Below are 57,671 nucleotides of genomic sequence, written 5' to 3' on the forward strand. Positions count from 1 at the left end.
ACCCGGCTGCGGGGCCACCCGCGGTCTACACGCCCACCACATCGTGCACTGGGAAACGGCGGCCCCACCGAGTTGACCAACATCGTCTTGGTCTGCCCCTACCACCACCACCTGCACCACCGCGGCCTGATCACCATCACCGGAGACCCCGAGCACCTGCTCGTCACCGACCACACCGGCCAACCACTGCGCCCAGGATCACTCGCGCACCCACCCAACCCCCACCCGACGTGCCACCATGCCCCGGACCCACCGGCGAACGCGCCCACTGGTGGTGGTACCAACCCTTCCAACCACAACCACCACCCACCAACTAAGCTGCGTGCCAACGGCATTGGGTTGGGTAACAGCAACGAAATACTAGCGGGAGTGCGATTCACGAATGTGTTTGCCGGCGAGTCAAATTCGCACGCGAGCCGCGGGCGCCATTCAGTCGCCGATCACCCGAATCCAAAATCGCGGTGCCGTTACGCTCACGGACCACTCGAAGGCCGCGACCCAGGCCCGCGAGCCAGTTCGGCCAGCATGGCGTTGTAGGCGGCCAGGTCGGCGTCGTCGTCGCGGTCGGCCGCCCGGTCAAGCCGCCGCGCGGTTCGCTCGTCGCTGCGGGCCCATTGCACCAGCAGCGCGAGCATCACGATCACCAGCGGCACTTCGCCTGCCGCCCAGGCGATTCCGCCACCCAGGCGTTGATCGCCCAACAGATCGGTGTGCCAATTCAAACCCAGCGACCGGTAGTAGGCCTCCCCCAACACGGTTGGGGTGCCCATCAGCTCCACACCGAAGAACGCGTGCATGGGCAAGGACGCAAACACCACGCCCACCTTGGCCAGCGGCGGGATCGGTCGCGGTGTCAGGTCCACGCCGATCACCACCCGATAGAAGAGGTAGCCGCTGACCAGGAAGTGCACGTTCATGGCCAGATGCCCGGCATGGCTGGCGACCGCGTTGTCGAAGATGGAGGTGAAGTACAGGCCGTAGAAGCCCGCGACGAACAGCACCGTCGCCACGATCGGGTTGGTCAGGATGCGCGACACCCGGCTGTGCAGCGCGGCCAGCAGCCACTCCCGCATGGCAGGCGGATCGTCGCGGCCCGCGGCGGGTAACGCCCGCAGCACCAGACTGACCGGCGCGCCCAGCACCAGCAGGATCGGTACCAGCATCGACAGCCCCATGTGCGCGACCATGTGCATGCTGAACATCGCCGGCATGTAGCGGCCGACGCCGGACGAAGTGACGAACAGCAGGGTCACACAGCCCAGCAACCAGGCCAGGATCCGTCCCGCCGGCCAGTGATCGCCACGGCGGCGCAACCGCAGCACCCCCGCGATATACAGCGCGGCCAAAATGATTGCGGCCGTGCCGAAGATCAGATCGAAGCGCCAGTCGAGCAGGATTCGCGCCACCGTCGGCCCGCCGTCGAAGTCGTAGCCGATCTCGGCCTCGGGAATCGACGGCAGGCGGATCGGCGGTGGCGGCGGCGGAGTGCGGTCCAGCCCGACGGCGACGCCGAACGTCACGCCGAACAGCACGGCCTCGACCAGCGCCAGGCGAATCAGGCCGCCGCGTGACGTAGGGTCACGTTGCAGCGCAACGACTCCGGCGCGTCGCTGACGCCAGCCCAGGACACCCAGTGCGCACACGGCGACGAACTTGGCCAACACCAGCCGCCCGTACGTCGTGGTCAGCACGTCCGACGGCAACACCCGCACCAGGGCGTTCATCACGCCACTGAGCACCATCGCGACCCAGCACCACTGCGCGATCGTCGAGAAGCGCCGCGCGGCAAGCGCGAGGTAGTCGCCGCCCCGCACCGCGTGCGCCAGCAGCGCCAGCAGCCCGCCGGCCCACAGGCTGGCGGCGACCAGGTGAATCAGAAGGCTGTTGGTGGCCAGGTCGTGCGAGCCGCCGGCCGATGAGTGGCCAGTCAGCCCCAGCGGGATCAGCGTGATCACCGACCCGGCCAGCAGCAGCGGCGTCCACGACCAACGCAGCACCGCCAAGCTGGCCAAGGTTACGGCGGCGGCCAGGAACGCGGTCCAGCGCCACGACGAGGCGGTGTTGACCAGGCTGGCCAGCGACCACAGGCGCACCGGGTTGAGGATCTCGGTCAACCGGTGACCGGATACATCGGAAATGGTCAGCGGGACCAACAGGACCGCACACACCGCCCACACGCCCGACGCGACCGTCCCCACCCGTAGCGCTCGGTAGCCGCCGGCGTCGAGCACGCCGGACTTCTGCGGCGGCACCAGAAACGCGGCGAAGAGAAGCGATCCGACCGCCAGCACCGCGGCGATCTCACCCGCGGCCCGGACGAACGGCAAGCCCAGGGTTGTCGCCGGGCCCCGATCGGGTAACCCGGTGGCGGTCAGCGTATCGGCCAGCGACAGCGCCGCGATGCCGGCAGCCGTGCAACCGGCCAGCACCGCCACACCGGTAAGCAGCGGCCACACCAGCGCCCTGGTCTTGGCTGCGGACTGGCCAACCGTCATGCGTCCAGAGTATGGGCGGGCGCCCGCAAAGCCCGCCCTACCAAACCGGGCGGGCGCTGCGCTCCTCGCGTGCCCGGAATTCGCGGGCCACGAATTGGTTGCGGGCGATCTGCTCGACGTAGCCGAAATCCCGTAGAATCGCCCGCAATTCCCGGCGGAAGGCCGTGCGGCGTTCGGCCAGATCCTCCGCCGGTGCGATCAGATCCTGATCGGCGACCACCTGGCGCGCGGTGGCAAAGAGCAGCGTCGACACCGACTCGCTGCTGCGCACCCGGGTCTGTGCCACGTATTGCTGACCGACCCCGAGTGCGGCCTCGGTGAGTTCCTTCTGCCCGACATCGGCCGGCGCATCGCGCAACACGTCGGCGACGATCTCGTAGGCCTCGAAGAACACCCGCAACATCGCGTCGGACATCAATGGCCGCTTGGCGAACAGCAACGCGTCGATAGCGGCGCCGCCGGCCGCGACGTGAGTCTCCCAATCGTCATGCCATGCCATCTCTTCGGCGATGTTGTCGCGAAAGGCCGTCGAATCGGCGAAGTAGAAGTCGAATTTGAGCAGATCCCGCAACCGCATCGCCTGGGACCAGAAGGCTCCCATCCGATCGCCTTCCGTGTGCCGGGCATGCGCCAGGGCGAGTTCGACGATCGACGTTTCCAAAAAAGCGTGAATGACCGAGTTCCGATAGAACGCCGCGGCGTGCTCCTTGTCGGGCGTGATCAGCCACACCGGCTCGCGGCCGCTGTCGACGCGAGTGATGGGGTGCCCATTGGACAGGGCGTCGACGGCCGCGCGCACCCCGTCGCTGGTGCGCAGCCGCAACGCACTATTCGATACCGGCGTGTTCTTGCGGTCCAGGTAATCCAGTGAGTCCTGCAGCGTGTGGTGCAGTTGGTCGAGTGTGAGGGCCGCGCCTCGGGTGGTGAGCAGCAACGCGCACACCAAACCGTTGCCGTCACCGGACTGGCCCGCAGGATCCGCCACGCAACTTCGAACGACATTTTTTGCAGCGCAAGACGTTTGGTGTCTTCATCCTGGACCAGCGGGCCGTGCGGCGGGCCGAGGTACTGGCGCATCGAAACCGCTTCGGGGAAGCGGAAGTAAATCTTGCCGTAATTGCGTTCGCCCTGCGCCTTGATGAAGTTGTACAGCCACAGCACGCCCTCGGGCGTCTTCTCGCCGCCGTGTGCGTAGGCGGCGTATTCGGCCGTCTCGTGCAACTGGTCGAATCCGATCGAAACCGGTTGCAGCAGAATGTCTTCGCTACGGCCGTCCAGATACGCGTTGGCCACGTACGACATCAGGCCGAGCTTGGGGGGCAGCATCTTGCCGGTGCGCGAGCGGGTGCCCTCGATGGACCAGCTCAGGTTGAATCGCTTCTCGACGATGTAACCGACGTATTCACGCAGCACATACTTGTACAGTGCGAGAACAGCAGCACGGCCGGGTGAACCTCCAACCCGGTGCGCATCGCGGCGATTTGGAACGCGTCGTAGTCGATCTCCGCTTCGAAGCCGCGACAAACCGCCCTGGCCAGAACGGAAGCCAGGTCGACCGACACCCGGCTCCACCCGGTCGCCAATTCGTCGAACATTTTGCCCGCTTCTTCGACGCTGGCGCCGGGGATCTTCTGCAGTCCCGCGCGAAACCGCGTGGACGCCAAGATCTCCGGCTTCAGCAGCCGCGGCGACTTGTACTGCGGCCCGAGGATTCGATACTCGGCTCGTTCTAACGCCAAAAGGGCACGGCGCGTAACGAATTGGGTGAATTCGCGTTCGCCCCCGCCGACGGTGGTGTCGCGCCATTGCTGGCGCAGTTCGGACGCCTTGGCCGCCTCGCCGGCCACCACCCTGGCGCGGTGGCGATCCTTGCTCAAGATGTGGCGCTGCCGCCGTTGGTTGGGGTGGTAGGGATCCCAGCCCGGAAGTAACCCGGCCAGCTTCGCGGCTCGGCCACGATCCGGGGCCGGTAGCCAAAACACCCGCACCGGCACGATCGAGCGGTCTTCGCCGGATTCGAGGCGGTCGACAAGCAGGTTCAGCGCCGTGGGCGGCGCATCGCCGGAAGGAAGTTTGAGGACGTCGAACTTCACCTCCGGATTCCGGGCGCGCTGCTGGCTCAGCCACTCCATCACCAGCTGCGTTTCGACGGCGGACTCCATGGACGCCAACACCAGCGAGTCTCGCGCGGTCAGGACTGCGCTGGTATCTGCGGCCGGTTGTGTCACGCGCGCCCTCGAGGCCGAGACGTCGACTCGGCACTACCGGGCTGATCCGTGCCGGGTTGCACAGCCTCACCGTCGTTGAGTGCAACCTCCGACTCATTCGGATTCGGCTGCACCGGTTGGGGTTTGGCTGCGCCCTCGGTCGGTCTGGCCGCCGACTTTCGTGGCGCGGCCTTTTTGGGCACGGCCTTTTTGGCCGGCGCCTTTTGGCCGGCGCCTTGGTCGCGGTGGGCTTGGCGGGGAGCTTGGCCGGAGTCTTTTTGCCCGGCTTCTTGTCGGCGTACAGCGCGGCCTCGGGCAACTCGTCCTCGGGCCAGTTGGCCAGGGTGTCCAGATACAGCTGGCGCACCTCGGCGATGTGCTCGGGCAGCGTCTCCACCGTCCAGTCCGTCACCGGGATCGGCGGGAACACCGCGACATCGACGGTGCCGGGGTTGATAGTGGTCGAATTGCGGGCGGCGACGATCTCCGCGTTGCGAATCACGATGGGCACGATCGGAATTCCCGCCGCCATCGCGATGCGGAACGGCCCCTTCTTGAACGGCCTGACCTCGGTGGTATCGATCCGGGTGCCTTCGGGGGCGATCAGGATCGAGAGGCCTTTTTTGGCGCGCTCTTCGACGGTCTTCATCGTCTCCAGCGCGGCGACCGGATCGTCGCGGTCGATGAACACACCGTCGGTCAGTTGCCGAGGGTGCCCACGATCGGATCCTTCTGCAGCTCCTTCTTGGCGACGGCAACCCAGTTGTCGCGCACCAACGCTCCGGCGATGATGGGGTCAACCTGGTTGCGGTGGTTGAAGATAAACACCGCCGGGCGTTGTGCCCTCAGGTGCTCCTTGCCGATGACGTTCAGGCTCACGCCGTTGGCGCCCAACAGCGTCTGGGGGAAGGTCGAGGTGAAGAAGTTCACCCCACGCCGTCGGCTCAGCGTCAGCAGCCCGACCCCCAGCGCTCCGGCCACGACCGGGAACATCGAGCCGATGCCGGCCAGCGTGCGCACCTGAGGCCGGATACCGACGCTGCCCCGGCTGCTGAATTCCAGGACCGGCCAACCCCGCCGCTTGGCGACGGCGGCCATCTTGCCCTCGGGGTTGGTCGGCCGCGGATTGCCGACCAGATACATCAGCGCGACGTCCTCGTCGCCGTCGGCGTAGAAGTAGCTGTCTTTCAGATCAATGTCGTGCTCGGCCGCAAACCGTTGTACCGCAGCGGCTTTGCCCGGCCCCCAGAGGATCGGCTCGACGACCTCGCCGGTGAACAGTCCGTCCTCGTTGACTACGAACTTGTTGGTGAGCGTGTTGTCGATGCCGAGGAAACGTGCCACCGGGTTGACCTGGATGGTCAGCGCCGACGAACTGAGCACCACGGTGTGGCCGCGAGCCACGTGGGCGCGCACCAGCTCCCGCATCTCCGGGTAGATACGCGACTCGATCCGCTGGGCGAAGAGCCGCTCGCCGATCTCCTCCAGGTCGGTCAGCATCCGGCCGCGCAGCGCCTCGGATGCCTTGCTGATCAGATCTTCGAACTCCAAGCGCCCCAGCCGGTGGTTCAGCCCGGCTTGAACCATGCTGAGCAGCTCACCGACCCCCATGTCCCGCCGGCGCAAGCGCTCCTGGGTGAGGATCACCGCGGTGAACCCGGCGACCAGCGTTCCGTCCATGTCGAAGAACGCACCGACTTTGGGCCCGGGGGGACTCGCGCGATTCTCGGCGACCGAGCCGGGCAATTGCAAATCCTTTGGGGGCGTGGGTATCCCGTGGTCCTTCGCCGCGCTCATGAGCCCGACATCGATTCGGACAACGCATCGGGTTGCGCAGCGAACGATGCCCGCACCGCGTGTGGCGCCGGATCGCCGGCCAGTGCGAGAATCTCGTCGAAGCCCTCCAACAGGCATTGAGCGAACAAGGCTTCCTTTCGTACCGATGCTCTATCGTAGCGCACCGTGATGGTGCACCACCCGCCACGCGAAATTAGCACCACCATCATCGCCACACCGGGCAGCGGACCGATACCGTACTGCCGCAAGACTTTTGCTCCGGCGATGTAGGTGTCCCCGGGGTAGACCGGGACATTGCTGGCCTGCACGTCGGCTCCGACCACCGAGCCGGTGATTCCCTCCAGCACGGCCGTCGGGAGCACGCTGAGCACCGGCGCCAGCGACCCGATGATGTTCATCGCGGGCTCGTCGCGGCGCTGTGTCATCTGGGCGCGAATCTTGCGCATCCGGGCCACCGGATCGCCCGCACCGACGGACGCCGACAGGTTGACACCGGTGAACCGGTTGCCGCCGGCGGTGTCGGCGTCGGCGCGCAAGCTGACCGGCACCGCCATCGGCAGCGAGCCGATCGGGACGCCGAGTGCCTGGTGGTAACGCTGTAAGGCGCCGCACAGGCCGGCCAGATACGCGTCGTTGATCGACCCACCGCCGGCTTTGGCGGCCTTGTGCAGATCGGCGAGCGGGATGTCGATCGCCTCAGAACGAGTGGCCAGGCTGCGCCGGCGCAGCAGCGGTGACGGCTCGGCGGCACGGTTGACGACCCGGATGCCGGAGACGGCGTAGTTGACGATCCCCGACACCGTCGACACCGGTTCCATCAGCACCCGTCCGGCCGCCGACACCGCTGCACTGACGGCCCCCAGGACGCCGCCGACCAGAGCGATCGGCAAGTGGTTGAAGCCCTCTCGCATCAAGACCCTCGACCAGGGTCGCCGTCCACAGCGGCCGCGAGATGTCCAGCGGCGATTGCAGGATCAGCTCGGCGAGATCGAACACCTCACGCAAGGTGCCGGGTTCGGACACGCGGACCCGCCGGACGTGGAAGTCCAGGTTGAAGTCCGGGTCCACCACCCAGCGCGGGTTGGCCGTCGGCAGCGTGGGCACCACGACCTTCTGGCGCAGTCGCAACACTTTTCGCGACGCATTTTCAAACCGGGTGCGGAATCGCTCCCAGTCCGGCGTCGTGTCGAGCAATTCCAGCGCCATGATCCCCGACCGGGTGCGCAGATTCGCTTCGCCTCGGTGCAGCAGGTAATCGACCGGCCCGAGCTCGTCGGACAATCCGAGCGTCCCCCCGGGGCTCAGTCATGATCGTCGGATCGACGCGCCACGCTTGTCACCGCCGTCAAGCCTCCTGCCTCAGCTCCGTCAACCGGATAGCCCCACCAACGCTAGTCGCGTCGACGCACTGGTGAAAGGCACGATTCGGTCGCTACTGGCGGCGCAGCGAACCGACGGGCGCGACGTTTTGGCAGACAGTCGGGCTGCGCAACTCAGCTGGCCGACGTCGCCGACAGCGGCCACGAATTGAGCAGTGCGGTCGCCCGGCGCCCGTAGACGATGCCCAGGAAATCGGCAACGGCCTGGGCGGCCAGCCGGGACCGGGCCGTGGACAGGATGTCGAACGCATGGTGGGCGTTGGCCAGCTCGGCATGTGCGACGAGCGGGGCTCCGGCGGCGCGCATCGCCGCGCAGAAAGTGCGGGCCTGCGTGCAGGGAACCAGCTCGTCCTTTTCGCCGTGCAGCACGAAAAACGGGGGCGCTTGGTCGTGCACGTAGTTGATCGGCGACGCTTCGGCGAATCGCTCGGGCGTATCGGCGAATCGGGCCCGCATGACGAACTGCTCGAGAAACGGCAACATCAGTTCGTGCATCACTTCGGCGTTGGTGAAGTCGTAGACGCCGTAGTAGGGCACCGCCGCCTGAACCGTGGTGTCGGCGTATTCGAACCCGGGCTGAAACCGTGGGTCGTTGGGAGTCAGCGCGGCCAACGAGGCCAGGTGGCCGCCGGCCGAGCCGCCGGTGATCGCGATGAAGCTGGGATCGCCGCCGTAGTCGGCGATGTTCTCACGAACCCAGGCGATCGCCCGCTTCACGTCGATCAGATACGCCGGGATGGTGGACCGCGGGCTCTTGCTGTAGTCGATCGACACGCAGATCCAGCCGAGTTCGACCATGCGGCTCATCAGCGTGTAGGCCTGGCCGCGTTTGCCGTTGACGGTCCACGCCCCGCCCGGGACCTGGATCAGCACGGGTGCGCGGCGGCCCGGTGTCAGGTCATGACGGCGCCAGATGTCGAGCAGGTTGTCGCGCCCACCCGGACCGTACGAAATGTCTGATGTCTGAACCGCATAACGCGCGTGCGGCCCCGGTCGGTGCAACAGCCCGGCGCGGGGTGCGCACTCGGTTCCTTCGCAGGTCGGGTGACTCACCAGGTCCGGATAATCCGGCCCGAAAGCCTCCTCGAGGGCGGCGGTGAGAGTTTGCTCCGCCCGCTGCCCGGCCCAGGAAGCGCCGACGCGACCGATGGCCGGGGTCGATATCCGGGCCAACGCGTGCCCGGTCACCACCTGCGGGTAAAATTCGGTGGTCAGCCAGCCGGCGAACCAGCCCAGGGCAAACGGCGAGCCGCGCAACAGCAGGCCAGCCGCCCGGGATGCCCCTCTGGCATCGGCTACCAGGCGAAACGCCTGAGCGCCCGCCCTCGCGTACCGCGCAGTCATGCTCATGGCCACGCCCATTGAACGGCTCTCCTCGACCGTAGGCACACGCCTCGTTGCGGTTAACAGCTGATTGCCAGCTGGTGATGTACGTGTGTCGAGGTTCAATACAATAACCGATATTGACGGTGGGGCAAGGCTTTTCGAGCGTGTCGCATCGGCGAGTCGGAGTGCCGCCGCGAGTTGGATAGACTGACCTGCGCATTGCCTCCGTAGCTCAGGTGGATAGAGCAAGGGCCTTCTAATCCCTAGGTCGCACGTTCGAGTCGTGCCGGGGGCACCAGCAGTTTCTCCGCGGGAGATCCGCCGCAACGGGCTGATGCCCGCCAAGGTTTAATTCGACAGGCACCGGTGGAACACATAGCGCTGTGACCGTGGGCGACAGGTTGGGCAACGACATGGCAAGCGCGATGGGCCGGCTTGCCATCGAAATGCAGAACCAGGTCGACACCGAGGCCACCCTTCGGTCGATCGTGGTGGGTGCAGTGGCGATCGTGCCCGGTACAACCTGGGCGGGCATCTCGCTGGTCCACGGAAATGCGGTCGAGGCACGCGTGCCCAGCGATCCCCTGGTGGCCAAGCTGGACACCCTGCAGTCGGAAATCAACGAGGGCCCCTGCCTGAGCGCGCTGCGCGAGCGCCGCACGGTGTTGATCAACGATATGGCGACCGAAACTCGCTGGCCGAATTTCTGCGAGGCCGCAATCGAGTACGGCGCTCGAAGCCTGCTCAGTTTCCAACTTTTCGTCACCTCACAGAACCTCGGTGCGCTCAACCTCTACGGCGACGAGGCCGGCGCGTTTTCCGAAGACGCTGTCTTCACGGGCGAACTGTTGGCCCAGCACGCCTCCGTTGCCTTGTTCGGCGCGGCGGCGGAAGCGCAGTTCGACGACGCGTTGAGTACTCGTGACGTCATCGGTCAAGCCAAAGGAATCATCATGGAGCGCTTCGACCTTGAGGCGTTTGCCGCGTTCGACCTGCTGCGCAAGTTGTCCCAAGAGTCCAACCAACGACTGGTCGACATCGCCCGCGCGGTCGTCAAGACCCGAGGCAATTCCTGACGTTCGCGCGCGTCCGAAGGACACGTGGCAACGAATCGCTTGGTGTGCGCCGGGAGATGCGAAGGGCGGCTAGACCAAATGACTTCCCATCCTGTCGTCCACGAGATCGAGCTCCTCGGGGACATCTACGTGACACATGAAGTTGGTTCCAACCGGATTCACCTCGTGGGCACCGCCGCGGAAATAGCGCGGGCCCTGAGCCTCCCACCAACCCGGGGCGCGGTACGCAGCAGACTTCTCGAGGTGTTCGTAACCGCTGACCAGCTCAGGGACGCCGCGACCGATCTAGACAATCGCGCGCCGGCCGGTGCGGTGGTGAGCCTGGGTGACTGACGCTCGGTCGTTTGCTGCTGGCCGAGTTGCGGGTGCTGCCGGGGTGGTCGAGAATTGGTACGGTCAGCATGAATTTGGGTAGCGGTCGGCCCGTGGCGGTGCCGTCGAATCCTCGTCTGACGATGCGCGACGTCGCCTGGGGACGATGCGCCGGTACAGTCCCGAAAGATCCAGCGGCCGCATCCTTTTCGCGTGCCAAGATCCCGGTCCACCGCCGCATTCAACCGTTAAGCCAGCCGTAACTCGGGGTTTCTCTGAGGGGCGTCAATTTCCGGAATTCGCGAGTACGCTCCTGCTGACAAATCAGCGCGCACGACTGCCAAAAGCGAAAACACATGGATTTTGCCCTGTTGCCGCCGGAGATCAACTCGGGGCTCATGTATGCCGGGCCGGGGTCTGGACCGATGTTGGCCGCGGCGGCGGGCTGGCACGCGCTGGGCGCCGAGCTGGAGTCCACCGCTGTCGGCTACTCCGCTGTGGTTGCGGCGCTTACCGACCAAACGTGGTTAGGCCCGTCATCGATCGCGATGGCGGCCGCGGCCACACCCTATGTGGGGTGGCTGTCGGCGACCGGGGCCGCGGCGGTACAGACCGCCGTCCAGGCCTATGCGGCGGCGGCCTACGACACGGCGTTCGCAATGACGGTGCCACCGCCGGTGATCGCGGCCAACCGGGCGATGTTGATGGCGTTGATCGCGACCAACTTCTTCGGGCAGAACACCCCGGCAATCGCGGCCACCGAAGCCCAGTACGTCCAGATGTGGGCCCAGGATGCCATCGCCATGTACGGCTATGCGGCAGCGGCCGAAACCGCCAGCACGCTGGAAGCATTCGACGACCCGCCGCAGACCACCAAGTCGGATGGCCGGGATGCCCGGCGCCAAGGCCGCGACGACTTCCAACGCGGTCGCGACGGCGGACGGCACGGCCACCACAATTCGGGCTGGAGGCACTGCGGCGACCCGCAGGGGTCGCCCCCGACCCAGATCGACGCCGGCTCCACCTACACCGCCGGCGAGGGCGGCGCCACGGTCACCGTCGACGAGGGCACCCTCACGGTCGGCCAGGGCTCCGTCGTCGATGTCCCCCGAGGCATCGTCACCGCCGCCGCCGACGACACTATCGTCCAATTCTCCGATTACAAACTCGTCCTCGGTGCGGGCGACACCTTCGTTCCCTACGGCAACTTCACCGTCACCTCCGGCTCGGTCACCGTCCCTCAGGGCTCTACAGTCACGTTCACCTCTGGCGGCTCCCTCACCGGCGGCGTTCAGGGCGCGTCCGGCACCGTCACCGAAGGCTCCATCGCGCCGGCGGCTGCGCCGGTGGTGACGCCGACAACGACGGTGACACCGACCGCGGCGGCACCGGCGACCACCGCACCGGCGTCGTCCTCGACGTCGACGACGTCGGCCAGCGCATCGACGTCCGGGACCTCGTCATCCGGGACGATGTCCGGGACGACATCGGGGACGACATCGGCGCCCGCGGAGCAGGTTCCGGGCGCTCAGTCGGCGCCCGGGGCCCAACCGCAAACGGCTTCGGGGGTGGCGCAGGCCGCACCCGGGGTGGCACCGCACGCCCTACCTGGGCTGGCCGCACCGCTCGCGGCTCCCGGGGGTGTCGTAGCAGCGGCGGGCGGGCCGGCGCCCATCGGGGGACCGGCGGCCCTCGGGGATCCGCTGCAATGGATTGCCGACGGGCAACCTCCGGGCGATGCGGCCAACGTGGCGCTCGGCGCGCCGCCGGGTTCGCTTCCGTTCGTGCATACCGATCAGGTCGTGCTTACGTCGGGGGCGGCGCTATTAGGTGCCGGTGGTGGCGGATTTACCGCATTTGCTTCCACCAAAGCCACATTTTATCGTGGCGAAACTGTGGTAACCAAAATACAGCACGAAGCGCTAGTACGCGAAACATCGCTTCGCTTTGTGAAAAGCTTGGATCGAGTACAGAGCGCCATTAATTCGTCGTCTACACCCAATTATCCGCGGGTCTTGATGAACTATTGTCGTTCCATCCCGCCGCCCGAAGCCTCTTCGAGCAGGTGAAGGCGGGGGCCGGGCGACACCCGGTCAGGCGCTCGAAATCCTTTCCGGCACCACAGAACTCGAGCAAATTGCAACCGCCACGTTCGGCACGGCGCTCGGCGTGACCCCTCAAATCGCAGAACTAAATGACATTCTCACGGAAATGAAGTTGACAATGCCTCGCGATGTCCTGATAAAAGCCCAGTACGCCGCGGTCGTCACACTTTTCGCGTCCCATATTTCACTGACCGGTGCACCGACGAGTAACGGACATCAAGCCTCAAATGCGGCCATCACCGACTTTGTCGAAGCGGTGCGAAGATTTCGGTTTGGACCCGATAGCGTCGGCCTGAGACGACGACGGTCACGCCACGTTCGTTCCAGGTGGTCCGGCGTTCAGTGTCGCCGGGAGCGTGGTCGGTGGCTCGACAGCGTGGGACTGGGCTTTCGGCGGGGTCGCGGAGCGGTCGATTCCGGGGGTGGTCGCCGCCCCACACCAGGATCGGTTGCCGGATTTGTCGCTCGGGGAGCAGTCCGGCTAGCAACGGTCTACATTTACGCATATGCACATGGATCAGGCTGTACTCACTTCGCTTGCGACGTTGCTAGGTGCCGGTGTTGGCGGCTTCACGACATTCATGTCCTCTAAAGCCGCATTTCATCGAGGGGAAACGCTCGAGACCAAACGGCAGCATGACGTATTGATGCGCATTGTATCGGTGCACTTCGTGAAAATCTTGGACATCGTGCAGGGCGAGATCAGCTCGTCGAGGTTTAGGGAATTGCCAACGGAACTCGATGAACTAGTGTCGTCTAATCAACACGTCAAGAATCTCGTCGAGCAGGTACAAGCCGGCGCGGCCGCATCAACCGCCTCCCAGGCGCTTGAGCTGCTATCGCCCGCCGCGGAACCCACTGCTTCCATACTTGAGCAAATTGCGGCCGCCACTTTTCGCGCGGCGCTCGCGGCGGCACCTCAAATGGTAGAACTTGATAGCGTGATGGCAGAAATGAAGTTGATTATGCCTAACGACATCCTGCAAAAAGCGCAATACGCCGCGACCGTCACACTTTTTGCTGCCCTCATTTCCGAGACCGGCACCGACGAATAACTGGAAACAGGCCTCGAGTGCGGCCATCAGCGACTTTGTCGAGGCTGTGCGAACCGATTTCGGTTTGGACCCAATATCGATTGCTTGAAACGACGCACTTCTATTTTCAGAAAATTATCAACCGATCGCACCGGCGTGCGCAGCGTCAGGCGCGCAGGGAATCGACCAGCCGATCGATCACCGCGCCGGCGTCGGCGCGCGCCTGCCGCTGGTCGTCGGCGCGGGCGATGTAGAGCGTTGCCTCGCGCAGTGCCCCCAGCATCGTCAATGCCGTCGCCTCGACCGGCTGCGGCGGGATACTCCCGGACTCGATGGCGTCGCTGATCAGGCCCCGCACCAACCCGATGTTGTAACGCTGCCCGATCTCGCTCCAGCGGTCCCACCCCAGCACCCCCGGCGCGTCCATCAGCACGATGCGCTGCACCTCGGGATCCGCGCAGGCGTCCAGCCAAAAGGCCGAGCCCAGGCGCATGATCTCGACCGGGTCGGTCGCCCCCGCGGCGGCGATCGCCTCACCCATCCGGGTGGACATTTCGCCCTCGACTTGCTCGAGCACCGCGGCGAACACCTCCGTCTTGTCGGCGAAATGGTGGTAGAGCGCACCGCGGGTCACCCCGGCATTGCGCACGATGGTCTCCAGCGACACGTCGGCGAAGCCCGGCGCGGCGAACAACGGGCGGGCGGCGGCGATCAGCGCGTCACGCGTCTCGGCCGCACGTTCGGCCTGCGTGCGGCGCTTTTCCGGCATGGCTTCATACATACCGCATGCCGGGGCAGGATCGCCGCCAACGGTGCTCAGATGACCGTCACCTTGCGGACTATCTCCAGGGCTGCCGGATCCCCCTCGGCCCGCACGCCCAACTCGTCCCAGGTGCCCCGCTGAGCCACCCACCGCACGAACGCCAGGGACTCGCTGGTGATGTGGGCGTCGACGTCGGTACCGGCGCCGAGGCGCAGCGTCCGCGCGCACAATCCGTCCAGACGAATCTCGACCGAGTTTCCCAGCGCTGCAAGGAGATCCGCGTTCTGTTGCAGCAAGGCTGCCTCGATCCAGTCGAGCGTCGGGGCCAGCCGCAGCTCGTCGGCGGGTGGTGGCTCCCCCTGCAGCGGCCCGTCGGGGGCAAACAGGTCATACCGCAGGTGAATGAACTCCTCGAAGGCGAACGCGTTCGGTATCACCGAGGCGGGATAGGTACCGACGTCGCCCAGCGGAACCTCGAAGTCCTGGACCGCGACCGCAGCCAGCATCTCCAGGCCCTGCCGGCTGACCTGCTCGTAGTCGGCCAGCGTCTCTTCCGGGGTCATCGACCGACGCGATTCGACGTAGAGGTCCGCGGCGCGCTCGGCGGGCAATCCCCCCGGATCGGGCAGCCTGGTCGGGTCGACGGCCAGCCAGAAGCTGCATGCCAGGTGCGACAGCAGATCCTGGACCGACCAGCCCGGGCAGCCACTTTCCTTGGCCCACAACGACTCCGGCATCTGCGCGCATGCCGCCAAGACGGCGTTGCGGTCCTCTTCGATCGCCCTCAGTACGTCACTCATGCGAAGTCCACCTCCATATAGATACATACGGTATGTATGACGATACAGACGGTATGTATCTGTCGCAAGCCGGACCCTTCAGCACCTCTCGGCGATGTGCCAGCATGGGGGCGTGAACGCACGCCGGATCGCTTCGCCACTGGGTGTCGCGGCGCTGACGTGGGGAGCGCCCCTGAACGCACCCACCCTTGTTGCCGACGCGTCCGCTGCACCCTGCCCCGACGTCGAGGTCACCTTCGCCCGCGCCACCAACGAGCCGCCCGACGTCGGGGCGGTCGGCCAGCAATTCATCGAGGCCCTGCGCTCGCAGGTCGGCGGCCGGTCCATCGGTGTGTATCCGGTCAACTATCCCGCCGGCGAGGATTTCGCCCCGTCGGCATCCGCGGGCGGCAGCGATGTGCACGCACGTGCGGTCCATGGTCGCGAGCTGCCCCGCCACCAGGCTGGTGCTCGGCGAATATTCGTTGGGCGCCATGGCGATCGACGAGGCCACCATCGCCCGAGCCCCGATTGCGGGTTTGATTCCCCGACATCCTCACCGCCGACGAAGCCGATCACGCCGCCGCACTCGCCCTGTTCGGTAATCCGTCGGACCGCTACCTCGGCGCGCCCGTCAACGAGGTCAGCCCGTGGTACGGCGCCAAGGCCGTTGACCTGTGCGCGCCCGGTGACCCGGTGTGCACGCCGGGCGGAGCCTTGGCGCTGCCTTCACATGACGAGCTGTTTTCGCCGGTGCACCTGTCCTATGCGCACTCCGGAATGCCCAGTCAGGCAGCAACTTTCGTGGCGAGCCATCTCTGACCGTTACGGCTTGCCGGTGCGCTCGCGATGCTTGCAGCCCGGCCAGCAGCAGGGCCGGCGCTGGCCTTCTTCCAGCTCTTCCTGGGTTCGCCGGATGCGACCCTGACGGGTCGCCGCCTGTTTGGCGTCCTCGACCCAGCAGATGAACTCGTTGCGGGCCAGCGGCGTGATGTCCTTCCACGCCGCGAGTGCGGTCGAGTTCGCGGTCAATGCCTCGCGTAGATCCACGGGCAGCTTGTGCACCACCCCACCGGGCACCTGGTTGCCGCTCACCTGAGTCAGATTAACCAGGCTTGCGACGCGAGCGGTATCGCCACCCCGGGCTGTGCGGCGGCGGCCCGAAGTACCCTTTAGCTCGCCCGACGATCGACCGCGGAGGTTCCCGATGGCTCAGTCCGATCTCATCTTGTTCAGCGTGGACAATCGCGTCGCACTGATCACCGTCAACGACCCCGATCGCCGGAATGCGCTGACGGGTGAGAGCTCGGCGCAGCTGCGCGCCGCCGTCGAACGAGCCGAGGCCGACCCGGGTGTGCACGTCGTCGTGGTCACCGGGGCGGGCAAGGCGTTTTGCGCCGGCGCCGACCTGAGCGCGTTGGCCGCCGCGGGCTCCGGGGCCGCCGAATCGGGCCTGCAGCAACTCTACGACGGCTTCATGGCCGTGGGCAGTTGCACGTTGCCGACGATCGCCGCGGTCAACGGCGCCGCGGTCGGTGCCGGCCTGAACCTGGCGCTGGCCACCGACGTGCGCATCGCCGGGTCCGGCGCACTGTTCGATCCCCGTTTCCAGAAGCTGGGGCTGCACCCGGGCGGTGGTGCGACCTGGATGCTGCAGCGGGCGGTGGGCCCGCAGGTCGCCCGCGCCGCCCTGCTGTTCGGCATGCGCTTCGACGCCGAATCTGCCGTGCGGCACGGGTTGGCACTCAGCGTTGCCGACGACCCGGTCGCCGCGGCGCTGGAACTGGCCGCCGGACCCGCGTCGGCCCCGCGCGAGGTGGTGCTGGCCACCAAGGCCAGCATGCGTGCCACCGCCAGCCCCGGATCGCTGGACAGCGAGCAGCACGAATTCGCGATGCGCACCGAGCTGGGGCCGCAGGTGGCCTCGATCCAGTCACCGGAGTTCGCGGACCGGCTGGCGGCGGCGCGGCGCAAGTAAGGCCTAAGCGCCGGGCTCGCTCGCGACAGGCTCCGGCTCGGCCTTGACCCGAAACGCGGGGTCCAGTGCCCGGACCGCGCCGACGAACGTCAGCGCCATCAGCGGCGACAAAGCGCCGTAAATGGCTACCGAAGTTGCCATTTCAACGCTGTTGAGCAATTGCGGGCTGAGCGCCACACCGAGTGCGACCACGGTGTTGTGCAGCCCGATTTCCAGGCTGATGGCAATCGCCTGAGGCGGCCCCAGCCGCATCAAGCGCGGCACCAGATAGCCGACGGTCAAGCTGACCGCGCAGAAGGACACCACCGCCCCGCTCACCACGCCGAAGTTGTGCATCAGCGTCGTCTCGCCCTGGGCGATCGCCCCGACAATCGCGGCGATCAGCAGCAAGACCGCGGCGATCTTGACCGGCGTCTTCATCCGCCGGGCCAGCTCGGGGAAGCGATGACGTATCGCGATGCCGATCGCGGTGGGGACGAGCACCAGAGCGAACACCGTGACGAACTTGTCCAGCTGCAGCGTGATGAAGCGGCCCGCACCGAGGAACCAGGTCATCGACGCGGCCAGGATCGCCGGAAGGGCCACGACCGACAGCCTGGCGTTGATCGCGGCCAGCGTCAGGTTGAGCGCCAAGTCCCCGTTGAACAGATGACTGACGATGTTTGCCATCGTGCCGCCCGGCGTGGCGGCCATCAGCATCAGTCCGACCGCCAGATGCGGCTCGAGGTGGAACGCTTCGGCGATCACCAGGCACAGGCTCGGCAGCAGCAGGGTCTGGCAGAGCAGCGCCACCGCCAATGGTCGGCGCAGCGTGGCGGCCCGCTTGAAGTCGTCCACGGTCAGAGTCAGCCCCAAAGCGAGCATGACCACCGCGATGACCGACGGAATGTACTGGTTGCCCATAACGCTCCACGGTGTCGTCGCGCGGCCGACGACGGTTTGTCGGCGCAGTTAGTTAGCTTGCCTTATACAGCAGCTATCCGCGCGGCGTCCAGCCGTCCGGTAAACGGCAAGCAACCGCACCGATAGCTCAAATCCCCTGAAATCCCAAGGGATTCAGGGGATTTGAGCGTCAGAGTGTCAGTCCGCCGACTTGATCGCGATCTGGTCGACCTGAGTGTATCCCGGCGGGTTGCCGCAGGCTCCCGTGATGTAGGTGTGTGCGGCCGTGCCGGTAAGAGTGTTGGGATCCCACACCGTGTGGGTGGTCGTGCCGTAGAAAGTGTAACCGCCGCCCACGCAACTGACATTGCTCATCGTGTCCATGACCCATTGACCATCGACCAACGTTGCCTGGCTAGCCCCGAGCCCGGCCTTGATCCAAAGGCATCCATTCCCGCAAGAGTTGAGCGTCCAGCTGTTGTCGATGCTGTGACCGCCTGGCGTCGTCACGGTCTCGGTGTAGCTGCCGTTCATCGTCGGTGTGTCAGCCCACGCTGTGCCGGTTGTGCCGACAGCTAAACCGGCGCAAACGACGCTTGCGGCGAAGCCCCGCGCGATGGTCATGATTTCGTTCCTTCCGTTGCGCTAGTCAGTGCAGCGAGCAACTGCACTGGTGGATCAAAGATTACGACAGATTTGCGAACCGGGCGTTCGCGAATGTTTCCGCTTTTTGCGATCTCGTTAAGACGCGAAACACCGGTTTCGCAACGTCGCCGCCGATGGCACCGGCCGTTATGTGACGGTGCAGCCCGCGTCCACGGGAAGCGAGATACCGGTGATGTAGCGGTGACGTTGCCCTCCGGGTATTCGGCCATACGTCGCGCCACCGGCTCGTTGACGAACATCGGCGTGGCCACCCCGCAGGGATGTACGGCGTTGACGCGAATGTTCGTCTCCGCCAAGGTGGTTGCGAAATACCGCATCAGACCCACCACGCCGTGTTTGGCGGCGTGATAGCCGGCGAAGCCGTGGTTGCGCACACCTGAAGGGCACAAACCGTTCCAGCCGGCCGACAAGCACCGCCGTCGCCTTATTCCACCAGAGCCGGAACAGCTGACATCATCGCGTTTGATCTGTGCGCGCAGCGAACAGCCGCATACCGGTGATGAATGCGACCTTGCCGTCGAACTGCATTGCCATGGTTCCTCCGAGCGATCGGCCCATGCTGACCAGCGTCATCCCGAGTAGCCGCCGACGACCAGGCCCGGAGGCGACAATTTATGTTTTCACAACGGGCAGGCCGGCCGAAGTCGCGTCCGCCACGGCCGGGCGGCAGTGCTAGGCGAAGTCTCCGGCCCGCCGCACCAAGGCCGCCGCGTGCTTGAGCACCGGCGAGTCGACCATCTGCCCTTCGAAAGCGAACACCCCACGCTCGTTCTGCGCTGCCGCCAAGACCCGGCGTGCCCAGTCCAGCTTCTCCTCGGTGGGCCGAAAAGCCTTGCGCACCACCGGGACCTGAGTCGGGTGAATGCAGACGGAACCGCCGAACCCCAGCGCCGCGGCATCCTCGGCCTCGGCGCGTAGACCATCGAGATCCGGGATGTCCAGGTAGACCGCGTCGAGCATCACCAGTCCGAACGCGTTGGCCGCGAGCAGCGCCGTCGACCGCACGTGACGGGCGACGTCACGATAGCTGCCATCGGCGTTGCGGCTAGAGCTGCCGCCGAGCGCGGCGACCAGGTCCTCGGCGCCCCACATCAACGCCACCGTGCCCGGCGCCGCGGCGATTTCGGTAGCGAACACCGCGCCGCGCGGGGTCTCCAGCAGCGCGATCACGTCGAGCGGAGCCAGCGCCGTCACCTGCGCGGCCGATTCGGTCTTGGACAGCATCACCGTCGTGTACGCCGTCCCCTTCAGCGCCTCGAGATCGCGCGCGTGCTCGTCGGTGTCGGCCGCGTTGATCCGCACCACGGTGCGCTCGGGGTCCAGCGGCGTGTCCTGCAACGCCTTGCGGGCGGCCGGCTTGTCGGCCTGGGCCACGCCGTCCTCCAGGTCGAGGATCACGACGTCGGCCACCGCGGCGGCCTTCGCGTAACGCTCGGGACGATCGGCCGGGCAGAACAGCCACCCGGGACCGGTGGAGGGCAGATCCATCAGGACTCCTGTTCGGATGGTCGCTTTTGCACCAGGGTGGTGCGGACGGCGCGCGCAACGACGTCGCCATGCTGGTTGCGGCCGGTGTGCTCGAGGGTGACGATGCCTTCCCCGGGCCGGCTCTTCGACTCCCGCTTACCGGTGCAGACGGTTTCCGCGTAGAGGGTGTCACCGTGGAAGACGGGCTTCGGGAAGGACACCTCGGAGAAGCCGAGGTTGGCCACGATGGTGCCCAGGGTCAGCTGGGTGACCGACAGCCCGACCAGGGTCGAGAGGGTGAACATCGAATTCACCAGCCGCTCCCCGCGGAAGCCCGGCTGCTGCGCGGCCCACGCCGCATCGAGGTGCAGCGACTGGGTGTTCATGGTCAGCGTGGTGAACAGCACGTTGTCGGCCTCGGTGATGGTCCGGCCGGGCCAGTGGAGATACGTCGTGCCGGTCTGGAACTCCTCGAACCACAAGCCCCGCTGGACAATCGACTTGCCGTCCGTCACGAGAGCCCCAACGAGCGCGCGATCAGCATGAGTTGCACTTCGGTGGTCCCTTCGCCGATCTCGAGGATCTTGCTGTCACGGTAGTGGCGCGCCACCGGATACTCGTTCATGAAACCGTATCCGCCGTGGATCTGGGTGGCGTCCCGGGCGTTGTCCATCGCCGCCTCCGACGAAATCATCTTGGCGATGGCCGCCTCCTTCTTGAATGGCTTACCCGCCAACATCTTTGCGGCTGCATCGTAATATGCGGTGCGCGCGACGTGTGCGCGTGCCTCCATGCGCGCGATCTTGAAGCTGATCGCCTGATAGGAGCCGATCGGCTGGCCGAAGGACTGGCACTGATAGGAGTACTTGACGCTCTCGTCGACGCACCCCTGCGCCACCCCGGTCGCCAGCGCGGCAATCGCGATGCGGCCTTCGTCGAGGATGGACAGGAAATTCGCGTACCCCTTGCCCCGCACGCCGAACAGGTTCTCCTCCGGAACGCGGGCGTCGGCGAAGGTCAGCGGATGGGTGTCCGACGCATTCCAGCCCACCTTGGTGTAGACCGGCTCGACGGTGAAACCCGTTGTGCCGTTGGGGACGATGATGGTCAAGATCTCTTTTTTGTCGTCGGCCAGACTGCCGGTGACCGCCGTGACGGTGACCAGCGAGGTGATGTCGGTGCCCGAGTTGGTGATGAACTGTTTGGATCCGTTGATCACCCAGTCGCCGTTGTCGAGCTTGGCCGTGGTCCGGGTGCCGCCGGCGTCCGACCCCGCGCCCGGCTCCGTCAGCCCGAAGCCGGCCAGCGCGCGACCGGCCACCAGGTCGGGCAGCCACCGCTGTTTCTGTTCGGCGGTGCCGAATCGGAATATCGGCATGGCACCGAGACCCACCCCGGCCTCCAGCGTGATCGCCACGGATTGGTCGACCTTGCCGAGTTCCTCGAGAGCAAGCGACAACGCGAAGTAGTCGCCGCCCATGCCGCCGTACTCCTCGGGAAACGGCAGCCCGAACAGCCCCATCTCCCCCATCTTGGCGACGACCTCGTACGGAAAGCTGTGCTCCTCATCGTGTTTGGCCGACACGGGAGCGACCACGGTGCGCGCGAACTCGGCGACGGTGTCGCGAAGGTCCTCGTATTCCTTGGGTAGCGCCCCCGCGGTGAGCGATGTCGTCATGATTTCTGATCCTCTGCATTTGAATCCGGCACCAGTCGCGCCAGCACCTGATCGACTTTCACCTGATCGCCGACGGACACCAGCAACTCGACGCGCCCCGAAACCGGCGCGGCCAAAGAGTGTTCCATCTTCATCGCCTCGACTACAACGACCACGTCACCCTCGGACACCTCGGCGCCCGAATCGACCTGCACGGCAATCACACTGCCGGGCATCGGGCTGATCACCTCGGCCTGCCGGGGTCGGACGCACGGTGGATCTTGGTCTCCTCGGCCTCACGCAGATGCCAGGTCCTCCGCTCGTCGGCGATCCACAAATGACGGTCGGCCTCGGCCCACCGGTACTCCCGGCGCACCCCGTCCAGCGTCACGCTCATGCTTCGGCGCTCGACTTCCACACTCGCCGAATGGTTTTGGCAGTCGCGGACTTGCACCGTGGCGGACGTCGGCAGACCGGACACCGAGACGGTCTCGGCGCGCAGCGGCGTGCGCATCGCGGTGCGCACCGGCGCGGTGTCGGGGCCGACGCGCCAACCCGACGGCTGCGCCCACAGGTCGCCCTGCGCGCGACGGGCCAACAACCATTGGCGGTAGAGACCGCCGGCCGCGAGCACATCGTCGGGTGCGGGCCGCGGCGCGTAGTCGGGCAGTCGCTCGAGCAGCGCGGTGTCCAGGTCGCCGGCTCGCACACGTTCGTCGGCGAGCAGAAAGCGCAGGAATTCGATGTTGGTCTGCACACCAAGGATTGTCGTCTGCGCCAGTGCGCGGTCGAGGCCGGCCAGCGCCTCGTCGCGATCGGCTCCGTGGGCGATCACCTTGCTCAGCATCGGGTCGTAGTCGCTGCCCACCACGGTGCCCGCCAGCAGTGCGGAGTCCACTCGCACACCGGGACCCGAGGGTTCGAAGACGTCGAGAACCCGCCCGCCGGTGGGCAGGAAGCCGCGAGCAGGATCCTCCGCGTAGACCCGCGCCTCGATCGCATGCCCGCGCAGCTCGACGTCGCCTTGGGCGAACGTGAGCTTCTCGCCGGCGCCCACCCTCAGCTGCCACTCGACCAGATCGAGGCCGGTTATCGCTTCGGTGACCGGGTGTTCCACCTGCAGACGGGTGTTCATCTCCATGAAGAAGAACTCGTCGGGTTGCTCGGCGGAGACGATGAACTCGACCGTGCCGGCCCCGACATAGTCGACGCTGCGGGCGGTGTTGCAGGCGGCAGTCCCGATGCGGACGCGGGTCTGCGGATCCAGCAACGGCGAGGGAGCTTCCTCGATGACCTTCTGGTGACGCCGCTGCAGGCTGCACTCACGCTCGCCGAGATGGACCACGTTGCCGTGGCCGTCGGCCAGGATCTGCACCTCGATATGCCTGGGCCGCAACACGAATCGCTCCAGGAACAACGTGTCGTCGCCGAACGAGGAGGCAGCGTCCCGCCGCGCGCCGACAAGCGCCTCGGGTAGCCGGGCCGCGTCGTGAACCAGCCGCATGCCCTTGCCGCCGCCGCCGGCCGACGGTTTGATCAGCACCGGATAGCCGACCTCGGCGGCCGCGGCGACCAGCTCGTCGTCGGTCAGCCCCGTTTTCGCCACCCCGGGCACCACCGGCACATCGAAAGCGGCGACGGCGTTCTTGGCGGTGACCTTGTCGCCCATCACCTCGATCGCGCGGGCCGGCGGGCCCAGGAACACCACGCCGGCGTCCTCGCACGCGGCGGCGAAACGGGCGTTCTCGGAAAGGAACCCGTAGCCGGGATGGATCGCCCGGGCCCCGGTGCGCGCCGCGGCATCGAGCACCTTCTCGATATCGAGGTAGCTCTCGCGGGCGGGCGCCGGTCCCAGCCGCACGGCCGTGTCGGCTTCCCGCACGTGCCGTGCTTCGGCGTCGGGGTCGCTGTAGACGGCCACGGAGCGGATGCCGAGCCGGCGCAGGGTCCGGATCACCCGCACGGCGATCTCGCCGCGGTTGGCCACTAAGACGGTGTCGAACACTGCACTCACATCCGGAAGACGCCGTAGGAGACCGGTTCCAGCGGCGCCTGGGCGCACACCGAAAGGGCAAGCCCCACATACGTTCTGGTATCGGCCGGGTCGATGATGCCGTCGTCCCAGAGCCGGGCCGTCGAATAGTACGGGTTGCCCTGGTCCTCGTACTGCGCGCGAATCGGCGCCTTGAACGCTTCTTCCTCGTCGGGCGACCACGGCTTGCCCGCCGCGCTGAGCTGTTCGCCGCGCACCGTCGCCAGCACGGAGGCGGCCTGTTCGCCGCCCATCACCGAGATCCGGGCATTAGGCCACATCCACAGAAAGCGGGGCGAGTAGGCCCGACCGCGCATCGAATAGTTGCCCGCGCCATAGGATCCGCCGATCACGACGGTCAGCTTGGGCACCCGGGCACACGCCACCGCGGTGACCATCTTGGCGCCGTGCTTGGCGATGCCGCCGGCCTCGTAGTCACGGCCGACCATGAAGCCGGCGATGTTCTGCAGGAACAGCAGCGGGATCTTGCGCTTGTCGCACAACTCGATGAAATGCGCTCCCTTGAGCGCGGATTCGCTGAACAGCACGCCGTTGTTGGCGATGATGCCGACGGGATGGCCATGGATGCGGGCGAATCCGGTCACCAGCGTCTTGCCGTATTTCGCCTTGAATTCACTGATTTCGCTGCCGTCGACCAGCCGCACGATCACCTCGTGCACGTCGTACGGCACCCGCGGATCCGGCGGGACGACGTCGTAGAGCTCGGTCTGCGCTGCCTTGGGTTCGACCGTGGGCAGCACCTCCCACGGGCTGGGTTCGCGCGGACCGAACGTCGCCACGATTGCCCGCACGATGTGCAGCGCATGTTCGTCGTCGTCGGCGGCGAGATGGTCGGTGACCCCGGACACTCGCGAGTGCAGGTCGCCGCCGAGGTCTTCGGCCGAAACGATCTCTCCGGTAGCGGCTTTCACCAAGGGCGGACCGCCCAGGAAGATCGTGCCCTGCTCGCGGACGATGACCGCCTCGTCGCTCATCGCCGGCACATACGCGCCGTTGGCCGTGCAGGAGCCGAGCACCGCGGCGACCGAGGAATCTCCTTCGCGCTCATGGTCGCCTGGTTGTAGAAGATCCGCCCGAAATGCTCGCGGTCCGGGAACACCTCGTCCTGGCGGGGCAAAAACGCGCCCCCGGAGTCGACCAGGTAGATGCACGGCAGCCGATTCTGCAACGCCACTTCTTGAGCGCGCAGATGCTTCTTGACCGTGATCGGATAGTAGGTGCCGCCCTTGACCGTCGCGTCGTTGGCGACGATCACACATTCGCGCTGACAGACCCGCCCGATGCCGGTGATGATACCGGCCCCGGGAGATTCGTCGTCGTACATCCCGTTCGCGGCCAGCGGGGTCAGTTCCAGAAACGGGCTGCCCGGATCGAGCAGCCGGTCCACCCGCTCGCGCGGCAGCAGCTTGCCCCGACTGACGTGACGTTCGCGGGCGCGCTCATTGCCGCCGAGCGCCGCGGCCGCCAATTTTGCGTTCAACTCGTCGACCAGCCGACGGTGCTCGTCGGCGAACGACGGTGCCACCTTGACCGACGCGCTCACGACCGCTCCAGCAGCTCGTCCATTGCCGCAGCAGCCTCCTCGCCGTCGCACTTCAGTTAATTCTCATTAACTGACGCAGAGAATACCATCGGTGCCGTCGCCGCGTCCAGGGACGAGTCACAGCGCCGGACGGTCAGACCGATGAGGAAAGACAACAGGGGTTTGCTTTCCTGCGACAGCGAAATTCCTTACATTTTGATCGGTCATCGCCGCCGAGAAGTGCTGTTACCTCAGGGGAAGTCATGCCTGACACGCCTGCCGTGCGACCGGTGCACGGCCGGGATGCATCGGTCGGCCTTCGGTGCAGGCCCGGATCAGCGCCCCGACGTTCAGGCTGTTTCGCTCGTTGGCCGGCTTGCTCGGAGTCGACCCGAGCACCCCGTATCAACGAACGGCTGGCCAGCCGTCGGCCGCCGCGGCATGCCACCCGGGGCGTGACCGTAGTCCTGGCTCGCTGGCCGTGCTTGGCCCCGATGCCCTTGTGCTGCAACAGAAATCGCTCGTCGCACCGGATCGACTTCTCTTTCGACCTGCGGCCCGGCGGCATGCACGATTGGGCCATGACCTCGTGGCTGCCGGAGGCGCGCGCGGTGCGCTCACAGATCTACCACCAGCTGCTGGGTTATTGGCGTCGTCACACCCTCGCCGCCACGCAGGAGGAGCCGCGGAAAGGAAGCCACATGAATCGCGACCAGCTGATCGAGTTATGGGAACACCACATGGCCTGCGAATTCGCGGTCAAAGACGCCGACCTGGCCGTCTCCACCATGACTGACGACGCGACCGTCATGCACCTGCCGACGATGAGCGGCGGCGCCGGGAAGGAGAACTTGCGTCGTTATTACGCCGAGGTATTCATTCCGGCCATTCCCGCCGACACCACCATCGAGCCGATCGCCCGATCCTGTGGTGACGGTCTGCTGGTCGACGAGTTCATCATGCGGATGACCCACGACCGGGACGTGCCGTTCCTGCTGCCGGGGCTGGCGCCGACCGGCGAGACCGTGGAACTGCCGGCGGTCGTCATCGTGCGGTTCCGGGGCGACCTGATGGCAAGCGAGCGACTTTACTGGGACCAGGCGGCATTGCTCCGCCAATTGGGCCTGATCGACCCCGGTCTGCCGGTCGCCGACGTCGCGGCGGTGTCCGCATATCTGCGCAAGCTGAGTTAATCACCGATAACCCGTGCTACGTTAGCGATGATTAACCGAAACTTTCGCAGGTAGGCCCAGCGCCGTCATGACAGCGTCCACCCCGGACACCCCGGCCGGTCAATCCGAACCGCCGAATCGCCGCAGCCAGTTGAAATCCGACCGGCGACTGCAACTCCTGGTGTCCGCCGAACGACTCTTCGCCGAGCGCGGGTTTCTCGCGGTGCGGCTCGAGGACATCGGCGCGGCCACCGGAGTCAGCGGCCCGGCCATCTACCGGCACTTCCCCAACAAGGAGTCGATGCTGGTCGAACTGCTGGTGGGGATCAGCGCCCGGCTGCTTGCCGGGGCCCGCGACGTGATCGCCCGCAACGCCGACGCGGCCGACGCGCTGGAAGGCCTGATCGATTTTCACCTCGACTTCGCGTTCGGCGAACCGGACCTGATCCGCATTCAGGACCGCGACCTGGCCCACCTGCCCGCGGCCGCCGAGCGGCAGGTGCGCAAGGCGCAACGCCAATATGTAGAGGTGTGGGTCGGCGTGCTGCGCGAGCTGGACCCGGCGCTGGCCGAAGCCGATGCCCGGCTGGCGGCGCACGCGGTGTTCGGCTTGCTCAACTCGACGCCGCACAGCATGAAGGCGGCGGATAAGCCGAACCGCGGGGCACGCGCGCGCGCCGTCATGCGGGCCATGACGATCGCCGCGTTGGGCGCCGGAGGCCAAGTCCGCTGAGGTGGGCGTCATCGCGAGATTCCCCGCCCGGCCGCTCGGCTTAGGTACCCTGCAATCTGTGAGGTGGACATGAACGATCCACGGCGACCCGAGCGGTTTAGTCCCCCTCCAGCGGGATGGGAACCGACCGTGCCGATCGGCCCGCCGAACGCGCCGCTCGCTGATCCGGCCTACGCCGACCAAGTGCCCTATGCGCCTGCCTACGGCGGGTACGCCCCGCCCTGGGTGCCGAGCCTGAACGAGACCAACCCGACCAGTCAGCTGCCGGCCTATTGGCAGCAAGACCAAGACCAGCCGCCAGGCGGCACGGCTCCTCCGCCACCGGACGGCCCGAAATCGCCCCGCTGGCTGTTGATCGGCGCCGGCGCGGCGGTGCTGCTGCTCGTCGCGCTGTTGATCGCGCTGGTTCTCACCAACGGCGCGCTGAAAACCCAGACCGCGGTGCCGCCGTTGCCCGCCATGCCCGGCTCGAGTGCGCAGAGCCCGACGCCGACGCCGTCGACGCGGGCGTCGCAGACCGCGCTGCCGGTGCCGCCGCCCACCGGCTCGGCCGGGCCCGTGCCCACCCCGGGCGCGATGCAGGACGTCGTCTACACCGTCAACGGCGAGGGCCGCGCGATCAGCATCACCTACTGGGATACCGGTGACGTGATCCAGACCGAGTTCAACGTCTCGCTGCCGTGGAGCAAGCAGGTCAGCCTGGCCCAGTCGGCCGCTCATCCGGCCAGCGTGACGATCATCAACATCGGCCACAACGTCACCTGCTCGGTCAGCGTGAACGGCGTGCAGGTGCGCCAACGCCTCGGGGCCGGCATCACGGTCTGCGACGCCGCCGGGCGCTAGGTCTGCTCGACCGGTTCAACCGCGGCGGTATGCCGCGGCGGGACGCGCACCGCGATCATCGCGATCAGCCCGGCGATCAGCACCAGCGATATCCCGCCGAGCCCCGCGCGCACCGCGCCGAACGCATCGACGAACACGGAGAACAACCAGGGCGCGAGGAACGCGACCGCCCGGCCCGTCATCGTGTACAGCCCGAACGCCACACCTTCCCGGCCATTGTGGGCCATCTGCAACAACAAAGCGCGCGCCGAGGACTGCGACGGCCCGATGAACAGACACAGCAACAGCCCGCACGCCCAGAAGGCCACCGGACCCGAGAGCACCATCATGGTGAGCGACGAAACGACGATCGCCACGAGTGACCCGACGATGACCGGTTTGGATCCGATGCGGTGATCGACGAACCCGCCGCCCACCGCGCCGACGGCGGCGACAATGCTGGCTGCCACACCGAAGATCAGCACGTCGGCCTGCGAGATGCCGTACACGTTGACTCCCAGCACGGCGCCGAAGGCGAATATCGCGGCGAGCCCGTCGCGGAACAGCGCGCTGGCGCCCAGAAAGTAGACCAGGTTGCGATCGCGGCGCCATTCCGCGGAGATCTCGGTCCACAGCTTGCGATAACCGCCCAGCATGGTCGTCGGCTGGTACACCTCGCCGGTGTCGGGCAGCCGGTGGGCGACCAGGAGCAACGGCAGCCCCAACACCGCCAGCCACGCCGCGGCGGCCAACATGGCCTCGCGGACGTAAAGCCCGTCGGCCACCGGTATTCGCAGCAGCCCCCGCACCGCATTCGGCCCGTCGCCGGAGCCCGCGATGAAGCCGGTGTAGATCAGCACCAGCAGCAGCACGCTGCCCAGGTAGCCCGACGCCCAGCCCAGACCCGAGGTCCGGCCGGCGGTCTGCGGGGTCGACAGCTGACGCAGCATCGCGTTGTACGGGACGCTGGCCAGGTCACCGCAGGCCGCCGTCGCGCCCAGCAGCACCAACCCGGCCCACAGGTAGGCCGGGCGGTCGTGGATCAGATACATCGAGCAGGTCAGCGTCACCGCCAGGCCGGTCAGCACGCTCAGGGCCACCCGGCGGCGATGCGGTGACTCCACCCACACGCCGACCAGCGGCGCCAGCAGCGCGACCGTCAACCCGGCCACCGCCCCGGCGCGGCCCAGCCAACTCTCCGGCGTGGTCCTGCCGGGCAGGCCCTCGCCCACGCTGCTGGTGAGGTAAACGGAGAACACGAAGGTCGCGACGATCGCGTTCAGACCCGTTGACCCGCAGTCCCACAGCGCCCATGCCACCACCCGAGATCGCGCGATCTCGCCCGTCCCCGGTTCCGGCTGACCCATGCCCGGCCACTCTATTTGTTGCGCCGACAAGCCGCCCGCGCGCGGTTGCGGCCGTTGCCGCATCCGGTCGGCCGCTGTCTACGATTGGCGCATGCCGGTACCCGCTCCCAGCCCCGATGCACGCGCCGTTGTCACCGGAGCCTCGCAGAACATCGGCGAAGCGCTGGCCACGGAATTGGCCGCGCGCGGACACCACCTGATCGTCACCGCGCGACGCGAGGACAAGCTCAACGACCTTGCCGCCCGACTGGGCGAGCGCTACGGCGTCACGGTGGAAGTGCGGCCCGCCGACCTCGCCGACCCGGCGGAACGGACAAAGTTGTGCGACAAGTTGGCGGCCCGCAACATCTCCATCCTGTGCGCCAACGCGGGCACCGGCACCTTCGGACCGCTGTCCGGCCTCGACCCGGCGGGTGAGAAGGCTCAGGTGCAACTCAATGCCGTGGCGGTGCACGACCTGACCTTGGCGGTACTGCCCGGGATGGTCGAGCGCGGCGCGGGCGGCATTCTGATTTCCGGTTCGGCGGCCGGCAATTCGCCGATTCCCTACAACGCGACGTACGCCGCCTCGAAGGCGTTCGTCAACACCTTCAGCGAGTCGTTGCGCGGTGAGCTGCGCCGTACCGGTGTGCACGTCACGCTGCTGGCACCGGGCCCGGTGCGCACCGACCTGCCCGAGGACGCCGAGCGGTCACTGGTCGAACGGCTGGTGCCCGACTTCCTGTGGATCTCCACCGAACACACGGCCCGGGTTTCACTGGATGCGTTGCAGCGCAACAAGATGCGCGTCGTGCCGGGCTTGACCTCCAAAGCGATGTCGGTCGGCAGCGGGTATGCCCCCCGCGCGATCGTCGCGCCGATCGTCGGCTCCTTCTACAAGAAGCTGGGCGGTGGCTGAGGCGCTACGCCCGGCGCGCCGCGAACGTAAGCGGGCTGCGAAAATCCGGGCCTCATTTCGCGGGGCGCTTACGCTCGCGAGCAAAGACCTACCTACGCCGGCGGCCGGTGCCGAAAACGGCCTTCACCGCTTCGCGAATCGCGGTGTTGATGCCGCTTTTCACGGTCGGATTCTTCAGCACTTCCTGCCACATCGACGGGCCTGGCGGCTCGGCCGGCGCGGGCATCGGCGGTATCTCATAGGGGTCCGAATACGACGACGGCGGGGCGGTCGGTGCCGGTGAAGGTGGTTGCGACACTTCGGGTTCCGGTGGCTGCTGGATCGTCTGGCCGTATTTGGCCCGCAGCGGGCTGTCGTTGGCCGCCTTGGTGATCGCCTCGCTGCCGATGGCGCTCATCAGCGACCGCGGCACCCGCATGCGCGTCCAAGCGACCGGTGTCGGCGCGCCCTTCTCCGACAGCACGGTGACGACGGCCTCCCCGATACCCAGCGAGGTCAGTGCCGACTCCAGGTCGTAGACATCGGTTTTCGGATACGTGCGGACGGTCTTGCTCAGCGCCTTCTGGTCATCGGGGGTGAACGCGCGCAGGGCATGCTGGATTCGCGCCCCCAGCTGGGACAGCACATCGTTGGGCAGATCGGTGGGCAGCTGGGTGCAGAAGAATACCCCCACGCCCTTGGAGCGGATCAGCTTGACGGTCTGCTCAACCTGCTCGAGGAACGCTTTGGACGCGTCGGTGAACAACAGGTGTGCCTCGTCGAAAAAGAACACCAGCTTGGGTTTGTCGACGTCGCCGACCTCGGGCAGCTCGTTGAACAGGTCGGCCAGCAACCACATCAGGAAGGTGGAGAAGATCGCCGGACGCAAAGACTCACCGCTGAATTCGAGCAGCGAGATGATGCCATGGCCCTGGTTGTCCACGCGCAACAGGTCTTGCGGATCCAGCTTCGGCTCGCCGAAGAACGTGTCGCCACCCTCGCCTTCGAGGTTCACCAGCGCGCGCAGGATCACACCGGCCGTCGTCGACGACACTCCGCCCAGCGATTCCAGGTCGGCCTTGCCCTGCTCGCTGGTCAGGTGACCGATGACACCGCGAAGTTGCTCCAGGGTGATCAGGGGGCGATTGTTCTCCGTGGCCCAATGGAAGATCAAACCCAGCGTCGACTCTTGAGTTGCATTGAGTCCCAACACTTTCGACAACAACACCGGACCGAAACTGGCGACGGTCGCGCGTATCGGCACGCCGACCCCGTCGGTGCCCAGCGACAAGAACTCCACCGGGAATCCGGTCGCGGCCCAGTCGTCGCCGGTGTCGGCTGCCCGCGCCGCGGTCTTGTCGTTGGCCTCCCCCGGCCGGGACAGACCGGACAGGTCGCCCTTCACGTCGGCCATCAACACCGGGACCCCGGCCGTGCTGAGCTGTTCGGCGATCAGCTGCAGCGTCTTGGTCTTGCCGGTGCCGGTAGCGCCGGCCACCAGACCATGCCGGTTGACGGTGGCCAGCGGGATGCGAATCTGCGCAGCCGGGTCGGCATTGCCGTCGACGACGACGGTGCCCAGTTCCAGCGCCTGGCCTGCGACGGCGTAGCCTCCGGCGATCCGCTGTGTGGCTGATTCGGTGGTCATTGGCTCCGCCCCACTCCGGAGAAAGTTGCAACGCTCCACACTACTTGTCGGGGGCCGACGGCGGCAGGGCTCACGTGGGCATACGCTGAGCGCTGTGCGTGACGAATTGGTGTGGATCGACTGCGAAATGACCGGGCTGGATCTGGGCTCGGACAAGTTGATCGAGATCGCAGCCCTGGTCACCGACGCCGATCTGAACATTCTGGGCGACGGCGTCGACGTGGTGATCCATGCCGACGACGCCGCCTTGTCGTCGATGATCGACGTGGTCGCCGAAATGCACAGCCGCTCGGGGTTGATCAACGAGGTGCGGGCCTCCACCGTCGACCTGGCCACCGCCGAGGCGATGGTGCTCGAATACGTCGGCCAGCACGTCACGTCGCCGAAGACGGCGCCCCTCGCGGGGAATTCGATCGCCACCGATCGGGCGTTCATCGCCCGCGATATGCCCGCCCTGGACTCGTTTCTGCACTACCGGATGATCGACGTCAGCTCGATCAAAGAACTCTGCCGCCGCTGGTACCCGCGCATCTACTACGGCCAGCCCGCCAAGGGGGTCACACACCGGGCGCTCGCCGACATCCGCGAGTCCATCCGCGAGCTGCAGTTCTACCGCCGCACCGCGTTCGTGCCCCTTCCCGGGCCTTCTACCAGCGAAATCGCGGCGGTGACCGCCGAGCTCGAGGGCCTCGACGCCGCCGTGGCGACAATTGATTCGGCCCTCGAGCCACCGAACCGCTAGTATCGACAGTCGCCGCGCATAGCGCGGTCATGGTGGGTGTAGTTCAGCTGGTAGAGCGTCAGGTTGTGATCCTGAATGTCGCGGGTTCGAGTCCCGTCACTCACCCCAGCAGGTCAGAGGGCATCGTTGCCCTCTGACCTTTTGCTTGCGCGGGGCAATGACCGGCTCGGCCGGCGCGGGGATCGGCGTTGATCCGTCGTCGAACACGATCACGTATTGCATTGTGGCGCAATGACTTTGCGAAGCCGGCGTCGGTTGTAGGCGGCGGCCGGTAGCGGCCCGCGTCGTCGGGTTGCCGATCTTTGCCGGCGCCGATCTTTTCCGGTGCCGGATGGCCGGCAGACGGCGTAGTATCAGCCCATTGCATAGGTTCGGAGTCGTCATGTCTGGTCTGAAGTACAAGGTCGTCCTAGTTCTGGTCCTCGCGTTCACGGCCCCGACCGCATCGGGGTGCACGTTCACCGTCGTGTGCGACCCGCTCTTCACCTGCGCATAACCTACGCGACTGCGCGGCAGTCGAACTCGTGCCTACGCTGACCCGATGGCCGGGGCGCCGGCACGAGCAAGTCGGTGGACCGCGTTGCGCAATGCCTTGTCCACGCGAATATCGCCAGGGCCGAACCATCGATCGCCGGCGATGTCGTCGCACAGGTGACCCGGGTTTCGACAATGCTCACCTTCGACCCGCGCTGCTGTTTGCGGTGATCGCGGTGGAAGCGGTTACCCGGTCCGCGCCGAGGCGCTGCAGGACGGCCTACTGCACTGGTTGGCCGACTCCCGGACCCAGCTGGTCGCCGCAAACTCGGGTAACCGGCGTCAGGTGTTGGCGTTGCCCGCTTTCCATTGCGGCCAGGGGATGTTCCAGTCGCCCAGGCCCTCGGTGCCGGGCAGCGTCGACCCGACCGTGTTGACGACCTCGACGATGTCGCCGCTCTTGGAATGGTCGTAGAACCACTCGGCGTTGCTCGGGCTCACGTTCAGGCAGCCGTGGCTGGTGTTGGTATGGCCTTGCGCACCGACCGACCACGGCGCGGAGTGCACGAAGACACCGCTGTAGGACATCTGGGTGGCCCAGTCGACTTCGGTGCGATACCCGTTGGGCGAGTTGACCGGAACGCCGTAGGTCGACGAGTCCATGATGATGTGCCGGTACCGGCCCCCGATGATGTAGATGCCGTTGGCGGTCGGGGTGCTGTCCTTGCCCATCGACGTCGGCATCGTCTTCACGACTTCACCGTTGACCCGAACGGTCACCGTCTTGGTGTTGTCGTCGGCGGTCGAGATGACCTCGTCGCCGATGGTGAAGTGGGTCTTGACGTTGTCCTCGCCGAACATCCCGTCGCCCAAATCGACGCCGTAGGTGTTGACCGCCACGTCGACCGTTGTTCCCGACTTCCAGAAATGCTCTGGGCGCCAACGCACTTCGCGGTTGTTCAGCCAGTAGAACGCGCCCTCGACCGGCGGGTTGGTGGTGATCTTGATCGCTTTCTGCGCGGCGGCGCGGTCCGCGATGTTCTCGTCGAACCGGATCGCCACCGGCTCGCCGACGCCGACGACCTCACCGTCGCCCGGGGCGACGTACGGCATCGTCAGGTGGGCGGGTGAACTCGTCGAGAAGCTCATCTGGCGGCTCGCCGCGCCACCCAGCCCGGTCGCCTTGACGGTCAGCGTGTAGTGCCGGTTGTAGCCGAGCTGCTCGGTGGTCGACCAGCGCAGCCCGTCGGGGCTGAGTTGGCCGGCGATCGCCCGGCCGTTGTCGTTGACCATCGTGACCGACGCCAGCACCCCGTCGGCGACATTCACCGTCACCGGCGCGTCGACGGTGACGCCGACGGCGCCGTCCGACACCGAGGAGGTCAGCTTGGGGACCAGCAGATCGGCGAACGGTGTGCCCTTGTCGAAGATGGTCTTCGCCGGCGCGGCAGCGTGGTTGCTGCTACACGAGACACTGACGATGGCAAACACGGCTAACCCAACAGCCAGCCACGATCGACATCTGCGCAAAGGCGCCATCAAGTGACCTTCCACGACCAATCCTGCTTACGTTCTGGTCACCAGTGACCGGAGAATGCTGGCAAATATTCTAATGGGTTACGTCCCGTGCTCATGGCAACTCGGGGGACGACTCTAGGGCAACGGCGTGCGGCCCGCAAAATGCCGGCCGTAAAGCCTCTACACTGGGAGGACCAGCGATTTCGCTCTGCGACGGGATGCCTGTTAGAGTCGCAACGCGGTCGTGGCCGACCAAGCGCCGTTAGCTCAGTTGGTAGAGCAGCTGACTCTTAATCAGCGGGTCCGGGGTTCGAAACCCTGACGGCGCACCCAGAACGTATATCGGCGTGCCGCCTGGTCGCCGTGGCAAATTCTGTCCCACCCTGTGGTTGCCCGGAGTAGTTTTTTCTCGGTGCCTGGCTGACGATGGGCACCCGTTGCCAACGAACTGCGCCGAAGGAGCCTCGATGGGGTTCATCCAGCCAAACCTGCCCGTCGTGGACATCGCCGCGTGGAGCAAGCTGCCCCGCGCCGAGCGGATCATCCCGATGACTCGTCACATTGCCGAGAACGGTTTCGGCACTCCTGATCATGCATGTGATGTACGGCGTGAAGATCGCGCTCTACATCCTTGGCGGCTGGTTCTTCGGCTGGTGCACCGCCGGCATCGGCGGCTTCACCGCCGTCACCGCCTGGTGGACCGAGCCGATCGTGTTCCAGAAGGCCGTGCTGTTCACCATGCTGTTCGAAGTCGTCGGCCTCGGTTGCTGTTTCGGGCCGCTGGCCGGGCGCTACTTCCCGCCGATGGGATCGATCCTATACTGGCTGCGGCCCGGCACCATTCGACTACCGCCCTGGCCCAACCGGGTGCCGCTGACCAAGGGCATCGACCGGACCCCGTTCGACGCGCTGCTCTACGGCGCGCTGCTGGTGTTGCTCGGCAATGGCGCTGGTGTCCGACGGATCTGGCCCAATTCCCGCTCTGGGCACGGTGATTGGCGTGCTGCCGCGGTGGCAGACCGTCGCGATCCTGACCGTGCTGGCCGCAATCAGCTTGCGCGACAAGGTGATCTTCCTGGCCGCCCGCGCCGAGGTCTACGGGCCGCTGGCGCTGGCGTTCCGCGGGATGAACACCCACGGACGTGCGCTGTACACGCTGGTGCACCGCGCGCTGGCCGGCTACGACGAGGACGACTACAACCTGTGTGAGGGCGAGGTCCTCTGCTCGATGGTGCTCGGCTGGAACTTCGGCGACGGGCACATGCACAACGAGTGCCTCATCGAGGCGCTACAGCAGCGCTGCGGGTTCGCGCCCGGCGACGTGCGGGTGGTGGTTCTCGACGCGCAGCCGATCCACCAGCAGCGGCAAGAATATCGGCTGGTGGATGCGGCGACGGGAGAATTCGAGCGCGGCTACATCGAGGTGGACGACATGGTCACCACCCAGCCGTGGGCAGACGACCTCCCCGTCCACGTGCAGCGCGCCGCCGCCGATTCGGCCTGACTCAGCCGCGCCGACGACAACAGCCGGCTGCCGGACCCGAAACGCTTGTGGCCGTCGACTATTCGTACCGTGCCAGTAGCCACCGTGGTCGTCCTTTCGCCGGTCTGACGTTGCCACAGCCGGGCCGCGCTGTCCACGCGACCGGTTTGTGGTGTCGCCCACGGTAACTGGCCGTTGCTTAGCTACCTACCCACCGAAGCGAACGATTAAATCTGTTGCGGCGCTGTATGTTTCCTGGCTAAGCCACGATGCGTGTCGCTGTCGATGGTCGGCCGACTCGCCGAATCGGATCCTGCTGATCGGAATGCAGGGCTCTAAGGGTCAGCGATTCCTGATCCGGCGGATCGCCACGAACACCACTACCGATCCGATTCCGGCCAGTGTGACAACGACGGCGGGTTTGGTGACGAACCCGATGACCCGGACCTTGAGGTCGTCGGCGAGACGGCGAGGGTTGGCACGCTCGGCGAGGGAGTCGACCGTTGCCGCGAGCTGGTCGCGGGCGAGGTCGATCTCCTGCTTGATGGCTTCGGGGTCCCGGTCGGCCACGGTCTGTCCTCCAAGTCCTCCATCGTCGGCCATCGTCGGCCATCGTCGGCGTGGTGCACCTGAGGCACTACCCTAATGCGGACGTTCCGGTGATCCGAAAGGGGAAGCACTATGAGCGCGACCACGCGGCTGGCGCCGGGCGACAAGGCGCCCGCCTTCATTCTGCCCGACGCCGACGGCAAGAAGGTTTCGCTGGCCGACTACAAGGGCCGCCGGGTCGTTGTGTACTTCTATCCGGCCGCGTCGACACCGGGGTGCACCAAGCAAGCCTGCGACTTCCGCGACAGCCTCGCCGAGCTCAACGAGGCGGGCCTCGACGTCGTCGGCATCTCCCCCGACAAACAGGAGAAGTTGGCCAAGTTCCGCGACGCGGAGGGCCTGACGTTTCCGCTGCTTTCCGACCCCGAGCGCAAGGTGTTGACCGCCTACGGCGCCTATGGCGAAAAGCAGATGTACGGCAAGACCGTCACCGGAGTGATCCGCTCGACGTTCGTCGTCGACGAGAAGGGCAAGATCGCTGTCGCGCAGTACAACGTGAAGGCCACGGGCCACGTCGCCAAACTGCGCCGCGACCTGTCGGTCTAGTCGATGACGGCGGCTTCCTTGTACTCGGTGATGGGCCGCGCGATGCCCTGTTCGTCACAAACCCGCTGCAGCTTCTCCAGCGTCTCGTCGAGCCCCGGTCCCAGCCGCCTGCCGGGGGTGAAGGTGGCCGGCAGGTGCTGCATGCCCTGGATCACCCCGATCGTCGGGTAGTGCACGGTGCCCTCGGGGTCGCAGCGGTAGTCGGGCATCCGGTCGAGCACCGCGGTGAGCATCGACTTGAACACGGCGCGCGCGACGTCGGAGCCGATGCAGCGGTGGATGCCGAGGCGGAATGCCCATCATCGCCAGCGTCAGGACGGCCGGGGTGATGTTCGCGAGATCGTCGACGAAGTCGATTTGCCCACTTTCGATCTTCTCGTCGATGCTCGCCCGTACGATCTCGTCGACGAACGGCACCCAGCGCTTGACGGCCGCCGGCGACAGGTAGGGGTTGAGGACGCTGCGGTAGGCCGAGTGTTCGGGCTCGTCCATTTCGAGCATGCCGCCGCGACGCCGGTGCCCTGGGGCAGCGTGGGAATGGTGATGCCCTTGTAGCCGGTGCCTTGGCCGGTCACGTCGTGATCATTGGACACGTGTGGACAGCGCGCAAGCTCGAAGACCTCCCGGCTTGCCCGCGGCCACCCAATGTCCGTCGTAGGTGTGCGCCCACGCCACCGGGCACCTCGCGTGCATCTCCTCGGTGAGCGCGGTGAACCGCTCGCGATACTCCGGGGTGTGGCGATCGAAGTGGTAACGGTTGGTCTTTCCGGCCTTATCTGCCTTGCCGGTCAGGGTGTCTTCCGTAGTCGCCGTGGCCCTCTCCTGCGACGCGTCACTGCGTATAAAGCGGTATGCGACGAGACTGTCCGTCTACAAAGTGTTCCGGGCTGCAATTGGGATCGGTAGACGCACGCGAGCGCCAGAATTGCGCTGATCGTCGCGGCACACGGCGCGACGCCATCAGAACCGAACGGCAGAACGGAATATGAGCGATGGACCCGGACGAAGACCAGCAGCCCTGGTGGCGCCGGTTCGGCGGCGTCGCGAGGCTGGCCAACACGCCGCGAGGCGCAGTGACAATGGCGTGTGCGTTCGCGGTCGTATTCGCGATCGTGGCTTTGATGGGTCGTTACTCCGGCACGACCGTGCACGGAAACCTCACGATGATCAATGCCGGCGCGAAGGACACGATCGACTGCAACGACGGAAACCTCAGGCTGGAAGGTGACAACAACACCTACACCGTCACCGGCCACTGTCGCAGGCTCGACGTCCCGCCGGAAGTGCAAATCACGTCACCGTCGACAGCGCCGAGACCATCAGTGTTTTCGGCGACGACAACGCGATGGTCTACCACTCCGGGCCCCGACAATCAACAAGAAGGGAAACAACAACATCGTGTTGCAGCGCCCCGGCACCCGCTGAGAGGCGAGGCGCGCTAGCCCAAGTTGGCCAGCAGCAGCGCCTCGGCGATCGCCGCGCGCTCCAGCACGCCCAGATGCAGGCTCTCGTTGATGCTGTGCGCCTGGGTCGCGGGATCTTCGACGCCGGTGACCAGGATCTTCGCCTGTGGGAACGCCTCGGCGAACTCGGCGATGAACGGGATCGAGCCGCCCATGCCCATGTCGATCGCGTCGACGCCCCACGCCAGCTGAAACGCCGCGCGCGCCGCGTCGTAGACGGTGCCGCTGGCGTCGATCGCGTAGGGCTCCCCGATGTCGCCCCGCGTGACGCTGACGTGCGCGCCCCAGGGCGTGTGCCGGTGCAGGTGGGCGGTCAGCGCGTCCAGGTGTGCCGCGGCGTCGCCGCCGGGCGCGACCCGCATGCTGATCTTGGCGCGGGCCCGTGGGATAAGCGTGTTGGACGCCTTCTCGATCGGTGTGGTGTCGATGCCGATCACGGTGATCGCGGGCTTGGCCCACAGCCGTTGCGGCGCCGAACCCGCGCCGATCTCCGACACCCCGTCCAGCAGCCCGGAGTCGGCGCGCACCCGCTCGGGCGGGTAATCCACGGCGGCGGCGGTACTTTCGTGCAGTCCGGCGACGGCCACGTTGCCGTCGTCGTCGTGCAGGCTGGCCAGCAGCCGCACCAGCACGCTCAGCGCGTCGGGCACCACCCCACCCCAAATGCCGGAGTGCAACCCGTGGTCGAGCGTGGCGACCTCGACGACGCAGTCGACCAGGCCGCGCAGCGTCACCGTCAACGCCGGGATCTCGGTGCTCCAGTTGTCCGAGTCGGCGATCACGATCACGTCAGCGGCCAGCGCTTCGCGGTGGGCGGCCAGCAGCCGGCCCAGGGACGGCGACCCGGATTCCTCTTCCCCTTCGACGAAGACCGTCACACCCACCGGCGGTTGGCCGCCGTGTGCCCGGAACGCGGCCAAATGCGTTGCGATACCGGCCTTGTCGTCGGCGCTGCCGCGCCCGTACAGCCGTCCGTCGCGCTCAGTGGGTTCGAACGGCGGCGACGCCCACTGATCGCGGTCGCCTTCGGGCTGCACGTCGTGGTGGGCGTACAGCAGCACGGTGGGCGCGCCGGCGGGTGCGGGATGGCGGGCGATCACGGCCGGGGCGCCGCCCTCGCTGACGATGCGCACCTCGCCAAAGCCGGCCTGGGACAACAGCCCCGCGACCGCTTGCGCGCTGCGGTGCACCTCGTCGCGACGGCCGGGGTCGGCCCACACCGATTCGATGCGCACCAGGTCTTCGAGATCGCGGCGCACCGACGGCAAGACGTCGCGGACGCGCTGGGCTAGATCAGTCACGGGCCAAGGCTAACCGTCGACGCGAGCCAGGCTGAGGCACCGCGATAGAACACGTTTCATTCAACAGCGCCTGGAAGTGACAAAAGTACCTACCGCCTGTGTTGTTATTCGGCTTAGATCGGGCTAGATGCTCTCACTCAGAGGAGGTCGTGATGGGGCAGCCGAACCTGGTGCCTGGCTTCGATTTCACCGATCCCGACATCTACGCCCATCGCCTGCCGGTCGAAGAGCTCGCCGAGCTGCGGCGCGTGGCGCCGGTGTGGTGGTGCGAGCAGACCCCGGGCAAAGCCGGAGGGTTCAACGACGGCGGCTATTGGGTGGTGACCAAGCACAAGGATGTCAAGGAAGTGTCGCTGCGCAGCGACGTCTTCTCCAGCTGGCAAAACGGCGTGATCCCGCGGTTCAACGACGACATCGCCCGCGAGGACATCGAGGTCCAGCGACTCGTCATGCTCAACATGGACGCGCCACACCACACCCGGTTGCGCAAGATCATCTCGCGCGGGTTCACTCCGCGAGCGATTGGCCGGCTGCGCGACGACCTCAACGAACGTGCGCAGCACATCGCGAAAGCCGCCGCTACGACCGGCTCCGGCGACTTCGTCGAACAAGTGGCCTGCGAGCTGCCGCTGCAGGCGATCGCCGGGCTGCTCGGCGTGCCGCAGGAGGACCGCGGCAAGCTGTTCGACTGGTCCAATGAGATGACCGGCACCGATGACCCCGAATACGCCCACATCGGCCCGAAGGCCACCTCTGCGCGGCTGATCTCCTATGCCATGCAGATGGCCGCGATCAAGGCGGCCAACCCGGGCGATGACATCGTCACCTCGTTGATCGAGGCCGACATCGACGGCGAGAAGCTCTCCGACGACGAGTTCGGGTTTTTCGTGGTGATGCTCGCGGTGGCCGGCAACGAGACCACCCGCAACACGATCACCCAGGGCATGATGGCATTCTGCGATTACCCCGACCAGTGGGAGCTGTTCAAACGGGAACGCCCGGAATCGGCCGTCGACGAGATTGTGCGCTGGGCAACCCCGGTGACCTGCTTCCAGCGCACCGCACTTGCCGACTACCAGCTGTCCGGGGTGACGATCAAGAAGGGCCAACGAGTGTTGATGTTCTACCGTTCGGCCAACTTCGACGAGGACGTCTTCGCCGACCCGTACACATTCAACATCTTGCGCAACCCCAACCCGCACGTCGGATTTGGCGGCGGCGGCGAGCACTACTGCATCGGTGCCAACTTGGCCAGGCTGACGATCGGCCTCATGTTCAACGCCATCGCCGATCACATGCCCGACCTCACCCCGATCTCCGCGCCCCAGCGGCTGCGGTCGGGTTGGCTCAACGGCATCAAGCACTGGCAGGTCGACTACCACCCGGCCGGCCCAAGGCCCGCCGCGATGTGTTGACCGGCGACTCGCCCACGATGCCGGAGTTGACCGCACAACACGACGGAATTCGACTGTGTTACCAGCGCATTGGCGACGCCGGGGCTCCGCTGCTGCTGATCTCCGGGCTGGCGGCCGACATGCACTACTGGAACGACGATTTCTGTGCCGCGTTGGTAAACAACGGGTTTCACGTCGCACGGTTTGACAACCGGGATGCGGGCCGATCGACTCGTCTGGACGGACTCGGCGCTCCCTCCCGGCGGGCCGCGCGACGCGATCCGGCTACCGCCCCCTATCAACTCGAGGACATGGCCGCCGACGCGATCGCGGTTCTCGACGCGTTGGGATGGGCTTCGGCACACATCGCCGGGCACTCGATTGGGGCCATAATCGCCCAACGGCTGGCCATCGACTGCCCATCGCGCGCGGTCACTCACCTGCATCAGCACGACACCGCACCCCGACGTCGGCCGGTTGAGCGCGAGGACGATGTTGGCCCTGTCGTGGGCTGCGCCCGGCGTGTTGACCCGAAGGCCGCCGCGCGGGCCGGCCGAGGCAGGCGAACTGCTGGTGCGCCAGCACCGCGTGATCGGCTCGCCCGGGTATCCGCGCGATGATGGCCGGCTACGTCGGCTCGGCGAGTTGATGTATGCCCGAGGCGGATTCGATCCCGCGGCGCGTGCCCGCCAGGCCGCAGCAATGATGGCCTGCCGCGACGCCCGCCCCGGTCTTGCGCAGCTGTCCATCCCCACCGTCATCCTGCACGGTCAGCAGGATCCGTTGATCCGTCCGGCCGGTGGGCGCGCCGTGGCCGCCGCCATGCCCAACGCGGAGCTAGTCCTCCTGCCGGGAATGCGGCACGATCTCCCAAAACCACTGTGGCCCACTATTATCGGGCATATCTGCGCCGTTACGGATCGAGCCTGGCCACCCGATGTTCTCAGGCAGTGTTGAAAAATCGCTCGGCATGGATCTGTTCGCGCGGCACACCGGCGGCTGTGAGTGCGAGGTAGGTCGCATCGATCATCCGCGGCGGCCCACAAACATAGACATCGGGGCTTTCATCGGCCGTGCGGAGTTCGGCCGCTGCCAGATCGACCGGGTTGCCCACGGCACCCGCCCACCTGAGATCCGGTCGCCAGACCACTGTGTAGGTGCGAAAGTCCGGCATCGATTGGGCGAGCTCGCGGAGCTCGTCCAGCGCGAAGACCTCGGTATGGTGCGTCAGACCGAAGAACAGACGCATCGGCTGCGGATCACCCCACTCGGCCATCCGGCGCAGCATCGACAGCAACGGTGACAGTCCGGTGCCGCCCGCGAGGAACCAGCGGGGCCGAAGGCCGTTCTCCACGAGCGTGAACGATCCCTGCGGGGCAGACACGGTGAGCACGTCGCCGATGCCCGCTCTCTCGCTGAGGTATTGCGACATCAGGCCGCCGGGGATCAATCGAATGTAGAATTCGAGCTCGCCGTCCCAGTTGGCGACGTTGGCCGGCGAGTACGCACGCCGGGCGTCGGTGTCGGGGACGGTGATTCGCACGAACTGGCCCGATTCGAAGTCCGCGATGCCGAGCCGTCGGTCCTGGGCAGCAGCGCAACTCTCATACGCATCACCGCGTCGGCGGCCCGGTCCAGACCGATGATCTGGACCTGACGCTGCTGCGGCGCTGCGGCGACGATCTGGTCTCGGCCGTACGGCAGACGGATGCGACAATCGCCACGAGGCACGCTGCAGCACAATAAGATTCCGTTTTGACTCTCCGGTACTTCAATGACGTCCGGGTCGTGCTTGCCCATGTCCACCTGGCCGTCGTCGAGCACCGCAGAACACGCCCCACATCCGCCCGTCCGGCATGACGACTTCAACACCAATCCGGCCTGCTCGGCGGCGGCCAGAACCGTGGTCTGCGAATCGCAGCGGATGGTCGACTCCGCCCCGTCTCGGGTGACTAGGACGACATCGTGGCGCGCCAGTTCGGTGTCGGTGGTAGTCGCGAGGAGCTCCGTCATTACGCACCTGCCATCGGGTCGGCGAGGTTTCGCGCCGGGTCGCCGATGGGTTTGAGCGCGAACCGCTCGACGAGGATGTCGACCACGGCGGGGGTGAGAAATGTCGGAAGCGTCGGACCCAGCCGAATGTTGCGGATTCCCAGCGACAGCAGGGTCAGCAACACCGCGGCGGCCTTCTGCTCGAACCACGAGACGAACAGGCTCAACGGCAGGTCGTTGACGCCGCAGTCGAAGGCGTTCGCCAGTGCCAAGGCGATCTGTACCGCCGAATAGCTGTCGTTGCACTGGCCGAGGTCGAGCAATCGCGGAGTACCGGCGATTTCGCCGAACTCATGGGTGTTGAAGCGATACTTGTTGCAACCCAAGGTCAGCAGCACCGTGTCGTCGGGCGCCTGGTCGGCAACATCGGCGTAGTAGCTGCGCCCCGGGGCGGCGCCGTCGCACCCCCCGATGAGCAAAAAGCGTTTGATTGCACCGTCTTTGACCGCCTCGATCACGGTATCGGCCACCGAGAGCACGGCGTCGCGCGCGAAGCCGGTGGTGATGGTTTCCGACGGTAGCTCGGTGGCGAAGCCGGGCAACGACTGTGCGGCCTTGATGACCAGAGAAAGGTCGTCGGTGTCGAGGTGACGAATGCCCGGCCAGCCCACCGGCCCGGTAGTGAAGATCCGATTGCGATAGGCCGGCTGGGGCTCGATCAGGCAGTTGGAGGTCATCACGATTGGGCCGGGGAACGCGGTGAAGTCGCGCTGTTGGTCCTGCCACGCGCCACCGTAGTTGCCGGCCAGGTGGTTGTAGGCGTGCAGCCTGGAATAGCCGTGGGCGGGCAACATTTCGCCGTGGGTATAGACGTTGATCCCGGTGCCCTCGGTGGCCTCCAGGATCTTGTGCAGGTCGAGCAGGTCGTGGCCCGACACCAGGATGGCCTTGCCGGTGACCGGGGTGATCCGCACCGGCGTGGGTACAGGGCTGCCGAAGCTGCCGGTATTGGCCGCGTCGAGCATCTCCATCACCTTGAGATTTACCGATCCCAACTCCATCGCGTGCCCAAGCAGGGCGTCCGGATCAGTAGGCGCGCCGGCCAGGAACGCCAACGCCGACTCGATACCAGCGTCGGTCTCGTCGGTGCGGTACCCCAGGGCATGCGCGTGATGCGCGTACGCGCAAACCCCTTTGAGCCCTTAAAGATTGAGATTGCGCAGGCCGATCACATCCGGGCCGATGCTATCCAGACCGGCGTCCACACCGACGGAGGCGGCTTGGGCAACCACCTCCGAAATCCCTGCTGCCGTCACGAACTGAGCTGGGCCGCAGAGTGTTTCGGGCTCGAAGCCGGCCGCCCGGGCCGCATTCTGGTAAGTTGCCTTCGCCTGCTCACGCATGCCGGCTGCCGCGCGGATCAAAGCCATGAGCCGGGTGGATTGAAATTGACGTTTGTCAGCGTGGTGAAAAGATCGAAGCTGGCGTGCGCAGCAAATCGCGGGTCAGCCGCCCCGAGCCGACAGGCTTCGTGCGCGTACTGACCGATACCGCGATTGAGGTAGACCAGCACGTCTTGCAGGGCCGCGGTGGTCGCGTCCTTGCCGCAGTTTCCCTTCGCGTTCGCACATCCGAAGGCCAACAGGCTGGGTCGGCTCGACGAATCGGTGCGGTCGGTTTGTTCGCATTGGTAGCAGAACATCGGGTCTCCTCCGGCGGCGTTGGGCGAGTGACGAACTCATGCTATGAACCGTCGAGAAGACCGGGTTTGACCTAGATCAAGGCGGCCCTGTGGGTGAGGTCACAGAATCGAGATGCTTCGCGCATGAGGGGCCAAGGCCGCGACGTCGGGAATCTGCACGACCGCCCCCTCCACACGGAGCAGGTCTTTGTCGGAGAGGGCACGCATGGCACGCGAAAACGTCTCGGGCGTCATGCCCAGGCGTGACGCAAGCACCTGTTTGAGAACGGGCAGCTCGACGCTGGTCGACCGCCCGCCGGGCCTCGTGTCGCCGGTGGGCGCACCGTCTGCCCCACCCAGGCTGTAGGACCCCTCCCCGACCGCCCCGAGGATGTAGGCCACGATCCGCTGGGTCGCGGACTGCAGCGACAGCATGGCAATGTCTTGGATCTTGCTTTGCAGCCGCCGTGCCATCGACGACAGCATGATGCGCGCCATCGCCGGGTCCTCATCGAGAACCCGGTCGACCGCGACAGCGGGGACAAACACCAGCTGCGCGTCGGCCAGCGCGGTGGCGTCCACCGGGTAAGGCTCGTGCACAAACATAACGGCGTGACCGAAAGCGCTTCCCGGACGCAGGATTTCCACGACCTTCAGCAGGCCTTCCGAATTGGACACCGAAAGCTGCATGAGGCCCTCGCGGACCAAGTAGAAACCCGTCGACGGCGTTCCTTTACGGAACAGCACCTGTCCCGAGCGCAGCGAAATCGCGCGGCTGTGGGCGGCCAGAAAGTCCACGTGCGCGGCGTCCAGCCCGTCGAACATGGAAGCAGAGGCAATCGCTTGCCGCAACTCCACCGGGCTCCTAAGGTGCCTCGAGGATGGCGACCGCGGCCGCGGTATCCCCTTCATGAGTCAGCGACACATGGATCGTCACGTCGGCCAGGTGCTTGGCGATGTCGCCGGTCAACCGGACCCGCGGTCGTCCCCACATGTCGGTGACGACCTCGATGTCGCGGTGGATGTCCTCACGCAGGATCGGTCGTTGCGAGAACCGTGACCCGGACCAGGCCTTGATCACCGCCTCCTTCGCGGCCCATCGTGCGGCCAGGTGACGCGCCGCCGACGAACTCTTGTCGGAGGCGTCGCGACGCTCACCCGGCGTAAACGTTTCGGAGAACACCGTTCCCGGTTGGTCAACCTGGTCGGCGAAATCCGGAATGGAGACGAGATCGATCCCCACACCGACAATGCCCATGGCTGGCCAGGTTAACCGATCACCGAATTCATCCGGCAGACACCTCGTAGGCCTCGTCGTCACCCAGTCGTGCGACCGGGTTCAGCAGCATCGAGGCCTCCTGCCGCTTCTCCGGCGCGCTGTGGTCGAAGCGACGGTCCGGCGGCCGCTGGTACAACGGCTCGCCACCGGCGATGGCCGACACCAGCCGACGCTGGCCGGCCAGCAGACGGGCGTCCGCGCGGCGCTGATAGTCCTCGCGTTGCTCCGGGTCCAGCGTCGCGAGGAAGGCCTGCGGGTGCACCAGCGCCACCAGACCCGACACGTGACCGAACCCGAGGCTGGTCAGCAACCCCGCCTTGAGTGGGAACTTCCCGCCGAGGCGCAGGGTGTCCCGCACCCAGACGAAGTGGGCCGAGCCGGACAGCTCGTCGTCGACGCAATCCAGGCTGCGGTTGGGCGGAATGACGCCGTCGCGCAGCATCTGGCACAGGCCCATCATCTGGAAGACCGCCGCGCCACCCTTGGCGTGCCCGGTCAGGCTCTTCTGCGAGACGATGAACAGCGGAGCGCCCTCGGAGCGGCCCATCGAATCGGCGAGCCGTTCATGCAGCTCGGTCTCGTTGGGATCGTTGGCCAGCGTCGAGGTGTCGTGCTTGGAGATCACCGCGATGTCGTCGGGACCCACACCCAGCTTCGCCAGCTCGCGTGCCAGCGGCGAGTCCTTGCCGCCGCGGCCCGCGCCCAGCGCGCCGAGTCCGGGCGCCGGGATCGAGGTGTGCACACCGTCGGCGTACGACTGCGCGAAGCCGACCACCGCGAGCACCGGCAGACCCATCTTGAGCGCCAGGTCGCCGCGCGCCAACAGAATGGTGCCGCCACCTTGCGCTTCGACGAAGCCCAACCGGCGCCGGTCGTTGGCCCGGGAGAACTTCGAGTCGGCGATGCCGCGGGCGCGCATCATCTCGGTGTCGGCGGTGGCCGCCATGTCACCGAAACCGATGATGCCTTCCAGGGTCAGGTCGTCGATACCGCCGGCGACCACCAGCTCGGCCTTGCCGAGCCGGATCTTGTCCATGCCTTCCTCGACCGACACCGCGGCCGTCGCGCACGCGGCGACCGGGTGGATCATCGACCCGTAGCTGCCGATGTAGGACTGAACCACGTGTGCGGCAACGATATTCGGCAGCACTTCCTGGAAGATGTCGTTCGGTTTGTTACGGCCCAACAGGTTCCCGTGGTACATCGTCTGCATCGAGGTACCGCCGCCCATGCCGGTGCCCATCGTGTTGGCCACCAGGGTCGGGTGCACGTAGCGCATCACCTCGGCGGGGCTGAACCCGGCGCTCAGGAACGCATCGACGGTCGCGACGATGTTCCACACCGCCAGCCGGTCGATGGAACTGAGCATGTCCTGGCTGATGCCCCACACGGTCGGGTCGAACCCGGTCGGAACCTGTCCGCCGACGACGCGCGACAGCTTGTTCTTCCGCGGCACCCGAATCTCGGTGCCGGCCTTGCGGATAACCTGCCAGTCGCTGGAGTCGGGCACCGGCCGGATCACCGTGTGCTCGGGGTCGAACTCGGCGAAGGCGCGGGCGTCGGCCTCCGAGGAGACGACGAACGCGAAGTCCTTCTCCAGGAACACCGACACCAGCAGCGGCGACGCGTGGTCGGGGTCGATCGAGCCGTCGTCGACGAATTCCCGGATGCCGCAGCGCTCGACGACGGTGTCGTGGTAGCGCTCGACCAGTTCGGCCTCGTCGACCAGCTCACCGGAAGCCGTGTCGTACCAACCCGGTTGGGGATCGTCCTCCCAGCGGATCAGCCCGGTGGTCCAGGCCAGTTCGAGGACCCCGGCGGCCGACAGTTCGTTGTCGACTTCCATCTCGAAGCGGGTGCGCGACGAGCCGTACGGGCCGAGTTCGGCGCCGCCGACGATCACCACCAGGTCAGACGGGTCGAGATCGAGGTCGGGCCATTCCGGCGGCGGCGCCGGGGTGTAGCCCCGCGGCGGTGACGGCAAAGCGGCGATGGTGCCTTCGGCCGGCCCGTCGTCTTCTGTTGTCTCCGAAGACATCTCCTCGCGCGCCTTGGCGGCCAGTTCGGCCATGTCGAGTTCGACGTCGCCGAGACCGCCGGTCAGGTCGGCCTTGATCGGCTCGCTTGCCGCGGCCACCTTCGACTCCACGTCGCACAGGGCCAGCAGCATCGCGGCCATCTCGTCGGTGGTGTAGGTGGTGACACCGGCTTCCTCGACGGCGCTGACGATGGCGTCGTTGTGACCCATCAGTCCGGTGCCCCGGGTCCAACCAATCAGGGCGTGCGCCAAGCTGACTCGCGCAGCCCACGAGGATTCGGCGTGCCAGCGACTAACCAGGGCGTCCAGCGCGGACTTGGCCTCGCCGTAGGCGCCGTCACCGCCGAACATGCCGCGGTTGGGCGAGCCCGGCAGCACCACGTGCAGCCGTGAGGCGATGTCGCGCTCGGCGCCGATCTTCGACAGGCCGCCGATCAGCCGCTGCACGGCCCACAGCAGCACCTTCATCTCGATCTCGGAGCGCGAACCGGCCTCCGACAGATCGCCGGCCACCCGCGGCGCCGCGAACGGGAACAGCAGCGTCGGGGTCTGCGCGTCCTTGATGTGAATCGACTGCGGCCCAAGGCTTTCGCTCTGCTCGGCACCGACCCATTCGACCAGGGCGTCGATGTCGGAGTAGGAGGCCATGTTGGCCGGGACCACCCACAGCGATGCACCGAAGCGCGCGTGGTCGCGATACAGCGTGCGGTAGAACGCCAGCCGCTCGTCGTCGAGTTTGGAGGTGGTCGCGATGACGGTGGCGCCGCCATCGAGCAGTCGCGCGACGACCGCCGCGGCGATCGAGCCCTTGGAAGCGCCTGTCACGACGGCGACTTCGCTCTGGTACGGACCGGGGTCCGGATTCTCGGCACCCGCGGCGATCCGGCCGAACAGCGACGCGTGGATTCCACGACCCGCCGCCAGCGCCTTGCCCTGCCACCACGTCGCCTGGGTGGCGACGGTGTGGCCGGCACCCTCGAAACGTTCGGACAGCCGCACCCAGTCAGCGTCGATGTCGCCCTCGTCGGCCAGCCACAGCTTGACCAGGTCCTCACGTGCGCTGGCCCAGCGGTCGTCGAACAGCACGGCCTTCTTGGGCTCGAAGGCCGGTGCCACCAAACGTGGCCACTCCGAACCCAATTCGGCGGTGACCAAATCGATCAGCTCGGCGTCGGTGGCCACCGGTGCGACGCTGACCGCGTCGTCCAGACCCAGCTGGCCCAGCACCAGGCGGGCCGCCGAAGCGAGCACGCCGTCGCGGCCGGTGATCTGGTCGGTGAACTCGGAGAGTGCCGCGGCGTCGATGGTCGCTCCGCCGCCACCGCCCGCCGAGGGCAGCGCCACCGAAACACCGTGGCGCGCAGCGACCGAGGCGACCGCGGCGTCGATGACTTTGTCGACCGTAGCGGCGTCGGCCAGCGCACCCTCGTGCAGGTGCCCCATCGCACCGCCGCGGACGCTGGTGCCCTCGCGGGTGCCCAGCGCGACCTCGACGACGACGTGCTTGGCCCAGCCCTCGCCGAGTTCCCAGGTCTTGGTGACCCGCTCGGTGATGGCGGCCGGCCGCTTGCCGGACGGCCCGAGGACCGTGCGCAGTTGATCGTTGATGGCGTCCGAAAGCACTGGGCCGTAAGGCTTGTAGGTGCGCGCCAGCTTGGTCACCTGCGAGCGCAGCCCGACCAGGTCGGCCTCGGCGGCACCGTCGATGGCGCCCAGGTTCAACTCCGAACCCAGGTCGACCAGCAGCTGGTTGCGCCGCGACGACGCGCCGTCGGTGATGGACTCGATGGAGTCCAACTGCTCGATCTGGTCGATGCGCATCTTCGCCGACAGCGCGATCAGCGCCAACGTGGCGTCGGCCGCGTCGAACGTGAGGTCGTCCGGACGTGGGCCCCCGGACGGGGCCGCGGCGGGTGCCGGAGCGGCAGCGGGTGCTGCGGCGGCCTCGGGGGCCGCGTCTCCCGCGGGTGCTGGCGCCTCGTCCTCTGCCTCCGGTTCGGGGTCGGTGTCGGTGGCAAACAGCACCGCCGCATCGCGCTCGGCGTTGAGCACTTCGACTGTGCTGTGGGCATATTCGGGCAGCTTGAGGGTGTTGGCGGCCAGTCCGGCGACGGTCGGCGCGGACTTCACGCCGATCTCGACGAACCGCTCCACACCCAGGCCGCCGGCGGCCTCCTCGATGAACAGCAGGTCCTGGGTTTCGATCCAGCGCACCGGGCTGGCGAACTGCCACGCCAGCAGCTCGATGAAGACGGTGCGGGCCATCTCGCGCGGCCGCTCGGCCCGCCAGGTGTCGTAGTCGACCAGGATCTCATCCAGTGGTTCGGCCGGCACCAAATCGCGGATCTCCTGGATGAAGTCGCGATCCAGCGTGAACGGCCGCGGCACCAGGTTGGGGATGTAGCGCCCGATGATCAGCTCGGGATCCTTGTCGCGCGGCATCACCCGCTCCAGCGAGCGGCGGAAGTCGGCGACCCGGACCCGCAGCACCCGCGAGTGGAACGGCACGTCGATGCCCGGCACCAGGATGAACGAGCGCTTGCCGCCGGTGATCTCGCGCCGGCGCTCCACTTCCTCCTCGAGAGCCTCGAGGCCGCGTACCGTGCCGGCGATCGCGTATTGCGAGCCGCGCAGGTTGAAGTTGACGATCTCCAGGAATTCCCCGGTGCGCTCGGCGATTCCGGCGACGAAGTTCTTGACCTCGTCGTCGAGCAGGTCGATCTGCGACGGGCGGATCGCGGCCAACCGGTAGTTGGAGCGGCCCATCTCGTCGCGCGGCACGATGTCGTGCATGTTGGAGCCGCGGTGGAACACCGTCTCCAGCAAGGCTTCCAGCTCGTAGACGCCCAGCACGCAGGCCAGCGCGGTGTATTCACCGACGGAGTGGCCACAAGCGATGGCCCCCTCCACGAAGGCGCCCTGCTCGCGCATCTCGGCGACCTGGGCGGCCGCCACGGTCGCCATCGCGACCTGGGTGAACTGCGTCAGGTACAGCACACCGTCGGGGTGGTGGTAGTGCACCCCGCTGGCGATCAGGCTGGTCGGGTTGTCGCGCACCACATGCAGCACCGAGAAGCCCAGGGTGTCGCGGGTGAACTTGTCCGCGTCGTCCCACACCTTGCGGGCCGCCTTGGACCGGGCGCGGACCTCCATGCCCATGCCCTTGTGCTGGATGCCCTGACCGGGGAAGGCGTAGACGGTCTTGGGTGCGGCCAGACGCGCAGTCGCCGACATCACCAGGTCCGTTCCAACCTTGGCGCTGACCTCCAAAACCTCTGCGCCCTGGTCGATTCCGACGCGGTCGACCCGGAAGTCGACCTGGTCGCCCGGACGTACCATGCCAAGGAAGCGAGCGGTCCAGCCGATCAGGCGAGCCGGCGGGCGGGCCTGACCGTCGGTCGCCGTCACCGTGTGCTGTGCGGCGGCCGACAGCCACATGCCGTGCACGATGGGCGATTCCAGGCCCGCCAGCAGCGCGGCGGCGCGGTCGGTGTGGATCGGGTTGTGGTCACCGGACACCACGGCGAACGGACGCATATCGACCGGCGCGGTCATGGTGACGTCGCGGCGGCGCCGGCGCGGAGTGTCGGTGGTGTTCTCCGACACCGCGCCACCGGCGCGGGACGGGTCGGTGAGTTCGGCCGAGCCGGTACGCCCGAGGATCGCGAAGCGCTCCTGGAGCGTCACGATCGCCGTGCCGTCGGGACCGGCCACCGTCACCGAGACCGGAACGACCCGGCCCATGTCGGTGTCGATGGCCGCCGAAGCCGTTGTGGTAACGGTCAATTGGGTCGGCTCGGCGGGCACCTTGCCGACCACGTGAGCGGCGTGGTCCAAGTGCACCAGGCTCAGCAGGCCTTCGACGACCGGGACGCCGGCCTCGGTGACCGCGGAGCCGATCGTGGCGAAGACCGCGGGCCAGCACAGACCGACGAGCGCGTCGGGCACGGTGGTGAGGCTGGGCGCCAGGCGCTCGCCGAAGGTCGCGGTGACCCCGGTGTGGTCGGCGACCCGCTCGGGATCCCAGTCCACCGTCACGGTGGCCGTTCCGTCGGTCACCGTCGGAAGGAATTCCGGTCCGTCGACGCCGGCGGCGATCGCCAGCACCGCACGCATCGCGGCGGTGGCGTCGTCGGTGGAAACCACCGGCGCGCCGCCGTCAACGGTGTTGGCGTGCAACGTGAATGGGATGTCGATCCAGACCCCGGACACCGGGATGCTCAACACGACGCGCTCATCGGAAGTCACCTGCAGGCGAGCTCCGGTGGACGAGTGCGTGGCGCGCTGACCTTCGTGGACCAACCAGTCGGCAGGATCGGCGATGCGGTGCACCGGGTTGGTGGCGATGCGCCCGGCCCACAGAACGTCGGGGGCGTCCAGCACGACGGCCAGCGCCCCGGTCACATCCGCGCGGCCCACCCGGCGCGACCGGACGGGTTGCGCCTCGCCGCCGGCGGCCAACACGTCGTCGATGGCGGCCTGCTCGAAGCGGTCGAGCAGTTCACCGACGGGCTCGTCGACCCGGGTGATGCCCGCGACCGCGGCGGTGCCCGGGATGATGCACACCTGGTCGGCGTCGTAGCGGGCGTCGTGCGCCTGCCACAGCGAGTCACTGCGCCACCAGCGGCGCACGTCCTTGTCGATGACCGGCACGAAGTTGACCGGCTTGCCCGGCGTCTTGCACAGCGTGACGAAGAACGGCACATCGGCCGGGTGCAGCTGCACCCTCTCGGCGTCCGGGTAGTCCCGCAAGAGCGCCGCGATGGCCGCCTCCGGGTTTTCCAGCAGCGCCGCGTCGTTGTACAGCGTCGCGATCGGGCCGTGATCCTGCGGGTGCAGCCGGGCCTCGGCGCGCTGCAACATCTGCTGGAAGCGGTCGCGCCAGGTGTCGGCCAGCCACGGGCTGCCCGGCCCCAACATTCCCGCGGTGTCGGCGGTCGAGTTGCCGTCGCCGATGGTGAGCTCGACGTAGCGCTGCAGCCACTGCAGGTAGGTCATTTCCCCGACGTCGCCGAAGTACGGCTTGGCGGTGCGAGCCATCGCGGCGATGATCTCGTCGCGGCGCTCGGCGACGGCGTCGGCGTCACCGGCGACCTCGTCGAGCAGCCGGCCGCACCGCGAGGCGCTGTTGTCGATCTCGTGGATGTCGGCACCGAGCTGGCTGCGGCTGGAAGCCATGCCGCCCTGGGCTTTTCCGGCCCCGATCCACTGGTCGGTGCCGTTGGTCTCGACGAGCATCTGCTTGACCGACGGCGAGGTGGTGGCTTCCAACGTGGCCATCGCCGCGGTGCCGGCCAGGATGCCGTCGACCGGCATCGACGGGAAGCCGTAGGGCTCCGACCACCGACCGGACAGGTATTCGGCGGCCCGCTCGGGGGTTCCGATGCCGCCGCCGACGCAGACGGTGATGTTGGAGCGCGAGCGCAGCTCCGAGTAGGTGGCCAGCAACAGGTCGTCGAGGTCTTCCCACGAGTGGTGGCCGCCGGCGCGTCCGCCCTCGATGTGCATGATCACCGATTTGGTGGGCGCCTCGGTTGCGATGCGAATGACCGAGCGAATCTGCTCGATGGTGCCGGGCTTGAACACCACGTGGCTGATGCCGACGTCGTTGAGCTCGTCGATCAACTCGACGGCCTCCTCGAGGTCCGGGATGCCGGCGCTGATCACCAGACCGTCGATCGCGGCGCCGGCCTGGCGGGCCTTCTGCACCAGGCATTTACCGCCGACCTGCAGTTTCCACAGGTAGGGGTCGAGGAACAGCGTGTTGAACTGGTAGGTGCGGCCCGTCTCGAGCAAGCCGGACAGCTCCTGGATGCGCGCGGCGAAGATCTCTTCGGTCACCTGCCCGCCGCCGGCCAGCTCGGCCCAGTGCCCGGCGTTGGCCGCGGCGGCGACGATCTTCGCGTCGACCGTGGTCGGGGTCATGCCGGCCAGCAGGATCGGCGAGCGCCCGGTCAGCCGGGTGAATTTCGTCGACAGCTTGACCCGGCCGTCGGGCAGGGCCACGACGGTCGGCGCATAGCTCGACCAGGGCCGTGCCACCTCGGGGGTGGCCCCGACGGTGAAGAGGTTGCGCTGCCCGCCGCGCGTGGCGGCGGGCACGATGCCGACGCCCAGGCCGCGGATCACCGGTGCGGTCAGCCGGGTCAGGATGTCGCCCGGGCCCAGGTCGAGGATCCAGCGCGCGCCGGCGTCGTGCACCGCGTTGATCTCTTCCACCCAATCGACGCCACTCACCAGGATGGCGTCGGTCAGGCGCCGGGCCAGCTCGACGTCCAGGCCGACCTTCTCGGCCCAACCGCCGACGATGACGATGCCGTCGGCCAGCCGCGGGGTGTGGAAGCCCACCTCGACCTGAACCGGGTCGAAGACCGGTGCGAAGACGTCACCGCCGCGCAGCTTGTTCTTGCGGTCGGCCTCTTCCTTCTCGGAGATCTGCTGGCAGTACAGCTCGAAGCGAGACAGTTGCTCCGGCGTGCCGGTGATGACGACCGAACGACGGCCGTTGCGGATGGACAGCACCGGGGGCAGCACGGTCCGGACGTCCTGGGCGAACTCGTCCAGCAACTGACGGATGCGCTCGGGATCGGCGTTGGTGACCGACACCATCGGCGGGCGGTCCCCCAGCACGGAGATACCACGGCGACGGGCGACCAGCGTGCCGGCCGCGCCGATCAGCTGGGCCAGGGCGAGCAGCTCGACGTCGCGAGCGGCGGCCCCGTCCTGTAAGCCCTTGAACGCCTCGACGGCGAGCACGCCCTGCGAGTGGCCGGCGACGGCGACCGGCGGGGTCGCGGTCCAGTCCATCCCCTGGCGCGCCAGGGCACGCACTGCCGCGATCTGGGTGAGCAACACGCCGGGCATCGACACCGCGGCCGACGTCAGGTGCTTGTCCGCGGGCGTCGGGTCCTCGGCCGCCAGCGCCCGCACCCATTGCAACGGCTCGAAGCCGATCGGGCGGACCACGACCAGCTCTTTGGCCACCGGCTCCAGCAGCAGCTCCGCCTCGCCGGCCAGCGTGGCGATGTCGGTCTCGATGCCCGCCGAGGACACCAGCTCTTCCAGGGTTTCCAACCAGGCGCTGCCCTGGCCGCCGAACGCGACAGCGTACGGCTCGCCGGCCGTGAGACGGTCGACCAGAGCATGGGTGCTGTGCGGGCCTTGGCCGTCGCGGTCTGCGGACACCCGGTCGTGCTCGTGGATCGTCACCTTGTATATCTCCCTGTATGCGTCTTCACGTATCGGTTCGTCTGGCCTGCTGACGGCCCCGGTGAGCGGGGTCCCAGCTGGCTCTGGGTCGATTCCGCTCTGAATCGCAGCCCGAATCGCGGCTGACCGGTGTGTTGTCGGCGGCCACTCGTGTCGACCAAGCGGCGCGGGGACTGCATCGGCTGTACTAAGAGTGTCATAAGGATTCGGGTCGTTTTTCTGCGCAGATCGGTTACTGGTGAGTTCTACGCACGGGTAACCGTGTCGTGGGTAACACCGGGATTAACCGGCCGTCCGGGTATCCAGAACAAACGTCCTGCATGCAGGTGGTTACGGTCGAGTAGCTATAACTGCGCTGTTCAAGGCGGCATTGTTATCAAATCGTTATGTTACGAATTTGTGGTGCGCGCCGCCTGTCGCGCCGCGGCGTTCGAGCCGTCCGGGCCGCGCCGCCGTCCGCGCTGGGCGAACAGGTGTTTGCTGGAACCGAATTGCGCAACTATGCCGGGATCGGTTAATGGGCCAGAATTCGTTACGACGGCGCGGGGTTGCTAGGCCCACTGCCCGAATTGCGGCTTGAGGATCTCGTTGATGTCTACGCCGACACCGCCCACGCTGCGCTTATCGATCTCGACCTGGTGCAGATTGGCCGCCGGATGGGTGTAGCCCTTGGGCGAGCCCCAATTGTGCTGCCAGAAGCAGGAGCCCAGGCCGTCGTTCAGCGCCCAGTCGATCGTCTTCGAATTGGCGTAAACGCCCGTCCGCTGGTGTCCGATCACCGCTTCCCAGGACCGTAGGTACGGGGCGATCTGGTTTTTGTACTGCTCGTACGACGGGTCGTCGTCGATCGACGCGTAGATCGGTGCGGTGGGGGGACCGCCGGCGGCGGCGTGCAACTCCATGCCCCGCTTGGCGTGCTGCAGCCCGGCGTTCGCGCCGCCCAGCCAGTCGGCGGAATTGCCCTTGCCGTACTGGTAGCAGGAGACGATCTTGAGTCCGTTGCTGTGCAGGTCACGTGCCTCGGCGATCTGGATCGGCTTGCCCAGCATCCAATTGCCGCCCGGCCGGCGGTCGGAGACATAGCGGATGGCCCCCACGGCGCCGGTGGCCCGGATCTGGCTGGCCGGGATCACGCCCGCGGCGTAGTCCAACAGCGTGCCCAGCGATGCCGAGGCCGTCGGGGCGTCCAACGCCGACGCCGCGACGCCCATGCCCAGTAGGGCCGGGGTCGCGGCCGCGAATTTGAGCACGTCACGACGCGAAAACGACACATCGGACAGGGTACGACACAAACATCAGCAGACACATGAGTCACACCGGTCACAGGTTAGTCACTTTCTGTGGCTCGGGTGTGCGGTGGCGGCCTCGGGTGTGCAGAGACGGCCTCGGGTGTGAGTCCAGGGCGGCGACACGCCGGGGCGAGCCGCCCTAGCGCACACCGAAAGCCGTTAGCGCACACGGTGGACCCGCGGAGCCGTAAGCGTGAGCGCAGTCGCCGGACCCGCGTAGCCGCATTGTTATTGTCACAATTAACTTAATAAAGTTAACGTCAGAGGGGGCCTGCAACATGGATCACGATCAGCTCATCGACCTGACCCGCCGGGCCTTGAAGTTGGCCCGCGACAAGACCACCGACCAAGCTGCGCGGCCGCACACCGTCGACGCGAGCGACTACACGTCGCCCGAGCGACACCGCCGTGACAGGGCGCTGCTGCTGGCCAGCCCGCAACTGGTCGGCTACGTCAGCGAGCTACCCGCGCCCGGCGCCTACTGCACAAAGACGGTGATGGGGCGATCGATCCTGCTGACGAGGACATCCGGCGGG

37 protein-coding genes, 3 tRNA genes and 13 pseudogenes (1 of these 53 running past the window's edge) are annotated in these 57,671 nt (G+C 66.8%); 22 read left to right on the forward strand and 31 right to left on the reverse strand.

Translation table 11 applies throughout. The features are described from left to right. Positions 1-317: pseudogene (locus T428_RS32285) on the forward strand (HNH endonuclease); the annotation flags it as partial. Between the two features lie 156 nt (positions 318-473). On the opposite strand, the gene T428_RS0119965 reads toward T428_RS32285, so the two are convergent. The 5 genes and pseudogenes from T428_RS0119965 to lipQ all read right to left on the reverse strand — a co-directional run bounded on the left by T428_RS0119965 (position 474) and on the right by lipQ (position 9,240). Then, positions 474-2,495 (reverse strand): bifunctional copper resistance protein CopD/cytochrome c oxidase assembly protein, encoded by a 2,022-nt coding sequence (locus tag T428_RS0119965; protein ID WP_025737884.1) that lies wholly within the window; start codon positions 2,493-2,495, stop codon positions 474-476. A gap of 37 nt (positions 2,496-2,532) precedes the next feature. Continuing rightward, positions 2,533-4,723: pseudogene (locus T428_RS29670) on the reverse strand (glycerol-3-phosphate 1-O-acyltransferase). Further along, positions 4,720-6,499 (reverse strand): annotated as a pseudogene (locus T428_RS29675) (HAD-IB family hydrolase). The pseudogenes T428_RS29670 and T428_RS29675 overlap by 4 nt, the downstream one beginning before the upstream one ends. After that, positions 6,496-7,804: pseudogene (locus T428_RS29680) on the reverse strand (wax ester/triacylglycerol synthase domain-containing protein). The pseudogenes T428_RS29675 and T428_RS29680 overlap by 4 nt, the downstream one beginning before the upstream one ends. A gap of 188 nt (positions 7,805-7,992) precedes the next feature. Further along, positions 7,993-9,240 (reverse strand): esterase LipQ, encoded by a 1,248-nt coding sequence (gene lipQ, locus T428_RS0119995; protein ID WP_025737888.1) that lies wholly within the window; start codon positions 9,238-9,240, stop codon positions 7,993-7,995. A 185-nt stretch (positions 9,241-9,425) separates the two neighbouring features. Between lipQ and T428_RS0120000 the strand changes: the two genes are divergently transcribed. The 5 genes and pseudogenes from T428_RS0120000 to T428_RS0120020 all read left to right on the forward strand — a co-directional run bounded on the left by T428_RS0120000 (position 9,426) and on the right by T428_RS0120020 (position 13,752). After that, positions 9,426-9,502: transfer RNA gene (locus T428_RS0120000), tRNA-Arg, on the forward strand. An 85-nt stretch (positions 9,503-9,587) separates the two neighbouring features. After that, the gene (locus T428_RS0120005) at positions 9,588-10,280 is read left to right on the forward strand and encodes an ANTAR domain-containing protein (protein WP_245605003.1); all 693 of its coding nucleotides are present in this window, start codon (positions 9,588-9,590) and stop codon (positions 10,278-10,280) included. Between the two features lie 78 nt (positions 10,281-10,358). Next, complete coding sequence (locus T428_RS0120010; protein WP_156943008.1) at positions 10,359-10,613, forward strand: hypothetical protein; 255 nt, start codon at positions 10,359-10,361, stop codon at positions 10,611-10,613. 335 nt (positions 10,614-10,948) lie between these two features. Next, positions 10,949-11,479 (forward strand): annotated as a pseudogene (locus T428_RS34940) (PPE family protein); the annotation flags it as partial. A 1,730-nt stretch (positions 11,480-13,209) separates the two neighbouring features. After that, a complete protein-coding gene (locus T428_RS0120020; RefSeq protein ID WP_156943009.1) occupies positions 13,210-13,752 on the forward strand; it encodes a hypothetical protein in 543 nt (180 codons plus the stop codon). Positions 13,753-13,897: 145 nt separating this feature from the next. Here T428_RS0120020 and T428_RS0120025 read toward each other — a convergent pair whose 3' ends face one another. Both T428_RS0120025 and T428_RS0120030 read right to left on the reverse strand, forming a co-directional pair. Further along, positions 13,898-14,500 (reverse strand): TetR/AcrR family transcriptional regulator, encoded by a 603-nt coding sequence (locus tag T428_RS0120025; protein WP_025737893.1) that lies wholly within the window; start codon positions 14,498-14,500, stop codon positions 13,898-13,900. A 47-nt stretch (positions 14,501-14,547) separates the two neighbouring features. Further along, complete coding sequence (locus T428_RS0120030; RefSeq protein WP_084298808.1) at positions 14,548-15,294, reverse strand: maleylpyruvate isomerase N-terminal domain-containing protein; 747 nt, start codon at positions 15,292-15,294, stop codon at positions 14,548-14,550. Positions 15,295-15,388: 94 nt separating this feature from the next. Between T428_RS0120030 and T428_RS32290 the strand changes: the two are divergent. Next, a pseudogene (locus tag T428_RS32290) lies at positions 15,389-15,878 on the forward strand (cutinase family protein). After that, on the forward strand, positions 15,868-16,095 hold the full coding sequence (locus T428_RS35545) for a cutinase family protein (protein ID WP_281173968.1): 228 nt from the start codon (positions 15,868-15,870) through the stop codon (positions 16,093-16,095). The pseudogene T428_RS32290 and the gene T428_RS35545 overlap by 11 nt, the downstream one beginning before the upstream one ends. Positions 16,096-16,098: 3 nt before the next feature. On the opposite strand, the gene T428_RS0120035 is transcribed toward T428_RS35545, so the two are convergent. Next, positions 16,099-16,368, reverse strand: a complete 270-nt coding sequence (locus T428_RS0120035) for a YdeI/OmpD-associated family protein (protein WP_025737895.1) — start codon at positions 16,366-16,368, stop codon at positions 16,099-16,101. 112 nt (positions 16,369-16,480) lie between these two features. Between T428_RS0120035 and T428_RS0120040 the strand changes: the two genes are divergently transcribed. Continuing rightward, positions 16,481-17,251, forward strand: coding sequence for an enoyl-CoA hydratase (locus tag T428_RS0120040; RefSeq protein WP_025737896.1), 771 nt, complete (start codon positions 16,481-16,483; stop codon positions 17,249-17,251). Positions 17,252-17,254: 3 nt separating this feature from the next. Here T428_RS0120040 and T428_RS0120045 read toward each other — a convergent pair whose 3' ends face one another. From T428_RS0120045 to T428_RS29695, 8 genes and pseudogenes are all read right to left on the reverse strand, one after another. Beyond that, complete coding sequence (locus T428_RS0120045; RefSeq protein ID WP_025737897.1) at positions 17,255-18,154, reverse strand: bile acid:sodium symporter family protein; 900 nt, start codon at positions 18,152-18,154, stop codon at positions 17,255-17,257. A gap of 177 nt (positions 18,155-18,331) precedes the next feature. Then, a complete protein-coding gene (locus T428_RS0120050; RefSeq protein WP_025737898.1) occupies positions 18,332-18,667 on the reverse strand; it encodes a hypothetical protein in 336 nt (111 codons plus the stop codon). Between the two features lie 258 nt (positions 18,668-18,925). Beyond that, positions 18,926-19,152 (reverse strand): annotated as a pseudogene (locus tag T428_RS34945) (SDR family oxidoreductase); the annotation flags it as partial. Positions 19,153-19,471: 319 nt separating this feature from the next. Then, positions 19,472-20,287 (reverse strand): HpcH/HpaI aldolase/citrate lyase family protein, encoded by an 816-nt coding sequence (locus T428_RS0120060; protein WP_025737899.1) that lies wholly within the window; start codon positions 20,285-20,287, stop codon positions 19,472-19,474. After that, on the reverse strand, positions 20,287-20,781 hold the full coding sequence (locus T428_RS0120065; protein WP_025737900.1) for a MaoC family dehydratase: 495 nt from the start codon (positions 20,779-20,781) through the stop codon (positions 20,287-20,289). The genes T428_RS0120060 and T428_RS0120065 overlap by 1 nt, the downstream gene beginning before the upstream one ends. Continuing rightward, positions 20,778-21,944 (reverse strand): acyl-CoA dehydrogenase family protein, encoded by a 1,167-nt coding sequence (locus tag T428_RS0120070; RefSeq protein WP_025737901.1) that lies wholly within the window; start codon positions 21,942-21,944, stop codon positions 20,778-20,780. The genes T428_RS0120065 and T428_RS0120070 overlap by 4 nt, the downstream gene beginning before the upstream one ends. Further along, positions 21,941-23,928, reverse strand: a pseudogene (locus T428_RS29690) (acetyl/propionyl/methylcrotonyl-CoA carboxylase subunit alpha). The gene T428_RS0120070 and the pseudogene T428_RS29690 overlap by 4 nt, the downstream one beginning before the upstream one ends. A gap of 5 nt (positions 23,929-23,933) precedes the next feature. Further along, positions 23,934-25,519, reverse strand: a pseudogene (locus T428_RS29695) (carboxyl transferase domain-containing protein). 560 nt (positions 25,520-26,079) lie between these two features. Between T428_RS29695 and T428_RS29700 the strand changes: the two are divergent. The 3 genes from T428_RS29700 to T428_RS0120095 all read left to right on the forward strand — a co-directional run bounded on the left by T428_RS29700 (position 26,080) and on the right by T428_RS0120095 (position 28,246). Further along, positions 26,080-26,691 carry an ester cyclase gene (locus tag T428_RS29700; protein WP_169733682.1) on the forward strand — a complete coding sequence of 204 codons (612 nt, stop codon included), beginning with the start codon at positions 26,080-26,082 and terminating at the stop codon, positions 26,689-26,691. Between the two features lie 67 nt (positions 26,692-26,758). Continuing rightward, positions 26,759-27,403, forward strand: a complete 645-nt coding sequence (locus T428_RS0120090; protein WP_025737903.1) for an SACE_7040 family transcriptional regulator — start codon at positions 26,759-26,761, stop codon at positions 27,401-27,403. A 69-nt stretch (positions 27,404-27,472) separates the two neighbouring features. Then, complete coding sequence (locus tag T428_RS0120095; protein WP_025737904.1) at positions 27,473-28,246, forward strand: MmpS family transport accessory protein; 774 nt, start codon at positions 27,473-27,475, stop codon at positions 28,244-28,246. Here the strand turns inward: T428_RS0120095 and T428_RS0120100 are convergent. Next, a complete protein-coding gene (locus T428_RS0120100) occupies positions 28,243-29,592 on the reverse strand; it encodes an MFS transporter (RefSeq protein ID WP_025737905.1) in 1,350 nt (449 codons plus the stop codon). The genes T428_RS0120095 and T428_RS0120100 overlap by 4 nt on opposite strands. A 91-nt stretch (positions 29,593-29,683) precedes the next feature. On the opposite strand from T428_RS0120100, the gene cmrA reads away from it, so the two are divergent. Then, on the forward strand, positions 29,684-30,490 hold the full coding sequence (gene cmrA, locus T428_RS0120105) for a mycolate reductase (RefSeq protein ID WP_025737906.1): 807 nt from the start codon (positions 29,684-29,686) through the stop codon (positions 30,488-30,490). Positions 30,491-30,578: 88 nt separating this feature from the next. On the opposite strand, the gene T428_RS0120110 is transcribed toward cmrA, so the two are convergent. After that, positions 30,579-32,117, reverse strand: a complete 1,539-nt coding sequence (locus T428_RS0120110) for a helicase HerA-like domain-containing protein (RefSeq protein ID WP_025737907.1) — start codon at positions 32,115-32,117, stop codon at positions 30,579-30,581. A 94-nt stretch (positions 32,118-32,211) separates the two neighbouring features. On the opposite strand from T428_RS0120110, the gene orn reads away from it, so the two are divergent. Then, entirely contained in the window at positions 32,212-32,859 is a 648-nt protein-coding gene (orn, locus tag T428_RS0120115; protein WP_025737908.1) for an oligoribonuclease, read from the forward strand. Between the two features lie 32 nt (positions 32,860-32,891). Next, positions 32,892-32,967: transfer RNA gene (locus tag T428_RS0120120), tRNA-His, on the forward strand. A gap of 708 nt (positions 32,968-33,675) precedes the next feature. On the opposite strand, the gene T428_RS0120130 is transcribed toward T428_RS0120120, so the two are convergent. Continuing rightward, positions 33,676-34,872: a L,D-transpeptidase gene (locus tag T428_RS0120130; RefSeq protein ID WP_084298812.1), complete on the reverse strand. Its 1,197-nt coding sequence runs from the start codon at positions 34,870-34,872 to the stop codon at positions 33,676-33,678. Between the two features lie 235 nt (positions 34,873-35,107). Here T428_RS0120130 and T428_RS0120135 point away from each other — a divergent pair. Beyond that, a tRNA-Lys gene (locus T428_RS0120135) sits at positions 35,108-35,180 on the forward strand. Between the two features lie 138 nt (positions 35,181-35,318). Continuing rightward, positions 35,319-36,355: pseudogene (locus T428_RS29705) on the forward strand (DUF3556 domain-containing protein). 321 nt (positions 36,356-36,676) lie between these two features. On the opposite strand, the gene T428_RS0120150 reads toward T428_RS29705, so the two are convergent. Beyond that, on the reverse strand, positions 36,677-36,904 hold the full coding sequence (locus T428_RS0120150; protein ID WP_025737912.1) for a DUF3618 domain-containing protein: 228 nt from the start codon (positions 36,902-36,904) through the stop codon (positions 36,677-36,679). Between the two features lie 111 nt (positions 36,905-37,015). Between T428_RS0120150 and bcp the strand changes: the two genes are divergently transcribed. Then, on the forward strand, positions 37,016-37,489 hold the full coding sequence (gene bcp, locus T428_RS0120155) for a thioredoxin-dependent thiol peroxidase (protein WP_025737913.1): 474 nt from the start codon (positions 37,016-37,018) through the stop codon (positions 37,487-37,489). Here bcp and T428_RS29710 read toward each other — a convergent pair. Together T428_RS29710 and T428_RS0120175 are read right to left on the reverse strand one after the other, a co-directional pair. After that, positions 37,486-38,182, reverse strand: a pseudogene (locus T428_RS29710) (hypothetical protein). The gene bcp and the pseudogene T428_RS29710 sit on opposite strands and share 4 nt — an antisense overlap. 745 nt (positions 38,183-38,927) lie before the next feature. Beyond that, positions 38,928-40,253, reverse strand: coding sequence for a dipeptidase (locus T428_RS0120175; protein ID WP_025737917.1), 1,326 nt, complete (start codon positions 40,251-40,253; stop codon positions 38,928-38,930). Between the two features lie 152 nt (positions 40,254-40,405). Here T428_RS0120175 and T428_RS0120180 point away from each other — a divergent pair, with 152 nt between their 5' ends. The 3 genes from T428_RS0120180 to T428_RS33730 are packed head-to-tail and all read left to right on the forward strand — an operon-like array spanning position 40,406 to position 42,604. Continuing rightward, complete coding sequence (locus T428_RS0120180) at positions 40,406-41,668, forward strand: cytochrome P450 (protein WP_025737918.1); 1,263 nt, start codon at positions 40,406-40,408, stop codon at positions 41,666-41,668. A 17-nt stretch (positions 41,669-41,685) separates the two neighbouring features. Next, on the forward strand, positions 41,686-42,267 hold the full coding sequence (locus T428_RS36185) for an alpha/beta fold hydrolase (protein ID WP_425412060.1): 582 nt from the start codon (positions 41,686-41,688) through the stop codon (positions 42,265-42,267). Further along, complete coding sequence (locus T428_RS33730) at positions 42,149-42,604, forward strand: alpha/beta fold hydrolase (RefSeq protein ID WP_425412061.1); 456 nt, start codon at positions 42,149-42,151, stop codon at positions 42,602-42,604. The genes T428_RS36185 and T428_RS33730 overlap by 119 nt, the downstream gene beginning before the upstream one ends. Here the strand turns inward: T428_RS33730 and T428_RS31375 are convergent. The 9 genes and pseudogenes from T428_RS31375 to T428_RS0120220 all read right to left on the reverse strand — a co-directional run bounded on the left by T428_RS31375 (position 42,591) and on the right by T428_RS0120220 (position 57,117). Next, positions 42,591-43,388, reverse strand: a complete 798-nt coding sequence (locus T428_RS31375) for an FAD-binding oxidoreductase (RefSeq protein ID WP_084298813.1) — start codon at positions 43,386-43,388, stop codon at positions 42,591-42,593. The genes T428_RS33730 and T428_RS31375 overlap by 14 nt on opposite strands. Then, positions 43,385-43,660, reverse strand: a pseudogene (locus T428_RS36190) (2Fe-2S iron-sulfur cluster-binding protein); the annotation flags it as partial. The gene T428_RS31375 and the pseudogene T428_RS36190, both read right to left, overlap by 4 nt. Then, positions 43,660-44,829, reverse strand: a pseudogene (gene hcp, locus T428_RS29725) (hydroxylamine reductase); the annotation flags it as partial. The pseudogenes hcp and T428_RS36190, both read right to left, overlap by 1 nt. A 12-nt stretch (positions 44,830-44,841) precedes the next feature. Continuing rightward, positions 44,842-45,069, reverse strand: a complete 228-nt coding sequence (locus tag T428_RS33735) for a hypothetical protein (RefSeq protein WP_211243984.1) — start codon at positions 45,067-45,069, stop codon at positions 44,842-44,844. Beyond that, the gene (locus tag T428_RS33740; protein WP_211243985.1) at positions 45,060-45,341 is read right to left on the reverse strand and encodes a hypothetical protein; all 282 of its coding nucleotides are present in this window, start codon (positions 45,339-45,341) and stop codon (positions 45,060-45,062) included. The genes T428_RS33735 and T428_RS33740 overlap by 10 nt, the downstream gene beginning before the upstream one ends. Positions 45,342-45,440: 99 nt before the next feature. Beyond that, entirely contained in the window at positions 45,441-46,145 is a 705-nt protein-coding gene (locus T428_RS0120200) for a Crp/Fnr family transcriptional regulator (protein ID WP_051465295.1), read from the reverse strand. Positions 46,146-46,185: 40 nt separating this feature from the next. Continuing rightward, a complete protein-coding gene (acpS, locus tag T428_RS0120205) occupies positions 46,186-46,578 on the reverse strand; it encodes a holo-ACP synthase AcpS (RefSeq protein ID WP_025737920.1) in 393 nt (130 codons plus the stop codon). A 28-nt stretch (positions 46,579-46,606) separates the two neighbouring features. Beyond that, positions 46,607-55,846, reverse strand: coding sequence for a type I polyketide synthase (locus tag T428_RS0120210; RefSeq protein ID WP_025737921.1), 9,240 nt, complete (start codon positions 55,844-55,846; stop codon positions 46,607-46,609). Between the two features lie 551 nt (positions 55,847-56,397). Beyond that, positions 56,398-57,117, reverse strand: coding sequence for a DUF1906 domain-containing protein (locus tag T428_RS0120220; RefSeq protein WP_025737922.1), 720 nt, complete (start codon positions 57,115-57,117; stop codon positions 56,398-56,400). A gap of 296 nt (positions 57,118-57,413) precedes the next feature. On the opposite strand from T428_RS0120220, the gene T428_RS0120225 reads away from it, so the two are divergent. Beyond that, positions 57,414-57,671, forward strand: partial view of an aromatic ring-hydroxylating oxygenase subunit alpha gene (locus T428_RS0120225; protein ID WP_025737923.1) — the beginning only. The gene runs 894 nt beyond the window's last position; 258 of the gene's 1,152 nt are visible here — the first part of the coding sequence; the start codon lies at positions 57,414-57,416; its stop codon lies off the right edge, out of view.

Source organism: Mycobacterium genavense ATCC 51234, from assembly GCF_000526915.1.
Lineage (GTDB): Bacteria > Actinomycetota > Actinomycetes > Mycobacteriales > Mycobacteriaceae > Mycobacterium > Mycobacterium genavense.

Excerpts from the sequence above, each read along its gene's own strand:
- T428_RS0120010 (WP_156943008.1), top strand. The coding sequence starts at position 10,359 with ATGACTTCCCATCCTGTCGTCCACGAGATCGAGCTCCTCGGGGACATC.
- T428_RS0120090 (WP_025737903.1), top strand. The coding sequence starts at position 26,759 with ATGACAGCGTCCACCCCGGACACCCCGGCCGGTCAATCCGAACCGCCG.
- T428_RS36185 (WP_425412060.1), top strand. The coding sequence starts at position 41,686 with ATGCCGGAGTTGACCGCACAACACGACGGAATTCGACTGTGTTACCAG.
- T428_RS0119965 (WP_025737884.1), bottom strand. The coding sequence starts at position 2,495 with ATGACGGTTGGCCAGTCCGCAGCCAAGACCAGGGCGCTGGTGTGGCCG.
- T428_RS29700 (WP_169733682.1), top strand. The coding sequence starts at position 26,080 with ATGACCTCGTGGCTGCCGGAGGCGCGCGCGGTGCGCTCACAGATCTAC.
- T428_RS0120040 (WP_025737896.1), top strand. The coding sequence starts at position 16,481 with ATGGCTCAGTCCGATCTCATCTTGTTCAGCGTGGACAATCGCGTCGCA.
- T428_RS0120110 (WP_025737907.1), bottom strand. The coding sequence starts at position 32,117 with ATGACCACCGAATCAGCCACACAGCGGATCGCCGGAGGCTACGCCGTC.
- acpS (WP_025737920.1), bottom strand. The coding sequence starts at position 46,578 with ATGGGCATTGTCGGTGTGGGGATCGATCTCGTCTCCATTCCGGATTTC.
- T428_RS0120020 (WP_156943009.1), top strand. The coding sequence starts at position 13,210 with ATGGATCAGGCTGTACTCACTTCGCTTGCGACGTTGCTAGGTGCCGGT.
- T428_RS33740 (WP_211243985.1), bottom strand. The coding sequence starts at position 45,341 with ATGTTCTGCTACCAATGCGAACAAACCGACCGCACCGATTCGTCGAGC.
- T428_RS0120045 (WP_025737897.1), bottom strand. The coding sequence starts at position 18,154 with ATGGGCAACCAGTACATTCCGTCGGTCATCGCGGTGGTCATGCTCGCT.
- cmrA (WP_025737906.1), top strand. The coding sequence starts at position 29,684 with ATGCCGGTACCCGCTCCCAGCCCCGATGCACGCGCCGTTGTCACCGGA.
- T428_RS0120025 (WP_025737893.1), bottom strand. The coding sequence starts at position 14,500 with ATGCCGGAAAAGCGCCGCACGCAGGCCGAACGTGCGGCCGAGACGCGT.
- T428_RS0120070 (WP_025737901.1), bottom strand. The coding sequence starts at position 21,944 with ATGACGACATCGCTCACCGCGGGGGCGCTACCCAAGGAATACGAGGAC.
- T428_RS0120095 (WP_025737904.1), top strand. The coding sequence starts at position 27,473 with ATGAACGATCCACGGCGACCCGAGCGGTTTAGTCCCCCTCCAGCGGGA.
- bcp (WP_025737913.1), top strand. The coding sequence starts at position 37,016 with ATGAGCGCGACCACGCGGCTGGCGCCGGGCGACAAGGCGCCCGCCTTC.
- T428_RS33735 (WP_211243984.1), bottom strand. The coding sequence starts at position 45,069 with ATGGCTTTGATCCGCGCGGCAGCCGGCATGCGTGAGCAGGCGAAGGCA.
- lipQ (WP_025737888.1), bottom strand. The coding sequence starts at position 9,240 with ATGGGCGTGGCCATGAGCATGACTGCGCGGTACGCGAGGGCGGGCGCT.
- T428_RS0120100 (WP_025737905.1), bottom strand. The coding sequence starts at position 29,592 with ATGGGTCAGCCGGAACCGGGGACGGGCGAGATCGCGCGATCTCGGGTG.
- T428_RS0120130 (WP_084298812.1), bottom strand. The coding sequence starts at position 34,872 with ATGGCGCCTTTGCGCAGATGTCGATCGTGGCTGGCTGTTGGGTTAGCC.
- T428_RS0120060 (WP_025737899.1), bottom strand. The coding sequence starts at position 20,287 with ATGGATCTGCCCTCCACCGGTCCCGGGTGGCTGTTCTGCCCGGCCGAT.
- T428_RS0120030 (WP_084298808.1), bottom strand. The coding sequence starts at position 15,294 with ATGAGTGACGTACTGAGGGCGATCGAAGAGGACCGCAACGCCGTCTTG.
- T428_RS0120050 (WP_025737898.1), bottom strand. The coding sequence starts at position 18,667 with ATGAACGGCAGCTACACCGAGACCGTGACGACGCCAGGCGGTCACAGC.
- T428_RS0120200 (WP_051465295.1), bottom strand. The coding sequence starts at position 46,145 with ATGTTCGACGGGCTGGACGCCGCGCACGTGGACTTTCTGGCCGCCCAC.
- T428_RS0120180 (WP_025737918.1), top strand. The coding sequence starts at position 40,406 with ATGGGGCAGCCGAACCTGGTGCCTGGCTTCGATTTCACCGATCCCGAC.